Origin of the sequence: Enterovibrio calviensis DSM 14347 (genome assembly GCF_000621165.1) — a bacterium.
GTDB classification, from domain to species: domain Bacteria; phylum Pseudomonadota; class Gammaproteobacteria; order Enterobacterales; family Vibrionaceae; genus Enterovibrio; species Enterovibrio calviensis.
Genome location: NZ_JHZA01000020.1, coordinates 1 through 57,671, shown reverse-complemented (window position 1 = coordinate 57,671; position 57,671 = coordinate 1). Strand labels below are relative to the sequence as shown.

At 49.0% G+C, this 57,671-nt stretch carries 55 protein-coding genes, 1 tRNA gene and 1 riboswitch (1 of these 57 running past the window's edge); of the genes, 18 read left to right on the top strand and 38 right to left on the bottom strand.

Going from position 1 to position 57,671, the window contains the following annotated elements:
- Positions 1-46, bottom strand: partial view of a c-type cytochrome gene (locus tag Q365_RS0115910; RefSeq protein ID WP_028024278.1) — the start only. Its footprint begins 572 nt before the window's first position; the window shows 46 of its 618 coding nt (coding positions 1-46); it begins with the start codon at positions 44-46; the stop codon falls past the left edge of the window.
- 148 nt (positions 47-194) lie between these two features.
- Between Q365_RS0115910 and yihA the strand changes: the two genes are divergently transcribed.
- Positions 195-884 carry a ribosome biogenesis GTP-binding protein YihA/YsxC gene (yihA, locus tag Q365_RS0115905; protein ID WP_028024277.1) on the top strand — a complete coding sequence of 230 codons (690 nt, stop codon included), beginning with the start codon at positions 195-197 and terminating at the stop codon, positions 882-884.
- Between the two features lie 613 nt (positions 885-1,497).
- Here the strand turns inward: yihA and Q365_RS27520 are convergent.
- Positions 1,498-1,545, bottom strand: coding sequence for a hypothetical protein (locus Q365_RS27520; protein WP_438616993.1), 48 nt, complete (start codon positions 1,543-1,545; stop codon positions 1,498-1,500).
- Between the two features lie 209 nt (positions 1,546-1,754).
- Complete coding sequence (gene polA / locus Q365_RS0115900) at positions 1,755-4,550, bottom strand: DNA polymerase I (RefSeq protein WP_028024276.1); 2,796 nt, start codon at positions 4,548-4,550, stop codon at positions 1,755-1,757.
- A 549-nt stretch (positions 4,551-5,099) separates the two neighbouring features.
- On the opposite strand from polA, the gene elbB reads away from it, so the two are divergent.
- On the top strand, positions 5,100-5,750 hold the full coding sequence (elbB, locus tag Q365_RS0115895; protein WP_028024275.1) for an isoprenoid biosynthesis glyoxalase ElbB: 651 nt from the start codon (positions 5,100-5,102) through the stop codon (positions 5,748-5,750).
- 249 nt (positions 5,751-5,999) lie between these two features.
- On the opposite strand, the gene Q365_RS0115890 is transcribed toward elbB, so the two are convergent.
- From Q365_RS0115890 to recQ, 4 genes are all read right to left on the bottom strand, one after another.
- Complete coding sequence (locus tag Q365_RS0115890) at positions 6,000-6,440, bottom strand: GNAT family N-acetyltransferase (RefSeq protein ID WP_028024274.1); 441 nt, start codon at positions 6,438-6,440, stop codon at positions 6,000-6,002.
- Between the two features lie 207 nt (positions 6,441-6,647).
- Positions 6,648-7,313 carry a 7-cyano-7-deazaguanine/7-aminomethyl-7-deazaguanine transporter gene (locus Q365_RS0115885; RefSeq protein ID WP_028024273.1) on the bottom strand — a complete coding sequence of 222 codons (666 nt, stop codon included), beginning with the start codon at positions 7,311-7,313 and terminating at the stop codon, positions 6,648-6,650.
- Between the two features lie 185 nt (positions 7,314-7,498).
- A complete protein-coding gene (locus tag Q365_RS0115880; protein ID WP_051563816.1) occupies positions 7,499-7,849 on the bottom strand; it encodes a DUF3630 family protein in 351 nt (116 codons plus the stop codon).
- Positions 7,842-9,692: an ATP-dependent DNA helicase RecQ gene (gene recQ / locus Q365_RS0115875; RefSeq protein ID WP_028024271.1), complete on the bottom strand. Its 1,851-nt coding sequence runs from the start codon at positions 9,690-9,692 to the stop codon at positions 7,842-7,844. Before recQ ends, Q365_RS0115880 begins: the two co-directional genes overlap by 8 nt.
- Positions 9,693-9,974: 282 nt before the next feature.
- On the opposite strand from recQ, the gene rarD reads away from it, so the two are divergent.
- The 3 genes from rarD to Q365_RS0115860 all read left to right on the top strand — a co-directional run bounded on the left by rarD (position 9,975) and on the right by Q365_RS0115860 (position 13,355).
- Complete coding sequence (rarD, locus tag Q365_RS0115870; RefSeq protein WP_028024270.1) at positions 9,975-10,877, top strand: EamA family transporter RarD; 903 nt, start codon at positions 9,975-9,977, stop codon at positions 10,875-10,877.
- 177 nt (positions 10,878-11,054) lie between these two features.
- Positions 11,055-12,827, top strand: coding sequence for a gamma-glutamyltransferase (gene ggt / locus Q365_RS0115865; protein ID WP_028024269.1), 1,773 nt, complete (start codon positions 11,055-11,057; stop codon positions 12,825-12,827).
- A 30-nt stretch (positions 12,828-12,857) separates the two neighbouring features.
- On the top strand, positions 12,858-13,355 hold the full coding sequence (locus Q365_RS0115860) for a DUF2780 domain-containing protein (RefSeq protein WP_028024268.1): 498 nt from the start codon (positions 12,858-12,860) through the stop codon (positions 13,353-13,355).
- Positions 13,356-13,569: 214 nt separating this feature from the next.
- Here Q365_RS0115860 and uvrD read toward each other — a convergent pair whose 3' ends face one another.
- Positions 13,570-15,747: a DNA helicase II gene (uvrD, locus tag Q365_RS0115855; RefSeq protein WP_028024267.1), complete on the bottom strand. Its 2,178-nt coding sequence runs from the start codon at positions 15,745-15,747 to the stop codon at positions 13,570-13,572.
- Positions 15,748-16,124: 377 nt separating this feature from the next.
- On the opposite strand from uvrD, the gene Q365_RS0115850 reads away from it, so the two are divergent.
- From Q365_RS0115850 to Q365_RS0115835, 4 genes are read left to right on the top strand one after another with little or no spacing between them, the layout of a single operon-like run.
- Positions 16,125-16,385 carry a BufA1 family periplasmic bufferin-type metallophore gene (locus Q365_RS0115850; RefSeq protein ID WP_028024266.1) on the top strand — a complete coding sequence of 87 codons (261 nt, stop codon included), beginning with the start codon at positions 16,125-16,127 and terminating at the stop codon, positions 16,383-16,385.
- A 24-nt stretch (positions 16,386-16,409) separates the two neighbouring features.
- Complete coding sequence (bufB, locus tag Q365_RS0115845) at positions 16,410-17,267, top strand: MNIO family bufferin maturase (protein WP_028024265.1); 858 nt, start codon at positions 16,410-16,412, stop codon at positions 17,265-17,267.
- On the top strand, positions 17,264-18,019 hold the full coding sequence (locus Q365_RS0115840; protein ID WP_028024264.1) for an HvfC/BufC N-terminal domain-containing protein: 756 nt from the start codon (positions 17,264-17,266) through the stop codon (positions 18,017-18,019). The genes bufB and Q365_RS0115840 overlap by 4 nt, the downstream gene beginning before the upstream one ends.
- Before the next feature lie 17 nt (positions 18,020-18,036).
- Complete coding sequence (locus Q365_RS0115835; RefSeq protein ID WP_028024263.1) at positions 18,037-18,474, top strand: DoxX family protein; 438 nt, start codon at positions 18,037-18,039, stop codon at positions 18,472-18,474.
- On the opposite strand, the gene Q365_RS0115830 is transcribed toward Q365_RS0115835, so the two are convergent.
- The 6 genes from Q365_RS0115830 to lptM are packed head-to-tail and all read right to left on the bottom strand — an operon-like array spanning position 18,458 to position 23,101.
- The gene (locus tag Q365_RS0115830) at positions 18,458-19,183 is read right to left on the bottom strand and encodes an HAD-IA family hydrolase (protein ID WP_028024262.1); all 726 of its coding nucleotides are present in this window, start codon (positions 19,181-19,183) and stop codon (positions 18,458-18,460) included. The two genes, Q365_RS0115835 and Q365_RS0115830, sit on opposite strands and share 17 nt — an antisense overlap.
- Before the next feature lie 44 nt (positions 19,184-19,227).
- Positions 19,228-20,145 carry a tyrosine recombinase XerC gene (xerC, locus tag Q365_RS0115825; protein WP_028024261.1) on the bottom strand — a complete coding sequence of 306 codons (918 nt, stop codon included), beginning with the start codon at positions 20,143-20,145 and terminating at the stop codon, positions 19,228-19,230.
- Positions 20,142-20,816, bottom strand: a complete 675-nt coding sequence (locus Q365_RS0115820) for a DUF484 family protein (protein ID WP_028024260.1) — start codon at positions 20,814-20,816, stop codon at positions 20,142-20,144. Before Q365_RS0115820 ends, xerC begins: the two co-directional genes overlap by 4 nt.
- Positions 20,813-21,643 carry a diaminopimelate epimerase gene (dapF, locus tag Q365_RS0115815; RefSeq protein WP_028024259.1) on the bottom strand — a complete coding sequence of 277 codons (831 nt, stop codon included), beginning with the start codon at positions 21,641-21,643 and terminating at the stop codon, positions 20,813-20,815. The genes Q365_RS0115820 and dapF overlap by 4 nt, the downstream gene beginning before the upstream one ends.
- Before the next feature lie 9 nt (positions 21,644-21,652).
- Complete coding sequence (lysA, locus tag Q365_RS0115810; protein WP_028024258.1) at positions 21,653-22,906, bottom strand: diaminopimelate decarboxylase; 1,254 nt, start codon at positions 22,904-22,906, stop codon at positions 21,653-21,655.
- Positions 22,907-22,930: 24 nt separating this feature from the next.
- Entirely contained in the window at positions 22,931-23,101 is a 171-nt protein-coding gene (gene lptM / locus Q365_RS26745; RefSeq protein WP_155859020.1) for an LPS translocon maturation chaperone LptM, read from the bottom strand.
- Between the two features lie 74 nt (positions 23,102-23,175).
- Here lptM and cyaY point away from each other — a divergent pair, with 74 nt between their 5' ends.
- The gene (gene cyaY / locus Q365_RS0115800) at positions 23,176-23,487 is read left to right on the top strand and encodes an iron donor protein CyaY (protein WP_028024257.1); all 312 of its coding nucleotides are present in this window, start codon (positions 23,176-23,178) and stop codon (positions 23,485-23,487) included.
- A gap of 100 nt (positions 23,488-23,587) precedes the next feature.
- Here cyaY and Q365_RS0115795 read toward each other — a convergent pair whose 3' ends face one another.
- Entirely contained in the window at positions 23,588-26,152 is a 2,565-nt protein-coding gene (locus tag Q365_RS0115795; RefSeq protein WP_028024256.1) for a class I adenylate cyclase, read from the bottom strand.
- Positions 26,153-26,700: 548 nt separating this feature from the next.
- On the opposite strand from Q365_RS0115795, the gene hemC reads away from it, so the two are divergent.
- The 4 genes from hemC to Q365_RS0115775 are packed head-to-tail and all read left to right on the top strand — an operon-like array spanning position 26,701 to position 30,800.
- A complete protein-coding gene (gene hemC / locus Q365_RS0115790; protein ID WP_028024255.1) occupies positions 26,701-27,636 on the top strand; it encodes a hydroxymethylbilane synthase in 936 nt (311 codons plus the stop codon).
- A complete protein-coding gene (locus tag Q365_RS0115785; RefSeq protein WP_028024254.1) occupies positions 27,633-28,400 on the top strand; it encodes a uroporphyrinogen-III synthase in 768 nt (255 codons plus the stop codon). Before hemC ends, Q365_RS0115785 begins: the two co-directional genes overlap by 4 nt.
- Positions 28,390-29,616, top strand: a complete 1,227-nt coding sequence (locus Q365_RS0115780; protein WP_028024253.1) for a uroporphyrinogen-III C-methyltransferase — start codon at positions 28,390-28,392, stop codon at positions 29,614-29,616. Before Q365_RS0115785 ends, Q365_RS0115780 begins: the two co-directional genes overlap by 11 nt.
- Entirely contained in the window at positions 29,613-30,800 is a 1,188-nt protein-coding gene (locus Q365_RS0115775; protein WP_028024252.1) for a heme biosynthesis HemY N-terminal domain-containing protein, read from the top strand. Before Q365_RS0115780 ends, Q365_RS0115775 begins: the two co-directional genes overlap by 4 nt.
- A gap of 400 nt (positions 30,801-31,200) precedes the next feature.
- Here Q365_RS0115775 and Q365_RS27020 read toward each other — a convergent pair whose 3' ends face one another.
- From Q365_RS27020 to Q365_RS0115760, 3 genes are all read right to left on the bottom strand, one after another.
- Positions 31,201-31,359 (bottom strand): hypothetical protein, encoded by a 159-nt coding sequence (locus Q365_RS27020; RefSeq protein WP_169737858.1) that lies wholly within the window; start codon positions 31,357-31,359, stop codon positions 31,201-31,203.
- Between the two features lie 15 nt (positions 31,360-31,374).
- On the bottom strand, positions 31,375-32,145 hold the full coding sequence (locus Q365_RS0115765; protein WP_028024251.1) for a class I SAM-dependent methyltransferase: 771 nt from the start codon (positions 32,143-32,145) through the stop codon (positions 31,375-31,377).
- Positions 32,146-32,231: 86 nt separating this feature from the next.
- Entirely contained in the window at positions 32,232-35,390 is a 3,159-nt protein-coding gene (locus tag Q365_RS0115760; protein ID WP_028024250.1) for an ABC transporter substrate binding protein, read from the bottom strand.
- A 121-nt stretch (positions 35,391-35,511) separates the two neighbouring features.
- On the opposite strand from Q365_RS0115760, the gene asnC reads away from it, so the two are divergent.
- The gene (asnC, locus tag Q365_RS0115755; protein WP_028024249.1) at positions 35,512-35,973 is read left to right on the top strand and encodes a transcriptional regulator AsnC; all 462 of its coding nucleotides are present in this window, start codon (positions 35,512-35,514) and stop codon (positions 35,971-35,973) included.
- A gap of 84 nt (positions 35,974-36,057) precedes the next feature.
- Here asnC and hemB read toward each other — a convergent pair whose 3' ends face one another.
- The 9 genes from hemB to rmuC all read right to left on the bottom strand — a co-directional run bounded on the left by hemB (position 36,058) and on the right by rmuC (position 44,301).
- Positions 36,058-37,113, bottom strand: coding sequence for a porphobilinogen synthase (hemB, locus tag Q365_RS0115750; RefSeq protein WP_028024248.1), 1,056 nt, complete (start codon positions 37,111-37,113; stop codon positions 36,058-36,060).
- 42 nt (positions 37,114-37,155) lie between these two features.
- Complete coding sequence (gene tatD, locus Q365_RS0115745) at positions 37,156-37,935, bottom strand: 3'-5' ssDNA/RNA exonuclease TatD (protein ID WP_028024247.1); 780 nt, start codon at positions 37,933-37,935, stop codon at positions 37,156-37,158.
- A gap of 78 nt (positions 37,936-38,013) precedes the next feature.
- The gene (gene tatC / locus Q365_RS0115740; RefSeq protein ID WP_028024246.1) at positions 38,014-38,778 is read right to left on the bottom strand and encodes a Sec-independent protein translocase subunit TatC; all 765 of its coding nucleotides are present in this window, start codon (positions 38,776-38,778) and stop codon (positions 38,014-38,016) included.
- 37 nt (positions 38,779-38,815) lie between these two features.
- A complete protein-coding gene (tatB, locus tag Q365_RS0115735; RefSeq protein ID WP_028024245.1) occupies positions 38,816-39,169 on the bottom strand; it encodes a Sec-independent protein translocase protein TatB in 354 nt (117 codons plus the stop codon).
- Between the two features lie 3 nt (positions 39,170-39,172).
- Positions 39,173-39,403 carry a Sec-independent protein translocase subunit TatA gene (gene tatA, locus Q365_RS0115730; protein ID WP_016959503.1) on the bottom strand — a complete coding sequence of 77 codons (231 nt, stop codon included), beginning with the start codon at positions 39,401-39,403 and terminating at the stop codon, positions 39,173-39,175.
- 132 nt (positions 39,404-39,535) lie between these two features.
- Positions 39,536-41,170 carry a ubiquinone biosynthesis regulatory protein kinase UbiB gene (gene ubiB, locus Q365_RS0115725; RefSeq protein WP_028024244.1) on the bottom strand — a complete coding sequence of 545 codons (1,635 nt, stop codon included), beginning with the start codon at positions 41,168-41,170 and terminating at the stop codon, positions 39,536-39,538.
- Positions 41,167-41,799: a ubiquinone biosynthesis accessory factor UbiJ gene (locus Q365_RS0115720; protein ID WP_028024243.1), complete on the bottom strand. Its 633-nt coding sequence runs from the start codon at positions 41,797-41,799 to the stop codon at positions 41,167-41,169. Before Q365_RS0115720 ends, ubiB begins: the two co-directional genes overlap by 4 nt.
- Positions 41,800-41,808: 9 nt before the next feature.
- A complete protein-coding gene (gene ubiE / locus Q365_RS0115715) occupies positions 41,809-42,588 on the bottom strand; it encodes a bifunctional demethylmenaquinone methyltransferase/2-methoxy-6-polyprenyl-1,4-benzoquinol methylase UbiE (protein WP_028024242.1) in 780 nt (259 codons plus the stop codon).
- A 183-nt stretch (positions 42,589-42,771) separates the two neighbouring features.
- A complete protein-coding gene (gene rmuC, locus Q365_RS25815; RefSeq protein WP_035025173.1) occupies positions 42,772-44,301 on the bottom strand; it encodes a DNA recombination protein RmuC in 1,530 nt (509 codons plus the stop codon).
- A 133-nt stretch (positions 44,302-44,434) separates the two neighbouring features.
- Here rmuC and Q365_RS0115705 point away from each other — a divergent pair, with 133 nt between their 5' ends.
- Complete coding sequence (locus Q365_RS0115705; protein WP_028024241.1) at positions 44,435-45,313, top strand: DMT family transporter; 879 nt, start codon at positions 44,435-44,437, stop codon at positions 45,311-45,313.
- Positions 45,314-45,323: 10 nt separating this feature from the next.
- On the opposite strand, the gene tsrA is transcribed toward Q365_RS0115705, so the two are convergent.
- Both tsrA and Q365_RS0115695 read right to left on the bottom strand, forming a co-directional pair.
- A complete protein-coding gene (gene tsrA, locus Q365_RS0115700) occupies positions 45,324-45,614 on the bottom strand; it encodes an H-NS-like global regulator TsrA (RefSeq protein ID WP_028024240.1) in 291 nt (96 codons plus the stop codon).
- 234 nt (positions 45,615-45,848) lie between these two features.
- Positions 45,849-47,045, bottom strand: a complete 1,197-nt coding sequence (locus tag Q365_RS0115695; protein WP_028024239.1) for a multidrug effflux MFS transporter — start codon at positions 47,043-47,045, stop codon at positions 45,849-45,851.
- Positions 47,046-47,144: 99 nt separating this feature from the next.
- Here Q365_RS0115695 and Q365_RS0115690 point away from each other — a divergent pair, with 99 nt between their 5' ends.
- Together Q365_RS0115690 and Q365_RS0115685 are read left to right on the top strand one after the other, a co-directional pair.
- A complete protein-coding gene (locus Q365_RS0115690) occupies positions 47,145-48,113 on the top strand; it encodes a LysR family transcriptional regulator (protein ID WP_028024238.1) in 969 nt (322 codons plus the stop codon).
- 103 nt (positions 48,114-48,216) lie between these two features.
- Positions 48,217-50,004, top strand: a complete 1,788-nt coding sequence (locus Q365_RS0115685) for an aminopeptidase P family protein (RefSeq protein ID WP_028024237.1) — start codon at positions 48,217-48,219, stop codon at positions 50,002-50,004.
- A gap of 149 nt (positions 50,005-50,153) precedes the next feature.
- On the opposite strand, the gene thiH is transcribed toward Q365_RS0115685, so the two are convergent.
- The 9 genes from thiH to Q365_RS27015 all read right to left on the bottom strand — a co-directional run bounded on the left by thiH (position 50,154) and on the right by Q365_RS27015 (position 56,959).
- Complete coding sequence (gene thiH, locus Q365_RS0115680; protein WP_028024236.1) at positions 50,154-51,266, bottom strand: 2-iminoacetate synthase ThiH; 1,113 nt, start codon at positions 51,264-51,266, stop codon at positions 50,154-50,156.
- A gap of 15 nt (positions 51,267-51,281) precedes the next feature.
- Entirely contained in the window at positions 51,282-52,052 is a 771-nt protein-coding gene (locus tag Q365_RS0115675) for a thiazole synthase (protein WP_028024235.1), read from the bottom strand.
- Positions 52,053-52,054: 2 nt separating this feature from the next.
- Positions 52,055-52,255, bottom strand: coding sequence for a sulfur carrier protein ThiS (gene thiS / locus Q365_RS0115670; RefSeq protein WP_028024234.1), 201 nt, complete (start codon positions 52,253-52,255; stop codon positions 52,055-52,057).
- Positions 52,236-53,030, bottom strand: a complete 795-nt coding sequence (locus Q365_RS0115665) for a HesA/MoeB/ThiF family protein (RefSeq protein WP_028024233.1) — start codon at positions 53,028-53,030, stop codon at positions 52,236-52,238. Before Q365_RS0115665 ends, thiS begins: the two co-directional genes overlap by 20 nt.
- Entirely contained in the window at positions 53,008-53,688 is a 681-nt protein-coding gene (thiE, locus tag Q365_RS0115660; protein WP_028024232.1) for a thiamine phosphate synthase, read from the bottom strand. The genes Q365_RS0115665 and thiE overlap by 23 nt, the downstream gene beginning before the upstream one ends.
- Positions 53,689-53,696: 8 nt before the next feature.
- Complete coding sequence (gene thiC, locus Q365_RS0115655) at positions 53,697-55,610, bottom strand: phosphomethylpyrimidine synthase ThiC (protein WP_028024231.1); 1,914 nt, start codon at positions 55,608-55,610, stop codon at positions 53,697-53,699.
- Positions 55,611-55,718: 108 nt separating this feature from the next.
- A riboswitch (TPP riboswitch) is annotated at positions 55,719-55,817 on the bottom strand.
- Between the two features lie 50 nt (positions 55,818-55,867).
- Positions 55,868-56,251, bottom strand: coding sequence for a fluoride efflux transporter CrcB (gene crcB, locus Q365_RS0115650; RefSeq protein ID WP_028024230.1), 384 nt, complete (start codon positions 56,249-56,251; stop codon positions 55,868-55,870).
- 414 nt (positions 56,252-56,665) lie between these two features.
- Positions 56,666-56,742, bottom strand: a tRNA-Trp gene (locus tag Q365_RS0115645).
- A gap of 76 nt (positions 56,743-56,818) precedes the next feature.
- A complete protein-coding gene (locus Q365_RS27015; protein ID WP_169737857.1) occupies positions 56,819-56,959 on the bottom strand; it encodes a hypothetical protein in 141 nt (46 codons plus the stop codon).
- Positions 56,960-57,671: the final 712 nt, after the last annotated feature.

Here is a 57,671-nt window from a genome sequence, read left to right as displayed (position 1 = left end):
CGGTAAAACTCGCAATTAAAGTGAGTAGTAGCGCTAATTTCTTCATGACATTCCATTTATAATTATCAAGCTTCCATACCACGATGCCCACGCCATCATGATACAATCATCGAGCAAAAACCGAGCACGGTCATTTTACACAATTTCACATAAAAGTAATCAATCGACTACATAAAGTCGAGACGGAGTTAACAGTGAATCCTTCACTCAACTATCGCAACACACACTTTATCACCAGTGCCCCAGATATCAGGCACTTGCCGCCAGATACTGGTATAGAGGTCGCGTTTGCGGGTCGCTCTAATGCTGGTAAATCTAGCTCAATTAATCGACTTTGTGATCATAAAAGCTTGGTTAAGGTGAGTAAAACGCCGGGTCGCACACAATTGATCAACTTGTTTAAAGTGGATGAGGGATGTCACATCGTCGACTTGCCGGGCTATGGTTTCGCGCAAGTACCGTTGGAAATGAAGAAAAAGTGGCAGCAATCTTTAGGTGAATATCTGCAAAAACGTGAACAACTGAAAGGGTTGGTTGTGTTGATGGATATTCGTCATCCTCTGAGAGAGCTTGATCAGCAAATTATCTTCTGGGCCGTTGATTCAAACCTGCCAGTGCTCGCGCTACTCACTAAATGTGACAAGCTGAAAAGCGGCGCTCGCAAAGCGGAGCTCACGAAAGTTCGCGCAGCAGCGGTTGATTTTGGTGGCAACGTAGAAGTTGAGCTTTATTCTTCGCTCAAAGGGATTGGTGTCGACAAGCTGCGTAAGAAGCTCGATAGCTGGTACTTCCCTGTATTTGAAACTGATGTCGAAACGGCTGACGATGCACTTATTGATGCAGACGCAAACCCAGCGACTGACACAGGCGAAGCGTCTGAGTAACCCATTTGTTTGAATAGCAGACAAATAAAACCCCACCTTAAGGTGGGGTAACGGGAGAGAAATAGGAGGTTTTTTCTTATTTGTTATGTTTTGAGTGTCATCCAACATCTGACTATCCGCAAGTTACCCCTGCCGACAAACCTACCCACTTCGCCCTCAAATCCATACACCATCTCTTAATTTGCCAATAAACGCATGATTTCTCTACGCCAACGTCCTTTGTTGAAAACTTATTTTTAGTAGATAAATATCAATGACAACATAAGGATGCCTCGTGAAACCTGAGCTGGAATTTAATTACAGTTTCGATGGATAAAAAAAGACCGACCTGAATAATCAGATCGGCCATAAATAACGTGAGGGCCATCAGGAAAAAGAAAACACCGATCACCCCAACCACATCAAGAACAAGAAGCGGAAACTATTATAGCTTCGCCGCCCTCAATTTAAAGCAATTACTCTAATAAAGCGTAATAAAATTCTAACCCTAACAAATGAAGGAATTAAGTGCCTGTTTAATATGGATATAAATAGAAGTTAAGACGGGGTGAGTAGCGAGGGTTGGTACAATAAAAAATGCCCCGGTCGACATACATCAACCGGGGCTGCTGAATCAGCCAAATCCAATAACGTGAAACAAAAGGTCTGAAAGATAGAACATCTTACCTCTGTACCCTACGTCAGTAACTGTATATCAATTGGCCGTTTAAGAAAACCCTTTACGTAGTTTTTTTTCATCAAATTATAAAATTTAGGGCCAGTTGTGTTCATAATGTTTCATTACATCAATAAAAAAGCCTGCTTTCGCAGGCTTTTTTCGCTATAGAATTTAAGTTGTTATGTGATCTGACCGAGCACTAGCGCATTGAATTAGTGGGCTTGATCCCAGTTTTCGCCGCTACCAGCGTCTGCAACCAAGGGAACATCAAGCAAAGCTGCAGATTCCATTAACTTACAAACCTGTTGTTCTACGTCAGACAAGTGTTCGGTATCTACTTCCAACACCAATTCATCGTGTACTTGCATGATCAACGCAACGCGCCCTGCCGGTTGTTGCCCAATCCAGCTATCAACCAAAATCATCGCTCGTTTGATGATGTCTGCCGCTGTGCCTTGCATTGGTGCGTTGATCGCAGCGCGCTCAGCCCCTTTACGACGCATGCCATTGCTTGAATTGATTTCAGGAAGATGTAAACGACGACCAAAAATGGTTTCAACATAACCTTGCTCTGCGGCTTGCAAGCGTGTGGCTTCCATATACTGCAGAACCCCCGGGTAGCGCTCAAAGTAACGTTCCATATACTGCTGCGCTTCGCCACGAGGGATGCCTAGTTGCTTCGCAAGACCAAACGCACTCATGCCATAAATCAAACCAAAGTTAATCGCTTTCGCGCGGCGACGCATTTCTGAGGTCACTTCGCTTATCTCAACGCCCATCACTTCTGCTGCGGTGGCACTGTGAATGTCTTTACCATGACGGAAAGCTTCAAGCAGCGCTTCATCTCCCGATAGGTGCGCCATGATACGAAGTTCAATTTGAGAGTAATCGACCGCCAGTATGGTTTTACCTGCAGGGGCAATAAACGCTTGGCGAATACGACGACCTTCTTGATTACGAATAGGAATGTTCTGCAAGTTAGGATCGGTTGAAGACAAGCGCCCCGTTGCTGTCACTGCCTGATGATAAGAGGTATGCACACGTTTGGTGGCCGGATTCACCATCTTAGGCAGTTTGTCCGTGTAAGTGGATTTCAGCTTCGCCAAACCACGGTATTCCAAAATGCGTTTTGGCAGAGGGTAATCCAACGCCAATTCTTGCAGCACTTCTTCATTGGTTGATGGAGTGCCAGACGGCGTTTTCTTGATAACAGGCAAACCCATCTTTTCAAACAGGATAACTTGAAGCTGTTTTGGTGAGCTTAAGTTGAATTCTTCGCCTGCCAGCTCAAAGGTCTCTTTTTCAAGTACGTCCAGACGCAACGCAATTTCTTGAGACTGCTTGCCCAGCATGTCGCTATCAATCAACACGCCATGGCGTTCAATGCGAGACAGGACTGGCACCAATGGCATTTCGTATTGCTCGAAAATGGTTTTCAGTTTGTCATCTTGTTGCAGGTGCGCCATCAACACGTTGTGCAGTCGTAACGTCACATCGGCATCTTCTGCCGCATACGGCGCTGCTTGATCCATGTCGATTTGGTTGAAGGTCAGCTGCTTTTTACCTTTGCCCGCAATCTCTTCAAAGCTAATGCAGGTATGTTGCAGATAACGCAGTGCGAGGCTGTCCATATCATGGCGGCCTGCCACGCTATTAAAGACGTAAGACTCAAGCATGGTGTCGTAAGCAATGCCTTTCATGGCAATGTCGTAGCGTGCTAACACGCTCGAATCATATTTCAGATTCTGGCCGACTTTCAGTGCGCCCGCATCTTCAAGCCACGCTTTCATTTCAGCCAGCACCCAGTCTCTATCGATCTGCTGAGGGGCATCCAAGTAATCGTGTGCAACTGGCAGATAAGCGGCTTCGCCTTCTGCAACAGCAAAAGAGAGGCCGACTAAGTTGGCAACCATGTAATCTAAGCTGTCGGTTTCGGTATCAAAGGCGACAACGTCTGCGCTGCGCAGCTTATCCATCCACACTCGGAACGCGTCTTCTGTCAGAATCGTTTCGTACTGGCTGCGGTCAATACTCGCTGCGGAGAAGCTTGCTGCCTCTTTCTTTTCAGAACTCGCTGACGCACCGGATGTTACGGCACGCTCGGCAACTGCATTCATGCCAGCATTGCCACTTTGTGCTTCGGCAAGCCAACGCTTGAAGTTCAGCTCAGTGAACAATCCCACCAGTTTGGCGTTATCGGGTTCACGGTTAATAAGTGCTTCCGGCGTGAAAGGCAGTTCGCAATCCAGCTTGATGGTGGCAAGTTGATATGAGAGGTGAGCTTCCTCTTTGTTGTCTTCCAGCTTCTTCGCCATGGTCTTCGAACCACGAAAGCCAAGCGCGGCGATTTTATCAAGGTTAGCGTACAGCTCTTCCAATCCACCGATACCGGCAATCAGTGCCGTCGCGGTTTTATCACCGACGCCTGGAACACCCGGAATGTTATCGACTTTATCGCCCATCAGTGCCAGATAATCGATGATGTATTCAGGGCCAAAGCCGTATTTATCATGCACACCTTGAGGTGTCATGATGACATTGGTCATGGTGTTGATCAGGGTGACGTTTTCATCCACCAACTGCGCCATGTCTTTATCACCGGTGCTGATCAAGATAGGCATGCCAGCCTTTGAGCCTTGGGTAGCTAGCGTGCCGATCACGTCATCGGCTTCAACGCCTTCGATCACCATCATAGGGAAACCCATGGCTTCAATGATCGCATGCAGTGGCGCTATTTGCCCACGCAGATCATCAGGCATTGGAGGACGATGCGCCTTATATTCCGAATACATATCATCGCGGAAGGTTTTGCCTTTCGCATCAAAGATCACCGTGACATTCGACGTTGGGTATTGTTTTACCAAACTGCGTAGCATGTTAACGACGCCATAAATCGCCCCTGTCGGTTCACCTTTAGGGCTCGTCAGATTAGGGGATGCGTGGTACGCGCGGTAAAGATAAGAGGAGCCGTCGACCAGAATCAACGGACTGTCAGAAGTCGTCGCCATAACGTTATAAGCTAACCAGAAAATGATTGATGAGCTAGGATGCCACGACTCGCCAATTCTGTTAACCCGCGATTTCGATCTATAGCCTCAGAAAGCCGACACTGCCTTCTTATTGGTGGCAACATTGGCGGGCTAATGTGCTCAACTGTCATACGACCTACGAAGCTGAAAACCACCCTGTGCATAAATGATGTCATCCCAGCAGCCCCTAGCTTTCACTGTGGATAAGTTTGTTGGTATTTATTTTCGCCCTTTCAGATCATGCGTAAATAACAGCCAAAATCAAAAATTAAATTCTTTGTTTTTATGAGCTTAAGTGTAAGTCATTGATCCTGATCAGGATCGTTTCTCGATCATCGACTGTGGAAAAAGAAATTGTACACAGATCCCTTCATCGAAATATATTTCACAAAGCAACCCTAAATTCTGTGAGCAACAGGGATTCAAATGATCATCATTTTGCTCATAGACTAGGCTTTGTTTGATGATTTATTCAGCGAAACCTCGCCGCGCCTTGGTGAGGTAATTCTTGACGATGAGGAAGCATTAGTGAAAAAAGTGGCAGTCATCTTAGCCGGCTGTGGCGTATACGACGGTTCTGAAATCCAAGAAGTCGTGTTATCCCTATTAGCCATAGAACAAGCAGGTGCCAGTTGGCATTGTTTTGCACCTGACGAAGAGCAACACCATGTGATCAACCATCATGCCGGAGCGCCAACTGGCGAGTCGCGTAACACACTCCAAGAAGCCGCACGAATTTGCCGTGGGGAAATCTCCCCGCTCACTGAGCTAGATCCAACTGAATATGATGCCTTGTTACTGCCTGGCGGTTTTGGCGTGGCAAAAAATCTCAGTGATTTTGCGGTAAATGGATCCTCCATGACGGTTCAGGAGGATGTACTACATATCTGCAAAGCGTTTGCGACTGCCGAAAAGCCCGCGGGTTATATCTGTATTTCCCCAATTCTGATCCCGAAAGTCTATGGTCCCGGCGCCAAAGGCACCATTGGATCGGATCCAGAAACCGCCGCGGCATTTGAGGCCATGGGCGGCGAACATATCCAGTGCCCGGTTGATGATTTCGTACTGGATCAAAGTCGACGATTACTGTCTACACCTGCCTATATGCTCGCGACATCTGTCAGTGAGGCCGCATCGGGCATCAACAAACTCGTTGCCAAACTCGTGGATATCGCCTGATTGGAAAGGTAAGGATGACGCGAGTTGAATATTTAGCGCTAGAAAAGAAAAAGGCGACACCGAGTGGGTGTCGCCTGCATGAGTAAAACGGCGCGATATACATCGGCTGTTTCATGCAAATACATATACTGGAAGCAATGTGAGCAATGTCGTGTGTTCTTTAGCGAAGATTGCCTTCGCTATCGAACGAAATAAATAGTAATCATTCTCATTAGCATTTGCTAGTCATTATTATATGTTTTCAGCCTTTCATTCGCTTGGTGTGATTTTCTTCACAAAATGGAGGCGATACTGATCCAACGCGTCCTTCTTCTCTAAATGCTCAATCTGGTAATGGTTGTTCAGCAGCAAACACAGCATGCCCGCAAAGCAGTTACGCGACTTCACTCTTAGGCTGGTGTAGCCATGCTGGGCAACCCAGCGTTCTTGCATCTGCAGTAAAGACTGCGCAATCCCGCGACGGCGGCCGTGGTCTGTCACGCCCCCTAACCAGCTATAAAAGCAATCTTCATCCAACTGATAGCCAATTTTTACACCACATAACTGCCCATCATGCTCAGCAACCAACACCAAGTAAGGCTTATCACCAAGGCGCTTTTTGAGCGAACCCAAAGTTTCTGAACGCGCAAATTCCTCAATTTTACCTAGCACTTCGATGGCTTCTGCCAACGTGCCTTCTCGAATTATCATGACACTTTCCTTTACGATGCCGTATGCATATACCCAAGCAACCTGAAGATGCAGGATTCAGTGAGCATCTTGAGGTTGTTTGGGTATACATCTCTTTCTCGAGTATATACGAGCCACAATCAACTGGTTGAAATCAAAACTCACGCACAAAAAAGCCGATCTTGCGATCGGCCTTTATTACCCTCATTGCTTTCGCGTTAACGAACGCTAAACCAGCTTGGTTTGCGCCGCTTCGTTAACACGTGTCATTCGACCTACTAGGTAGTTCAACAACACACCGTACATTGGCACAAACAAACCAAGGCTGATCACCAGTTTGAAGAAGTAATCCACCACGGCGATTTCCGTCCAGTTCTCTGCCATGAAGGCGTCTGGGCTGTTGTAAAACGCAATGGCGAAGAAGGCCAACGTATCAATGGCGTTACCAAAAATGGTCGAACAGCTTGGGGCAACCCACCATTTTTTCGTTTGACGGAGTCGGTTAAACACGTGAATGTCGAGGATTTGCCCCAGCATATAAGCCATGAAGCTTGCTACGGCAATACGTGCAACAAACAGGTTAAACACGGTGAGATCTGCAATACCTTGGTACTGTCCTTGATAGAACAACACCGATAGCACATAGGAAATCAGTAGCGATGGCACCATCACACTGAAAATAATCTTACGTGCCATGCCTGCACCGAAAATACGGACAGTCAGATCGGTCGCCAAAAAGATAAACGGAAAGGTAAATGCGCCCCACGTGGTGTGAAAACCAAAAATGGTGAACGGCAGTTGTACCAGATAGTTGCTTGACGCAATGATAACAAGGTGGAAAACCACCAAGTAAGAGAGGGCGTTGCGCTGTTGCGCGGGCGTAAAAGTGCTCATTGTGAACCTTTTTGTCATTGGGGGCGAGGGAACCCAAACGTACTATTTATGCCAAGCCTTCGGCTCGGCACATGATTTATCTCCTTCATGTTGCACATCGGCAGCATAAAGAAGGTGGCGAATTATACAGCAAATTATGCGCTTGCCAACCGTCTTTGCAAGGGTCAGCAATCAGAGAAGTTTAATCAGGAAGCCGTTAACTGCAGGCCTAACCAGCGGTGCAAAAAGGCGAGTTCTTCATCCCCTTCTTTACCTAGACGCTCCAACCAAATGCTAGCGCTGTAATGCTCGGCTTTCAGCAAGAAAGTGACCCCTTCAAAGTCCACCAGCCATGAATGCAAATCTGCATCGGTCTGTTTCTCTTCTGGCGTGGCACCAATGAGCTGACAAAAACTGTCGAGAAACGACGCGGCGTTGTCGAAATTCAAAGCATCCGCCGCCATCACTAGACGTCCTTCATTGGCATCGAAATGCGAGAGCACTAATTCGTTGTTTGACGCTAACTCGTCAGTTAAAGCAAGATTGCGGTTATCCATAACTCACATCATCCGGATTGAGCGTGATGTGGTCTTCAATCACATCCAAAAATGCGTTGCCGTATTTTTCGAGCTTACGCTGACCAACGCCATTCACCGCGAGCAACTCACCTTGAGAGGTTGGGATCATTTCTGCCATCTCTATCAAGGTCGCGTCGTTAAACACCACATATGGCGGAATGTCTTCTTGATCCGCAATGGCTTTACGCAACTTACGTAGCTTGGCAAACAGCTTCTTATCGTAGTTTCGTTTACCCAGCTTATCGGCTTTGCTTCGTGGCGACAGGCCCAAACGCGGTACCGCCAATTCCAGTGCGGTTTCGCCACGTAACACAGGACGAGCTTCTTCGGTCAGTTGCAGCACCGAGCTACGCGCAATGTTCTGCATCAAGTAACCACGATGGATCAACTGGCGAAAAATACTCACCCAATATTCATGGCTGTGGTCTTTGCCCAAGCCATAGGTACTGATCTTATCGTGCCCGTGGTCTTTCACGCGCTGATTTTGCATGCCGCGCAACACTTCAACCGTGTAGCCCACACCAAAGCTTTGATTAACGCGATACACGCAAGACAGCGCTTTTTGCGCCTGCTCAGTGCCGTCAAACAAGGTCGGCGGGTCTAAGCAAATATCACAGTTACCACAGGGCTTTTCTCGGTATTCGCCAAAGTAATTGAGTAAAACCAAGCGACGGCACGTCAGCGCTTCCGCAAATGCGCCCATGGCATTGAGCTTATGGCTTTCAACTTGCTTTTGCGGCCCTTCCGGTTTTTCTTCCAAGCAGCGATGTAACCAGCCAATGTCTGACGGGTCATAAAACATCACAGCTTCAGCAGGCAAGCCGTCACGCCCTGCGCGTCCGGTTTCCTGATAATAGGATTCAATATTGCGGGGAATATCGTGATGCACCACGAAGCGTACATTGGGTTTGTTGATACCCATGCCAAACGCGACGGTCGCCACCACAATTTGTACATCATCTCGCTGAAAGGCTTCTTGTACCCATGCACGTTGTTCATTGCTCATGCCCGCATGGTAAGCCGCGGCGCGCAGATTTTGATCGCACAGCTTTTCGGCCACTTGCTCGACTTTTTTACGGCTGCTGCAATAAATGATGCCACTTTGCCCGCTTTGTCCGGCGAGAAACTGGGTCACTTGCGCCAACGGTTTGTGCTTTTCGATCAAGGTGTAACGAATATTGGGGCGATCGAAGCTGCCAAGAAAGGTATGGGGCGCCTCTAAAGCAAGGCGAGAACAAATATCCTGACGTGTGGTGTCATCCGCCGTGGCGGTCAAAGCCATCACTGGCGCATCAGGGAAATGTTGTTTCAGGCTACCAAGTTGCGCGTATTCAGGACGGAAGTCGTGTCCCCATTGAGAGATACAGTGCGCTTCATCGACCGCGATCAACCCAATTTGGGTGGTCTGTAAACGCTCAATGAAATCGCGCATTAACACGCGTTCAGGCGACACGTACAGCAAAGATAAGTTGCCTTCACGCAACGACTGCCACGTTGCCGCTTGGGCTTCAGGGCGCATTGATGAGTTAATACACGCAGCTTGCACGCCATTGGCGAGCAATTGGTCAACCTGATCTTTCATCAGTGAGATCAGTGGAGAGATAACAATCGTTAGGCCTTCACGCACCAAAGCAGGAATTTGGTAGCACAGGCTCTTACCACCACCTGTTGGCATAATGACAAGGCAATCTTGACCCGCAATAGCGGCATCAATGACTTCCTTTTGACCGTCTCGGTAGCTGTGATAGCCAAACACCGACTGCAGAACAGATTCGTCTTGGGCAAGCTCCGGCGCTTGTGCGGCTGAATCAGTGACGGTCATGATGCCTCTCTTTAATGAATTGGCGCTCATTCTAAACGTCCGACGCCAATGTTGAAAGCCATGCCGCCATTGCACACGACTTTCTCAACAATATGTCACCATAAAGGTGTGCTTAGTCATGCGTCCTCCATATACTGATTGTTGCAGCTAAACCGTTTAGATTTTTGTGTAATATGGCATTTACACACTAGGCCACCCACAAATACACCTTATTTTTTGCTGCCCGCGCCGCCTTTTGGCGGTTTTTGCTCTTTATCCTAAATCGAATGTTGAGATCTCGCAGTGAATGATGCGCAACAAACACGCCGAGGCGTTTTACTCGCCCTTGGTGCTTACACCATGTGGGGCGTCGCTCCAATCTACTTTAAAGCGTTAACTGACGTTCCCGCATTAGAAGTCGTGATGCACCGTATACTGTGGTCTTTCTTCTTTCTCGCCATCATTGTGAAGATGAGCGGCGGTTTTGCACGTGTAAAGCTGCTTCTCAAAGACAAAAAACGTTTAGCACTTTTAACCGTCACGGCGGTGGTTATTGCCGCCAACTGGCTCATTTTCATATGGGCCGTGGGTAACAACCACATGCTGGACGCAAGCCTTGGCTATTACATCAACCCGTTAATTAACGTGGTTCTCGGCATGGTGTTTTTGGGTGAGCGCTTTCGCCGCTTACAGTGGGTGGCCGTAGTCTTAGCGTTTTCTGGCGTCGCTATCCAAGTCATCACCTTTGGTTCACTGCCTTGGGTGGCGCTGGTATTGGCATGCAGCTTTGGTTGTTACGGCCTGCTGCGTAAAAAAATTAATGTCGATGCTGCCACTGGCTTGTTCATTGAAACCGCCGTGCTATTGCCTGCGTCGGCCATTTATTTGCTCTTTATTGCCGATAGCAGCACGTCAAACATGCTCGACAACAGTTGGACCATGAATTTGCTGCTGATCGCCGCCGGCATCGTCACCACCTTGCCATTGCTGTGCTTTAACGGCGCCGCGACCAAACTGCGGTTATCAACGCTCGGCTTTTTCCAATATATCGGCCCCACCCTCATGTTTATGTTGGCAGTGGGGCTTTATGCCGAGCCTTTTACCGCCGATAAGGCCACGACATTTATGTTTATTTGGACGGCGCTCATCATTTTCACCTTCGATGCCATCAGGCACCAAAAGAAACAACGCGCGCAACACAAGTAGGTCAAAGATAAAAGCAACGGCACCGTAAGGTGCCGTTTTTTTTATACGCGTCGTATTTTTGTATCCTGCTGCCCTTACTAGAGAATTTAAGGCCTTGCCTCGTTAATCCTACACCCCTCTCGCCCATTGCCGAACTATACTCAAGGACCAACCGTTTTGGCGTTAAAAGGAATTCGAATGAAACTGCACCCTTCCCGACTCTTCTCCGCATTGGCACTTAGCCTGATGATGACAGGTACAGCTAACGCCACCGCTGAAGGCCAAATTACCGATGCCATTGCCCCCGAACTTGCCACCGGCAGTGTGATGCGAAAAAGCGTAAAAGGCACCGAATGGATGGTGGCGTCGGCCAACCCCCATGCCAGCAAAGCAGCGGAAGCCATTCTCAAGTCCGGCGGTAATGCCATCGATGCGATGGTTGCCGTGCAAACCGTGCTGGGTTTGGTTGAGCCACAAAGCTCAGGGATAGGTGGCGGTGCATTTTTGGTGTATTGGGACAACGAGGCACAAGCACTCACAACCTTCGACGGTCGTGAAACTGCGCCAATCGACGCCACGCCCACATTGTTTCTCAATGAAGATGGCGAGCCGCTTAAATTTTACGATGCTGTTGTGGGAGGCCGTTCAGTCGGTACACCAGGCACATTGCGCTTGATGCATGATACCCACGCGAAATACGGCAACTTGTCTTGGCGCGCCGTACTCACGCCAGCCATCGAGTTGGCGCAAGCCGGTTTTGAAGTCTCACCGCGTCTAGCCGCCTTGATTGAAGGAGATGCCGACAGGCTGCGTCGCTATCCCGCCACGCATCAATACTTCTTTGACGACAACGGGCATCCGCTCAGCATTGGCGATCGCTTAGTGAACCTTGAGTACGCCAGCACGTTAAAAATGGTGGCCGAAGATGTCGACAACTTCTATCAAGGCCCTATTGCGGATGACATCGTCGCGACGGTACAAAACGCCGCGGGTAACCCCGGCGTGTTGAGCAAAGATGACTTGGCCAGTTACCGCATCATCGAGCGCGATCCCGTATGTGCGCCTTACCACCAATATCGCGTGTGTGGCATGGGCCCCCCGACCTCAGGCGGAATTACCGTTGGCCAAATCCTTGGCATCGTCAGTCACTTCCCAATGAAAACCTTGGGTAAAGACAACCCAGAGAGTTGGCGCTTACTCGGTGACGCTTCTCGATTGGCCTTCGCCGACAGAGGACGCTACATTGCCGATGCCGATTTTGTCCCCGTACCAACAGAAGGACTATTGGCGCCAGAATACCTCAAAGCACGTGCTGACTTGATTCCTGAAGAAGGGGCAATGACAGACATTGCTCCCGGTACGCCCCAATTTAGCCATGCCAAGCACACACCACTATTGGCTGATGACCAATCCATCGAACTACCTTCCACCAGCCATTTCTCCATCGTGGATAAAGCGGGCAATATCGTCTCTATCACCACCACGATCGAAAACGGCTTTGGCTCACGCTTGATGACACGCGGTTTCCTGCTCAACAACGAACTGACCGACTTCTCCTTCGCCACCCACAAAAATGGCGTGCCGATTGCCAACCGTGTTGAGCCGGGCAAACGTCCTCGTTCATCCATGGCACCCACTATCGTGATGCGCGATGGCAAACCTTATATGGCTGTCGGCTCGCCAGGTGGTAGCCGAATCATCGGTTATGTTGCCAAAACGCTAGTTGCGCATCTCGATTGGGGGCTAGATATCCAATCTGCCATCGACTTACCGCACCTCGTCAACCGATTTGGCACTTATGATCTTGAAGCAGGGACTGACGCGGAAAGTTTCAAACCGGCACTTGAAGAGATGGGATATAAAGTGAATATTCGTGACTTAACCTCTGGTATACACGGTATTGTTATCGATAGTGGCACCTTGGAAGGCGGAGCCGACCCAAGGCGCGAAGGATTGGTCACGGCCCAGTAGCCGAAATTAATGCCCCTCAGGAGGAGCACCATGTTACGTAAATTAAATGTGATGGCACTTTCCGCCGTATTGATCGCGGCGGCGGTACCGGCACATGCACTGAGTTTGGACAGTTTGGTGGGTGATGCGAAGAAAGAAGCCAGCAACCTAATGACTGGCGTCAGCAAAGAAGCGGCAGATAACCCACTCACGTCTTTGCTTTCTAGCGACCTGAACGTCAATGACGACCAAGCCGCAGGCGGTGCTGGCGCATTGCTGGCAATGGCGTATCAAGAGCTAGGTACAGATCAAGCAAGCGAGTTAACGAAGATGGTTCCAGGTCTGGATTCTTTAACTGGCGCGATCCCTGGTGATTTAGGCAGCATGCTAAACAACATGGAGTCGGTGAACAAAGTGTTCAGCGCTCTCGGCTTAGACCCAGCCATGGTGACCGAATACGCACCTGTTATCTTGAAGTACTTGGGTGAGCAAGGAGCCAGTGATTCATTGTTAGGGTCGCTATCAAGCCTTTGGGGTCAAGCGGCTTAATTGCCTCGCACCCCATCGCTAGAGCACCAAAGCAGCAACGCAGCAACGCAGCAACGCAGCAACGCAGCAACGCAAAAGTAAACGCTCAAGCATCAAAAAGGGAGGCATTCAGCCTCCCTTTTTCTTTGTGTTTCTTTTAAAATCTTTACTGCGTCTATTGGCATCGCTTGGTTTCGCTTTGCCAGTGAATTAACGCAGTCGAAAAGCTGTGAGCTTACATGACTTCAAGCTTGGCATATTGCGTCACCAACCACTTGATGCCTTCACCATTAAAGGCCACCTGCACGCGGCTTTGGTTACCACTGCCTTCGAAATTGATAATCGTGCCTTCACCAAACTTCGGATGCTGCACGCGCTGCCCCAAGTTAAAGCCCGTTTGGTTGAAGTTCTGCTGAGATTGAGTTTGTGAGAATCGACCACTCGCAGCCGCAGGGCGTGTCACCTTGGCACGCATGCGCACTTCTTCCATGCACTCTTCTGGTAATTCACGAATGAATCGAGACGCTTTGTGGAACATGTCTTTGCCATACACGCGACGCATTTCCGCATGGGTGATGTAGAGCTTTTTCATTGCTCGCGTCATGCCCACGTAGCAAAGGCGGCGTTCTTCTTCGAGTCGACCGGCTTCCTCTGAAGACATCTGGCTTGGGAACATGCCTTCTTCGACGCCCACCATGAATACCATTGGGAACTCCAACCCTTTGGCACTGTGTAGTGTCATCAGTTGAACGGCATCGTCGAATTCATCCGCCTGCCCTTCACCCGCTTCTAACGCGGCGTGCGACAAGAAAGCTGACAGTGGCGACATGTCCTCTTGGACTTCTTCAGGCACTTCGTATTGGCGCGTTGCCGTGACAAGTTCTTCCAAGTTATCAATACGTGCTTGAGCTTTCTCGCCTTTCTCGGCTTCGTACATGGCGCGCAATCCGGAATTCTGGATCACGTAGTCCGTCTGCTGGAACAACGCCATTTCGCGGGTGTCGTCTTCCAATGCATTCACCAATTCGACAAAGCGACGCAATGAATTCGCTGCGCGTCCCGCCAAAACTTGCTCATCCAACAGTTGGACACTGGCTTCCCACATGGTCGCGCCACGATCGCGGGCAGCCAATCGAATGGTTTCCAAGGTGCGATCACCCATACCACGGGTGGGCGTGTTCACCACGCGCTCAAAGGCCGCATCGTCAAAGCGGTTCGCCATCAAACGCAGGTACGCCAAGGCATCTTTGATTTCTTGGCGTTCGAAGAATCGCATGCCACCGTAAATACGATACGGCAAGCCAGCTTGAATCAAGGCTTCTTCCAACACGCGAGATTGGGCGTTATTTCGGTACAGCATGGCGCAATCATTCAATGCGCCGCCATCGTCGTGCCATGATTTGATTTTACCGACGACAAAACGCGCTTCGTCTAACTCGTTAAATGCACTGTATACAGAAATCAATTCACCTTCTTTACCATCAGTCCACAGGCTCTTGCCCATGCGCTCCGAGTTATTGGTGATGAGGTGGTTAGAGGCTTTTAGAATGTTGCCCGTCGAGCGGTAGTTCTGCTCCAAACGAATGGTTTGTGCGCCAACGAAATCGTCGAGGAATCGTTGAATGTTCTCGATTTTCGCGCCGCGCCAGCCGTAAATTGACTGGTCATCATCACCAACGATCATCACATTAGCTTGTGTCCCCGCCATCATGCGAAGCCATGCGTATTGGATGTTGTTGGTATCTTGGAATTCGTCCACCAGAATGTGCTGGAATCGCGCTTGGTAGTGCTCACGGATATGGGTTTTATCACGCAGCAACTCGTGGCAGCGCAATAGAAGTTCAGCGAAGTCCACCAGCCCTGCACGGTCGCAGGCTTCTTGGTAGGCGCTATAAACACGTAACCATGTCTTTTCGACCGGATCAAACTGCGCATCAATATGATGTGGGCGCAGCCCTTCGTCTTTTTTACCGTTGATGTACCACGACGCCTGACGCGCAGGCCAATGTTTTTCATCAAGGTTTTGTGCTTTGATCAAGCGGCGCAGCAAACGCTGTTGATCATCAGAATCTAGAATCTGGAAGTCTTGCGGCAAATTCGCATCAAGATGATGGGCGCGAAGAATACGGTGACACAAGCCGTGGAACGTACCGCACCACAGGCCGGAGGAAGTGCCCTGCATCAATTGATCAATACGGCCACGCATTTCCGCAGCGGCTTTATTGGTAAAGGTCACGGCCAGCACAGAAAACGGCGAAGCATGTTCAACTTTCATTAACCAAGCAATGCGATGAACCAGCACCCGGGTTTTACCACTGCCCGCGCCCGCTAGCACCAGATAGTTACCAAGCTGTGCGGCCACGGCTTCGCGTTGTTTGTCGTTAAGACCGTCGATCAGGTGGGATACGTCCATCGTTCATTCACTGGTTATTTATACACTGGTTGGAGATTATATACCCAAGTGACTTTCAGGTGCGAACCTAACACCAAAATTCTGAGGAAAAGCGCATCAGAGGCGCGGTTTAGAGAACCTACAAGCCGACCTATCGCGATATAAATTGAAATCATCCTTGTTCATCAAAGACATAAAACGCCATTCACTCTATTAAAATCAACATCTTAATTGATGACACACCCGATCAATGGTTAATTTTGGTCAAAAAATAACCCTTCCTGCGAAAGTTTTCATGCGTTCCACCTATCCTTTTAGGTGAGTACGTTATGAAGACGGCTCTATCTTTAATCAATTGATAATCCTAAGGACCTTCGTCCTTACAATGAGGAATTGACATGAAAAAGACGAATTTTGCTGTCGCGGCTGCTGTTACTAGTCTGCTTGCTGTAGGTGCTACCACATTGACCACCACTGTTGCCCAAGCTGCAGAAAAAGAAAAGTGCTACGGCGTTGCGAAAGCCGGTAAGAATGACTGTGCAACCAACACTAGCTCATGTGCCGGTACTTCAACGAAAGACGCACAATCTGATGCATTCATCGTCGTCCCTGCAGGCCTATGTGACCGCCTTACTGGTGGTGCTAAAACCTCATCTTAATCGACGAGAGCAAAGGGATTAGGCATGGATAAGTTTTCACCATGGGTTGGCGTGGGGCTTAGGCATCCACATCACGAACACTTCATTAATCAGACTCCGGATATAGGATGGTTAGAAGTACACAGTGAAAACTTTTTCCAGCCTGATTCTGCTGCGTTTGAGACATTGCACTCCCTGCGTCATCAATATGCCATTAGTTGTCACGGGGTGGGTTTGTCTTTGGGGTCAACCGACCCCATCAATCGCGAGCATTTACGTCGTCTAAAGCGACTGATTGATGCGATCGATCCGCTCTTTGTTTCCGATCACTTAAGTTGGAGTTCGGTTAACGGCCAGTACTTCAATGATTTGCTCCCTCTTCCTTATACCGAGGAAGCCCTTGAGGTGTTTTGCGCCAATGTCGATACCACACAAGAGTATCTTGGTCGACAGATGCTGGTTGAGAACCCTTCAAGCTATTTGAGTTTCAGTCACTCCACCATTCCTGAATGGGAATTTTTGGCCGAAGTGTCACAGCGGACAGGCTGCGACTTGCTGCTCGACCTCAATAACGTGCATGTCAGTGCCTTTAACCATGGCTTTGACGCACAACAATATTTGGCTGCTATTGACCCTGACAAGGTGAAAGAAATCCATCTAGCTGGCTACACGGTGAACCCGTTGCCTGAAGGCGAGATCTGGATTGATACTCACAGCCAACCGGTTTCTGAGCCTGTGTGGGCACTCTATCGTGCGTGGATAGCCGCTCACGGGCCGCGACATACCTTGATTGAATGGGACACGGATATTCCCGCCCCCGAGGTTCTCCTCGCGGAGGCAAAAAAAGCCCATGATATTCTCACTGCGCTATCCCCCAGCACACTCAGTGGGGTGGCATCATGACATCGCCTAACCTTGCGGCCTTACAGCGCCAGTTTGGTGATGCCTTGCATTACCAGCCCCACGATTTACCCGTGGAGCATGGCGCCACCTCACCGGACGCCCTGCTTCAGGTCTATCGCAATAACTTTGTGATGACACTGAGTGAATGCCTCGCCGTGGTTTACCCCGTGGTCAAAGCACTCGTCGGGGATGTCTGCTTTGATGCGATAGCACGGCAACATGTGCTGAACACACCGATGAAGGATGCCTGCGTCGATCGTTACGGCGAGGGATTCAATGACACCATTGCTTCGATCCCAAACATTATTGAAGCCGTTCCCTATTTGGCGGATATGGCGACATTGGAGTGGCATATTCAAACCGTGAACCGGGCGGTTGTGTCACCCGAACCATTTCCCGTTGAAGCCCTCGCGCTGGTTTCGCCAGAAGAGTTTGGCGATATCCATCTGCATGTCTCACCGGCTGCCAAAATTATTCAAAGTGATTTTGCCATCAGTCAGATTTGGGATGCCGTGACGCGCCAAGATGAGGCGCAACTTCAATCTATCGACCTTAATTCTGCAGAATCTGTGCTCATACATCTCAGGCACGACACGCTCACCGTGATCGCGCTAGATATCTTTGAGGCAGGTTTGATTGACGCCTGCGCACACTCGCCATTTAGCGATATTGCCCCAGAGCAGTTGCAACATATTGCCAGCGCCATGCAGCGCGGCGTCTTTACCGACTTCAACCTTACTCGCACGCCATAAGAAAAAGGATATTGCGTATGCTTTCTTTGATTACCAAACTGGATAATATTTTTGAATCTGCGCTAAAGCCCCTAGCGCCAGCGTTGCTGCTGCTAAGCCGATTATGGGTTGCGTGGGTCTTTTTCCGAGCGGGACAAACCAAAATAGCGAGCTGGGATAGCACTCTCTATTTGTTTGAATATGAATATCAGGTGCCCGTTTTACCTTGGGAAATGGCCGCATACCTAGGAACAGCCGCAGAGCTTATCTTGCCAGTATTCTTGGTATTAGGTTTGCTCACTCGCCCCGCGGCGCTTGCCTTGTTTGTGTTCAATATCGTGGCGGTGGTGTCTTACCCTGCACTTTGGGATAAAGGATTCTTTGACCACCAAATGTGGGGTGTGATGATTCTCGCCACCATGATTTGGGGACCAGGCTTACTCGCTATCGACAATAAACTTAAACAGCGCGGGTAAGAGTCAGAAGTTGACTCAGGTGGGAGATTTCCACATCCGGTAATAACGAAGCATGCCGCTGCGCTGTCAGCGGCTGTTGCGTATCATTGAACCAACACGCTTTAAAACCCGCCAATTTCGCGCCGCGCACATCCGTTTTTAGATGATCACCGACATGCAGAATCCCCGATGGGGCTTGTCCTAAAAGGTTTTTGGCTTTGATAAATAGGGCGGGATCAGGCTTGGCTAATCCATCAGGGCCTGCTTGAAGGATTCCTTGAAAGTAAGGGGTCAGCCCCAATCTGTCACAGTCCACATTGCCGTTGGTGATTGCCACCAAGGGATAACGCGCCGACAGCATCGACAAGGTTTCAACGGCTTCATCTGGAACCACAAAATTGCTGCGCTCCATCAAGAAGAAATCCACTCCGTCATTCGCCAGTTGCTTACCTGCGCTATCACTGAGACCACAACGACTCGCGGCAAGGCGGATCTGCGCGCGTCGGATGTCGGTGACAAACCCTTTCAAGCGCCCGTCGTTATCGAGCACTTGCTGTCGCATCTCTTGCCATTGAGACCAGCTAAATGCCGCCATGGGCGCACAGTGCTCTTCTAACCAATCCAGTAACTTTTGCTCGGCGCGAACGATCACGACGCGATTGTCGTAAAGGGTATCGTCCAAATCAAAGGTCAACGCGCTCACCGCTTCCCATCTACGATAAAACTTCATGTTCGTTCCTTTTCATCGTCAGTGAGCGGGATCAGCCCGCTGTGCTAATCACTCTTGCGCTTTCGTGCCCGTGGATGGGCGGCATCATACACCTTGGCAAGGTGCTGGAAGTCGAGGTGGGTATACACTTGCGTTGTCGACAAGTCAGCATGACCTAACAATTCTTGCACCGCACGCAAATCGCCGGACGATTCCAGCATGTGGGTCGCGAAGCTATGCCTGAGTTTGTGCGGATTGATATGACTGTTTACCGCCTGTTTTTGTCCCCATTCTGCCATACGTTTTTGTACGCTACGCGGAGAGATACGGTTTCCCAACTTGGAGATAAATAACGCCTCTTCAGGCCCTTTGAGCAGAAGATTACGTACTTTTATCCAGTTGATCAGCCACTCTTTCGCCATACCAGTAAACGGTACTACGCGCTCTTTGTCGCCCTTACCTATCACTCGCAAGTCGCCTTTTCGCACAGCAACATCACGAAGATTGAGGCCAATCAGTTCAGACAAACGCAAACCAGCACCGTACATCAACTCCATCATGGCGCGATCTCTGACCGCCAAAGGGTCATCATCAGTATCCACAGAAAGCAGCTGGTTGATTTCATCGACATCGAGATTTTTCGGTAACGTGCGGCCTTGCTTGGGCGCAGCCACGCCTTTGGCCGGATTCGCTCCCAAAACGCCATCTGCCACCAGAAAATCAAAGAAACTACGAAGTGCTGACAAACGAAGCGCAATGCTGCCCGGCTTTAAGCGTTCACGTTTGGCTTGAGAGGCGATTTGACGCACCCAACCGGCATCGACGTCTTGCCATTGGGTCACGCCAGATGTTTGCAAGAATGTAGCGCAGGCAGTGAGTTGTTGACGATAGTTTGATTCGGTATAGCGGCTCAAACCTCGCTCACGGATCATGTAGTCAAAAAATCGCGCCAACGGTTTTTCCATCGACGAGAGCAGACTCATTCGTCATCCTGCCACTTGTTGAGCAGTATGCCGATGTGCTCGGCGATTTGCTCGACAAACAAGGTGTCCATGCTTGGCTGAAAATGCCCGCCGTCTTTACTCGCAAACGACAAGAAGCCAATTTCTTTGCCCGCAAACACGGGAACCAATGCGTACGAGCCGAGTTCAGGCGCTTGGCTCACAAACTGCTCGCCTTCGGCTTTTCGCAAACGACCAAGGTAAACCCGCTGACCACAAAAATGCGCCGCTTTGACGCTATCGACACTCTTTTTATTCAGCGCATGGTGGCCAATGTCATAAAAGCGCAGGCTAGCTGACAGCTGCAATGCCGTCGCTAGCACTCGCAGTGCTTGGTGAATGTCTTGTTCTTTGTTGGCGGCAAACAAGGCTTTGTGAGTTTGCGAAAAAGCCCTGAACAGGTTTTCATTTCCTGCGGCAATACTCATCAACTGCGTGATGTCTTCTTCTAATTCCGCCACGCGATCGCGTAAACGACCAAGCTGAATTTCAACCAAAGAGACTGTGCCACGCTCAGCGTGAGAAATACGAAGCTGCGCCAGCAACTCAGGCTGGCGAAGAAAGAAATCTGAATGGTCTTTCAAATAGCTGGCCACAGCTTCTTCAGTCAGTGCTTTCGCCTGTGGCCCTTCGAGCTTGGAAAGCTCCGTCATACTGTTATTTGTCCATCATAAACATGTGAAGTTGGGCCAGTCATATACAAAGGATGACCCGGCCCACGCCAGCGAATGTGAAGATTACCGCCTGGCAATTGCACGTGCACAGACTCGTCAAGCAAGCCTTGCATGATACCCACAGCAACAGCGGCGCAAGCCCCACTGCCACACGCTTGCGTTTCGCCAGCGCCGCGTTCATAAACACGCAAACGAATTTCGCTGCGCGATACGACTTGCATAAAGCCTGCATTCACACGCTCAGGAAAACGCTCATGGGATTCCACGAACGGGCCCAGCGCTTCCACAGGCGCAGTATCAATATCGTCAACCACGGTCACGCAATGCGGATTACCCATGCTGACTGCGCCAACAAACAAGGTGGTGTCTTCTACACGTAAAATATAGGTTTTTTCTTCCGCATTTGCGCGAAATGGAATTTTAGAGGGTTCCCAGATAGGCTCACCCATATTGACGGTAACGCCATCGTCACTATCAATATTGAGCACCATTTTTCCCGATTTGGTGCTGACATGAATTTGATGCTTGTTGGTCAGCCCTTTCATACGGACAAAACGGGCAAAGCAGCGCGCACCATTGCCGCACTGCTCAACTTCACTGCTGTCTGCATTAAAAATTCGGTAGTGAAAATCACTTTCTGGATCATAGGGGGGCTCGACCACCAAGAGCTGATCAAAACCCACACCCGTGTTTCTGTCCGCCAAACGACGAATCATATCCGGGGAGAAATACGCATTCTGCGTCACGCAATCAACCACCATAAAGTCGTTGCCGAGACCATGCATTTTCGAAAATTGTATCTGCATCCGGTTCCTTTATTCAGGCAAAACCTGTTCTAACTGCCACAGTGACTCTAGAGGCTCTCTCTGACGAACCAGATGGGCCGTTTCACCGTCAACGATCACTTCTGCTGCGCGACGACGCGTGTTGTAGTTGGATGACATCACAAAACCGTATGCACCTGACGAACGGACCGCCAGCAAATCACCCGCTTCCAGAACCAGCGCGCGATCTTTACCAAGGTAATCACCGGTTTCACAAACAGGGCCAACAAGATCATATGTCTTTGCTTCTCCGTCACGAGGGCGAAGCGGCACGATGTCTTGCCACGCTTGATACAAAGCAGGACGAATAAGATCGTTCATTGCCGCATCAATAATAGCGAAATTCTTTTCTGCGTTGTGTTTGAGGAACTCCACTTTGGTCAGCAAGACTCCAGCATTGGCCGCAATTGCTCGACCTGGCTCAAACACCAACTCGATATCTTGATGATTCCCCAAACGGTCTAGCAGTGCTTTCGCATATTCAGATGGCTGAGGCGGTTTTTCATCGTGATACGTCACGCCCAAACCTCCACCCACATCAAGGTGTTTGATCTGAATGCCATCGGCACGTAGCGCATCGATCAACGCCAATAGGCGATCCGTCGATTCAATAAACGGTGCCAAATCGGTCAACTGTGAGCCGATATGACAATCGATACCATGAATCGCTAAGTGTGGCAGGCTATGCGCGTAATGGTAAACCTCACGGGCACGGTCAAACGCGATACCGAACTTGTTTTCTTTTAAGCCGGTGGAAATATATGGATGAGTTTTCGCATCCACATCAGGGTTGATACGCAAACTCACTGGTGCCACTTTGCCTAACTCACCCGCAACTTGGTTGAGTCGGTCCAGTTCAGCTTCCGATTCCACGTTGAAACACTTAATACCTAACGACAACGCACGCGCCATTTCATCCGCTGTTTTAGCCACGCCGGAGAATACCACTTTTGCTGGATCGCCACCTGCGGCTAACACACGCTCAAGTTCACCTTGTGACACGATGTCAAAACCAGAGCCAAGGCGAGCAAGTACATTGAGTACACCCAAGTTGCTGTTTGCCTTCACGGCATAACAAATCAAATGCGGATGATCACCCACTGCGTTATTGAACGCATGCCAGTGGCGTTCTAATGTCGCGCGCGAATAAACATATAGCGGTGTGCCATAGGTTTCAGCCAATTGCGCCAATGGCAACTCTTCAGCCCAAAGCTGTCCGTCATCCTGATAATTGAAGTAATCCAACGTTGTCCTTCCCTGTTCGATATATTATGGCTGATCAACGCCCTGAGCTTGCGTATCCTGTGTGTTTTCCGATTCGATCGGCGCACCATTTTGCGCTGGCGCGTCTTCGGGAAAATAAAGAGGTCCTTGCTGACCACATGCCGACAGCAGGGTAAATGCTGCTAGCACAGCAAGTTTCAGGGTTGTTCGCATCATTTATGCCAGTGATCCAAAAGTTAATGACCTCTATAATCGCATCAACACACTGAAAAGCAATAGGACGGAATACAATGAACGCAAGCGAATACCACGATCTTGTCGACGCAGAATGGATGGCCATCGAAGAAGGCATCGATGAATGTGGTGCGGATATCGATTACGAGACATCTGGGAATGTCTTGACGCTGGATTTCGAAGACCGCAGTCAAATCATCATTAACCGTCAGGAGCCGATGTCAGAAATTTGGTTGGCATCAAAATCAGGTGGCTTTCACTTTGGCTACAAAGACGGCAAATGGCTATGTAGCAAAACAGAGATTGAATTTAGCGACATGGTGAAACAAGAGTGCAGCAAGCACGCAGGCGAAGCGGTGAATTGGTAAGTCCGGTCTGGCTACGTCACTCGAAGAAACAAACACTATGCGCAGAGGCGATCAGGAGAAGACGTCGCTGATCGCCATGGGCGAACAGCGACATAAAAGACTATCTTGAGGCAAACTGCGCAGGCTCACTGCGCATGTCTGCTCCGCGTTGCCACTGGCGATCACTCTTATAAGGGATCACCTGCGCACGACCATCTGCTTGATGAATAATGTCGTAAAACTGTGGAAGGTTGAAGTTAACGGCTTGCCCGCTGAAACTCACTTTCTCTTGTGACGAGGTGTAGAAACGATTCACACCTTGCACCATTTCTTCTTTATCGCCACTGCACTGTCGGTACATTTCTACGCGGTTGTTTTCATCCAACACGTAGATATTGAACCCTTCTTTGCAATCTTCGAAGAAGAATTGGATCAGACCTTCGCTCGCGTAAGCATCCACCACTTCTGGCGGGTGTACCTCACCTTCTTTATCCAACACTACCAATGGTGAACCATTGATCTTGTTAGTCGAAATCGAGCGATAAAAGTCCACCGAGTTTTCGAGCTTCTGAACCGACACACCGCGGCGTTCAAAGAACAAACCGAAGGTTTGATCCGCCACACGAATGGCTTTAAAGCGGCGACGTTTTTCCTGATCGACCGGCTTCAAACGCATGTCGATACACTCAGCGACCAGTTGATACACCAGATTACGGATCAGCCCGCGCATTTTTCCGGCATAACAGAACACATCCACCGACTCAGGCGGAATGGCGTCTTGGTGCATTTTACCCAACAAGGTTTTGAGCACGTCCAACATCGCATTGTCGCCCTTGAAGTTCAGGGTACGCACTTCGTTCCAGCTATTGCGATACACCAAATCCACACTACCCACCAAGCATTGCTGCTCAGTGCCGTAACTAAAGATATCGGTGTTTTTAAAATCGAATCGGACTGAGGGTTGCTTCAATTCAGACGTGGGGTCTTGCTCAAGGTTGATAAACAACGCCAGTTTACGAATTTCACATGGGCTGGATAGCGCTTGCAGAGACGGTTGTGGTCGACGCACCGTAAAGGTGTTTCGCATGTCACTGACAAGCTGATAGAGCTTATCAATGTCAACGTTGCTGGTACGCGCCACAGAATGCAGACAGGTTGATTCGGTCAACATGCCATTGAAATAAGCCCACGCCACCAGCTTCGACAAATAACGGTTATGCTCCAGTGGTGCACGGCCAATAATGTCTACGGGTTTAGGTGATTGTTTGTAAAGGTACCAACCTGGCGGGTTATTGCGACCATCTGGCACCTGAATCAAGGTCAAATCCGATTCATGCAAATCTGGTGAAAGTTGCGGATTGAGCAAGGTTACTTTACCCGGCAACACTTCAAAGGCCGCATAAAGTTTACGCGCCAGAATGCTGATATCTTCAGGGCTGATGGCCGACGTGATGTCATTGCGACGCGCAAAGCGAATAAGGTTGCGATAACTCAGCATCAAAGCTTCTAGCAGCTCATTGTGGGCCACCTTCACTTCTTCTACTTTCCAGTTACGACGGTTATCTAAACGAGCGATATCATCCTGCGTCCACCCCCACTCACGCGTCAAAACGCACAATACTTCGCGACGCCAAGGCACAGAGCCTGGTCCTGGTTCACGAGTGAGTTTTTCGTGGGTTTTGAGGTAGAAACAGCGACGCACTAAATCGAGACGACGATGATCGTCAATACGCTCTAGGTAACGGGTAACTTTCTCCAACATAAGGTAGTACGCATCGGACTGGTATACGTCCAGCATGCCGGAGAAGAAACGACGCTTGCCATCAACACTAAGAAGCTGGGTACCTGGGTATTCCCAAGAATACGCTTCCAACAAAATGGCTTTGAGTACCGATTTATAAGGTGAATCAATACTTTTATACAGTTGCCAAAGGCTAGAGCCAAAATACTCTTCGGCGGGGATCGATGGTAAACCGCCAAAGTCGACCCAATCGTCACGGCGAAGTGACCCATTGGCAATCAGCTCACCCACGTACTCTTCATAGCAGTTTTCCATCTCCGGTGGTACCAAGTACCAAAGAAGTTGTTGACCTGCCAAGTGCACGGCTGAGCGATAAAATTCGTCTAGCAAAAGGTAATGTTGGCTTGAGCCACAGTTATCCGACGTCATTTCCTGCGCAAGATTTTGGCGGAAACGCTGCTCACACATCACGAAGAAGTTCACTTCGACGCCTTGTGCCATGGCCCAATCGGAAATCAACGAGCACTTCGCATCCAACATGCCGCGCTCTTCTTCGCTCACCCACTGCTGCACACAAACCCAAATATCAAGATCGCTGCTCAGGCTTTGTCCCATAGAAGCAGTGCTGCCCATGGAGAACATACCCTTAATCGGGAAATCTTGAGAAAGCGGTTTTTCAGGTGCTGATGTGTTCGATGCCAACGCGCAGTCATTCACGAAGTCGCGTTGCGTATCAGAAAGGGAGAAGCTAGAAATGCCATGAACGACGCTGCGCTCAAGATAGCCAGGAACGGCAGGATGATTAAAGTGCAGCAAGGCAGGCAATACGTTAAAGACGTTAACGGCCTGAGAGTGCATCGCGCTTCGTGCGCGCTCCAATCTCACTCGATTGAAGGCGTCAAGTCGCTCTATTTGCTGATCAACATAGTTTTGCAAGATTAACATCCAAAGTTGCCGACATCCTAGTCAACGAAACAGGTCTCACCGATTTATTACTACCGTGAGGCCCATGGATAAAAACGTGATCAATCTAACAGTTTTTACTCGGAGCGTAAAGCAACCAAAGACGCGATTTTTTCGCATGAGTTAGCTCACTCCGTGAACAAAACTGTGAGATACATTACGATCTATCTCAAATTTGATTCGAAATAAGGTGAACCAAGTAGTATTTCACACCCTATATCGACCGTTATTATTTGATCCATATCACACAGAGTAGTCTACGCAGCCGCGCTTCGCACGTTTTGCCCCGTGGTTATTGCCCTCAAATGATATTTACCCACCATCTCGGCATCACCAAGTGGCGTTCTCCTGCCTAATTTATGAGACGCGCTTGTGTCGACACATCATTTCCACGTGTTTACTTTACCCACTGAGTACCATGTAGGTCACGTCATACGCACCGACAGACCTCTGAAAACCTTTATCTTGAGGTGGTTTAGAAATAAGAAGCGGTGATACGATGAGAGAATGAAAATCACATGGACCCCACTATGAATTCAACACCAATCCGCATCGCGACACGCAAAAGCCCACTTGCGCTGTGGCAAGCCGAATATGTTAAAGCCGCTCTTGAAGCCACGCATCCCGGTTTAATTGTCGAACTGGTGCCTATGGTGACCAAAGGCGACATTATTCTCGACACACCGCTGGCTAAAGTCGGTGGTAAAGGCCTGTTCGTCAAAGAACTAGAGCAAGCCATGATCGAAGGACGTGCTGATATTGCCGTTCACTCGATGAAAGACGTCCCTGTCGAATTCCCTGAAGGTTTGGGATTGGTGACAATTTGTGAGCGCGATGACCCGCGTGATGCCTTTGTATCAAACACGTACGCCAGCATCAGCGATCTTCCTCAAGGTGCTATCGTCGGCACATCAAGCCTTCGTCGTCAGTGTCAGGTTCGTGAAATGCGCCCTGACCTCGTGGTGAAGGATTTGCGCGGAAACGTTGGAACACGTTTAGGTAAGCTCGATAATGGTGAGTATGACGCCATCATTCTTGCGGCTGCTGGCTTGAAGCGTCTCGGTCTGCACGATCGTATTCGCAACGAAATTGAACCAGAAGAAATCCTGCCGGCGGTAGGACAAGGCGCAGTGGGCATTGAGTGTCGACTCGATGATGAGCGTGTACGCACATTGCTAGAGCCGCTATCTGACGCCAACACCACTTACCGCGTGCTCTGCGAGCGTGCGATGAACAATCGCCTGCAAGGCGGCTGTCAGGTACCTATCGGCAGCTATTCAGAAATCCAAGGCGATCAAATCTATTTGCGCGCGTTAGTCGGCGAACCCGACGGCAGCGAAATCATTCGTGGCGAAGTGACTGGCCCACTAGAAAAAGCCGAAGAGTTAGGTACTGGCCTTGCTGAACAATTGTTGGCAGAAGGCGCACGCCCGATTCTTGAAAAACTGTATCAGGACGAAATATGACCGTCGTGGTCGTCCGTCCTGCACCTGCGTGTTATGAGCTGGTCGACAGCCTCAATCACGCAGGAATAAAGGCGCTGCCCGCGCCTTTGTTGTCTTTTTCTGCTGGCGCCGACCTCCCAACACTCTCAGACACATTAAACGCACTGCCCAGCGGCAGTGTCGTTGTGGCTGTCAGCCCCCGCGCTATTGAATATGCACAAGCCCATTTAACCGAGCAAAATACCCCTTGGCGCAAAGATCTGCATTTCGTGGCAGTGGGTGAAAAGACAGCCAATACTTGGCAGGCTCTCGGCCAAGTGGATGCGATTCAACCCCCAACCGAAGACAGTGAAGGCATGCTGACGTTGCCTGTTTTTTCGAAAGTTGATGCCCTCAATGTCCTGATCCTAAGAGGGAACGGCGGTCGAACCTTACTAGGAGACAACCTCGCTGAAAATGGGGTCAAGGTACGCTATTTTGAAGCCTATCAACGACACTGGAACGCGGACGCCCTATCATCATTAACCACACAATGGCGCAAAGAGCACGTTGATACCTTCGTGATCACCAGTGGCGAACAACTTTCACTTTTATGCCAGACAATCTCAGAGTGTGACCAGCAATGGTTAAAAGAATGCCATATACTGGTGCCAAGCAAACGGATTTACAATCAAGCAATTGGCTTTGGTTTTTCAGCAATCAACTGCGTAAACAGCGCATCTAATCAGTCGCTGCTACGCGCTTTATACGAGATGAACAACTCGGGACATTCGGATGACAGATAAGAATAAACCTTCAGGCACGGAGAAAGACACAACAGCGCCAGCATCCCCTAAAGACACGGCGAAGAATGCGTCTGACAATGCCACCAACTCTCGTTCTACCACCGACACTACGGTGTCTAAATCCGCTGACGAAACATCGTCTTCAGCAACTACAACGCCAGCGAAAGATTCACAAACAGCCTCCCCCGCCAAGAAACAAAAGAGCGGTCGCGGATTAGCAGTTGTCGCTATTGTGTTGGTTATCGCACTCGGTGGCGGCCTTTATTACCACGGCCACCAGCAATCAACACAAGTGAACGCAGGCATTGCAGCCCTCACCTCACAAGTTTCAGCATTGGAAACTGCACTCGCTAACAGCGAAGCACAAACACAAAGCGCGGTGCAAAAAGCCACGCAAGACACGCTCGTTTTGATCGAGCAACAAGACAAAACCATTCTTAGCCTGCAATCAGCACTTGCTGACGTTAAAGGTCGTCGCCCTAATGATTGGTTGCTGGCTGAAGCCGACTACTTGGTAAACCAAGCAGGTCGCCAATTATGGCTTGAGCATGATGTGCTCACGGCCACGACCTTAATGGAAACCGCCGATCAACGTATTGCGGCGTTGAATGACCCATCGCTAACCCCCGTGCGCCAAGCGATGGCGAAAGACATTCAGCAACTGAAAGCCATTAAACGCATTGATCGTGATGGCATTGTTTTACGACTCAATAGCTTGCAACAAGAAGTGGACAAACTGCCATTAGCCAATGCCATCATGCCTGAAGGCGAGGCGGTGACACCTGAGCAAGTCTCAGGCAATGTTGATGATTGGCAGCAAAACTTAAAAGCGTCCATGAGCGACTTCGTCGGCCAATTCATTACTTATCGCAAGCGTGAAGGCGATGTGGTGCCATTACTGACACCAGCCCAGACCTTCTACTTGCAAGAGAACCTTAAAGCGAAATTGGATCAGGCCATCACGGCGGTTTATCGCGAGAACGGTCGTTTGTATGCTGAGTCGATTAACACAGCAGAAGAATGGGCGGCGCGTTTTTACAATCAAGACGCCAAGATCACCGAGAGCTTTATCAGCACGCTCGACACGCTCAGCCAACAGACCATTGAAGTCAGCTACCCAGAGGCCCTTGAAAGCCAGCAGTTGGTGAGCGATTTGCTGGCAGACCGATTGCGTCGAGACCTCGCGCCATTGCCTGCAGAGGGGTCTAGCCAATGATAAAAATCCTCCTATTAGTCATCGCACTGATCGCTGGATTGGTTGTTGGCCCAGACTTGGCGGGCAATCAAGGCTATGTGCTGATCTCTGCGGCGAATCAAACCATTGAAATGAGCCTGACCACATTGGTCATTGTGGTGATTGCCGCATTCGGTGCTTTGTTTCTACTTGAGCTTATTATTCGCAAGCTGTTCTCACTGTCTAGCTCTACGCGTGGCTGGTTTTCTGGCCGTAAGAGCAAAAAGGCACGCAGCTTCACGAACCAAGGTTTGGTGAAGCTGCTAGAAGGTGATTGGAAGCAAGCTGAGAAGCTCGTCGTCAAAGGCGCTAACTTTAGTGATGCGCCACTGCTGAACTACTTGGCCGCGGCAGAAGCCGCGCAAGGCCGTGGTGATGTTGATAATCGCGACCGCTACTTACAGCAAGCAGCTGATTTTGGCGCTGACAGTCTGGCAACCGCGTTGACTCGCGCCAAATTGCAATATCGCCAAGGCCAATACGAAGAAGCGTTAGCGAGCCTTCAAGGCCTGGTGGATGCAAACCCTCGCAATGCCATCTTGCTTAACTTACTCAAAGACACCTATCTGCAGCTACAAGACTGGCAAGCTTTGTTACGTTTGCTGCCATCGCTCAAGCGCGTAAAAGCCATTACCGATGACGAAGCTGCCAAACTTGAGATCAAAGCAGAATGCGGCCTAATGGCACATATTGCCACGCAGAAAGGCAGTGATGGTCTTCTCGCACATTGGAACAGCCTTTCGCGCGCTGCCCGTCAGCAAACACCGCTGATCGCCTGTTTGGTGAAGCAATTGATCGCAAGACAGGCAGATTCTGAGGCTTACATTATTTTGCGTGAGAACCTGAAGAAGAAGCCGGATGAAACCCTTATCGGTCTTGTGTCTGAATTGTCTCTGCCTGACTACCACCCTGCGATTTTGAAGTTGCAGGATTTGCTGCGCTACAACGAAAACAATCCGATCACGCACAGCGCATTGGGACAGTTATATTTCCGAGAAGGAAAATGGGCAGAAGCGCGCCAGCACTTTGAAAGAGCGCTCGATGTTCGCCCTGATGTCACTGACTATGCGTGGTTAGTCGATACCCTTGAGAAGCTTAATGAATCAGGTGAAGCCAACCATGTTTCACGTGAAGCCTTAAAACTGGCGCTACCTCACAAAGACTGAAACATTTCACGCACAAAAAAACGCCCATCTGGGCGTTTTTTTATTCACATAATTCACGAAAGGCATTAAAAACAACCTAATATGTTTCAATACGTTAATAATCATTAAGGGCTATTTACAACGCATTGTTAAGACAAAGTAGCTGTTATCAAATAGGAAGGTAAAAAATTGATGTCCAAACTTTTTGATAGTGAGCACGCCCAATCATGGATATGTTACCTTGGATCATAGTGTCAGGCTTGATGGTGTCGGTTGTTACCGGTCTGCTGACAGTTCTGCTAGTCAAAGGCATGGAGTAATCCTCGCCAACGACAGACGCCTCCTTATGGAGGCGTTTTTGTTTTTAGAATGAGGAAGTTAAATAGTAAGAAACATCGCGTCAGAAACGCGAGATAACCGTTTACGGTTTCAGAGGGATCGGCTTACACAGCACTTTTTTAGTATTCGCCACGCGAGCACACTTACGACACGCATACTCAGGCGCTTTTACCAGCTTCGCCAGTTCCAACACCTCTTTTTCAATGTCTTTACTTTTCCAGTCACATAAGGTTTTTGCCACAGTCACTCTTCCTGCTTAACGCATCGCCGCTTTCACATAAACGTCGAAACGATTTTTCTTGGTTTCAATCTGAGTCGAAGGAGACTCGCCCGCAATAAATTCAGCATAATCAGGACGCTTTACCACTACACGTTTAGTCGCCAATTGATAGGCTGGTGCAAACAAACCGTCAGCATCATGATCTGCACCAACTAGCGATTGAAACACGCGCATTTCTTTTTTGACGAGTGCAGATTTCTTCTTATGCGGATACATGGGGTCAAGGTAGACCACATCAGGGCGTTCACGCGTCGTATCTTCAACCAGTTGGGTCAGCGCATCGTGACTGGACGCATGTACCATGGAAAGGCGCTCAGTCACCCAATGGCCAATTTCAGGATCCAACTTGGCACGTTCTAAGCCATCTTCAAGAAGCGCGGCAACCACTGGGTGGCGTTCTACCATCTGAACCTTACAGCCAAGTGACGCCAGTACGAACGCATCGCGCCCTAGCCCCGCGGTGGCATCGAGTACTGTTGGGGTTGCCCCTTTGTTTAGGCCGACTGCTTTCGCAATAGACTGCCCCTTACCACCACCAAATTTACGGCGATGACCGACCGCGCCGCCGATAAGATCAACGAACACTGCGCCCAGCTTAGGCTCATCTAACTTGCGAAGCTCTAACCGTGATTCGGTTAAAACCAGCGCGAATATCGCATCGCTATCGTGGGTAAGGCCCCAACGCACAGCGATTGTATCTAGGGTGTCTTGGCGCGTTGGCGCTTCGCAGGTTAAAGCAATCTGCACCTGAGTTCTCCGGCAAACTATTCTCGGCGAGTATAACCGCAAGCTGCGCCCAATTGGAGTAAAGAAAACGGCAAACGTTCTGTGGTTTATTCAATCATCAAGATTGACTGCTGTGTCGATTCGCTTTTAACCAACGCTTCCATCGGTTTAGGTCTACTGAAGTGATACCCCTGTGCGAAATCAACGCCAAGGGTTCTCAAGCGGGTGAGGATAGCTTCATTCTCAACAAATTCAGCGACGGTCTTCTTGCCCATCTGTGTCGCCAATTCATGAATGGCACGCACCATGGCGTAGTCAGTTTCATCTTCAGCAATATCACGCACGAACTGTCCATCAATCTTAATGATATCCACGGGCAGACGCTTGAGGTAACCAAATGAGGATAGACCTGAGCCAAAATCATCCAGTGCGATCGTGCATCCCAATCGCTTGAGTTTGGTGAATAGCTCGATCGCATCGGTCAGATTTCCAATCGCTGCCGTTTCGGTGATTTCGAGACAGATCGAAGTGCTAGGTAGAAGACTGGTCGTCACGGCATCAATCAAAAATGCAATGAAACCTTCATCACTCATGGAGCGTCCTGACAGATTTATCGAAATCATCGCAATATCATCAATATACTCGGGATTGGATTCAAACCAACCCAAGGTTTTCTCAATAACTCGCTTATCGATCAGATGCGCCATGTTGTAACGTTCTGCGGCTGGAATAAACAGGCCTGGTGCGACATGGTTACCCTCTCGATCTCGCATTCTTACCAAGACTTCAAAGTAGAGTTTTTCTTTCAGTCTTGAAGAAACGCTCTCGATAGTCTGTGCATGCACTTCGAGCCTATCTTCAGCAAGGGCAGCATGGATCTGATTCACAAACGCCATTTCGCGCTCATGACGGCGCAGTTCTTCGTCATCAGGACGATATAGGTGAACACGGCTTCGACCATCGTGTTTCGCTGCAAAGCATGCTGTATCAGCTTGAGCATGCACTTGCTGCTGCGTGCCCGCTGTTTTGTCTAGCATTCGAATACCCACGGAGCAACCCAGCGCCAAGCGCGTATTGTTCCAGTAAAAATCCATTTCACTCAACGCATCGAGGATTTGCTTACCTTGCTCTAACGCTTGTGCTTCGTCGCATTGGTAACAAATGATGGCAAACTCGTCGCCACCTAAGCGTGCCAAGGTCGCGCCATCAGGAAGCATCTCTCGTAACGCTTGCGCGGTTTGCTTCAATGCTTCATCACCGGCTTCATGACCGACGGTGTCGTTAATCACACGAAACTGATCGAGGTCGATATAGAACATGGCATGCACGAAGTGTTCGTCCGTTGCCGAACGTAAGGCATCACCTAAACAGAGTTCGAAATAATTACGATTGAAGAGGCCAGTGAGAAAGTCATGTTGTGCCTGATAGCGCAGTTGCTCTTCCATGCGGCGGTTTTCGGTGATGTCTTCCCCCACCAGCAGAAGCTGTGACTGCACTTGTGTCGAGCGAACACTTTCGCGAATCCAGCGCTCTTGCCCATCACTGGTTCGATAGCGAATTTCACGACGCCAAATACCAAAACGCTGGCGATCTTTGCTCCCCAGCAGACTGCGCGGTGGCAAGCTATCATCAGCGTAAAAATCCGTTACTTTGTGCCCAAGCATATGTCGCTTAGAGAAACCTAGCCACTCTGTCGCACATTGATTAACTGACTGAATGCGTGACTGATGATCAATGGTCAGCAGCATCACAGGTTGTTGCTCATACAACATCCGATATTCCACTTCACTGCGCTGCAGCTTTTGCTCAGCCAATTTTCGCTGGCTAACATCTCTTGCCTCAAACAAGATCTGAGCATCCGCGTCACTATGATCAGGCAAGGCTTTTAATGCGACATCCAGTATCACTTCGTTTTGCTGAGCAGATAACAGGCACGCTTCAAAGCGGCTGGTTTGCCCTTCAATCAATGATTCGATATGCAATTTTAATCTGTCACTACTCAACCAATCATTCCAACGCCAAAGCGGCATAGACTCCCGCACTTCCCATTGAGGGAAAATCCGTTGAAATGCACCATTGGCTGACACTACTCGGCCTTGGTAATCAAGCAATGCAATGTATTGATGACTTTGGTCAAAGACCCCTTTGAACAACGCGCGGCTTTGCGCTAATCGACGTTCGCCGCGTTTTTGCTGACGCATGTGCTTGGTCAACACCATGATAATCGCACCCGCTATCAGCATAATAGCGACGCTGCTGAGAATGGCGTCTCGATTGGCCGCGAGGAAGGATGGAGGTTGATTAACCGCAACCACTTGCGAGAACCGCGTAAGATCAATCTGCTTTTTCTTTGCCGTGTTGTATTCGAACATGAGTTGATTAGCGTCAGCCACAATCGGTGGCATGTTCGGTGTGTACAGCGCTTCAATCAACAGTTGTGCCTGCACCTCGCCATGATGCTCACCATCAACCATCATGCCGCCAATAATGCCGTAAGGCAGCATAAAGCTATTCGCGCCATAAATCGGCACCCTGGCACTCTTGGTCACTTGAGTCAGTAAATCACCGTGCGTCATGAACGCACCATCGATGTCTTTGAAGTAGGAAACAAACATCACCACATCGCCATCATCAGGTTCAAACTCGACGATGCGCTTGGTTAAGTCGTCAAAGTTGAGTTGATGAAGACGATGGATCTCGAGACCCAAATTATCGGCATGTTCCAGTTGCTTTTCTATTGCCTGCCAATACGCTCGACTAGAGTAGGCATCATCAGCAACAAACCACACTCGCTTGGCTTCGGGATGGAGTGTTTTAATGAGCGCAAGGTTGTCTTGCACATTGATAAGCTCTTCAACACCTGACAAACGTTGAATATTTTGAAAAGGCTCATAGGAAGGAACATTGAGTCCAGAGAAAATAACCGGGATATCCCCTAACTCTGCAGCCAGTGCATTCACAAGCCACAACGCTGCGTTGTCTGTGGTCAGAATGGCGTCGTACTTGTGGCCATTTAAGCGCGCCTGATAGAGCTTTTTCAGCTCCGACATAAAGTCAGCCGTTTGAATACGCTTGGTGTCGAGATAGGTATGCTCGACAACAATGTCTTTCCCTTCTATGCCCCGCTCTATCCCACGGACGAGAGATTCCGTCCAAAAAAAATCAGGATGATAAGAATGCACAGCAAGAACCTGATAGGCTGCTAACGCTGTGCCACTTTTCATTAAGAGAAAAGCGAGCAAAAACCATTTAAATATCTGGCGCATAGGAATTATGGTTTATTTTTTTCTGACTGTATCATTAGTATGACACCCTATTGGCAAGCCTGTCATTTGGTCAAGTTTCATGCACGGAAACTGCGGGTAACATGGAGTTTAGTGAATAGATATGAATGAAATTGCAAAACTAGATGATTTAGATCGCCAAATCCTGCACACATTGATGGGTGATGCAAAAGTCCCTTACGCTGAAATGGGTAAACGTTTTTCAGTCAGCCCTGCCACTGTCCATGTACGCGTGGAAAAGATGAAGGCTGCGGGCATCATTACGGGTACTGAGGTACTTGTTAACACCAAAGCGCTGGGTTACGACGTATGCTGTTTCATTGGGATCAATCTTTATGCGGCGCGTGACTACCACTCTGCAATAGAAAAGCTGCAGCAATTGGATGAGGTGGTAGAGGCGTATTACACCACGGGCGCGTACAACATTTTCGTGAAGCTGATGTGCCGTTCGATTGAAGAATTGCAATATGTGTTGATTGATAAACTTCAGGCGATTGAAGAAGTGCAATCAACAGAAACGCTGATTTCGCTGCAAAACCCCATCAAAAGGAATGTGGCACCTTAATCCGGTCTCCATCTGTAAATTACGAATCCCAGAATGAAAAATGCCAGCTTAAGCTGGCATTTTGTCTTTAGGCGGTGCGAAGAATTACTCAGCACTTTCCTGATTAGGTAAATCAGGAATATCCATTTGCTGGTCTTCAGCCAACCAACGCGCTACATCTTTAGCAAAGTAGGTCAAGATACCGTCCGCGCCTGCGCGCTTAAAGCACAGGAGAGATTCCATTACGGTTTCACGTTCGTTAAGCCAACCATTCAGTGCCGCGGCTTTGTGCATCGCGTATTCACCTGACACTTGGTAGGCGAAAGTGGGGACTTGTAGTTCTGACTTCACTCGGCGCACAACGTCCAAATACGGCATGCCTGGCTTCACCATGACCATGTCCGCACCTTCGTTAATGTCCATCGCCACTTCGTGAATCGCCTCGTCGCTGTTTGCTGGATCCATCTGATAGGTTTTCTTGTTGCCCCCTTTCAGATTCGCCGCCGAGCCGACCGCATCGCGGAACGGCCCGTAATAGGCTGACGCGTATTTCGCAGAATAGGCCATGATTTGCGTGTGAATGTAGCCCGCTTCTTCCAGCGCATTGCGGATGGCACCAATACGACCGTCCATCATGTCGGATGGCGCTACAACATCGGCTCCGGCTTCTGCATGAGACAAAGCTTGTTGGATCAGCACTTGGGTGGTTTCGTCATTCAGCACATAACCATCTTCATCCGTCAGGCCATCCTGACCCGACAAGGTGTATGGGTCGAGTGCGACATCAGTGATCACGCCAATTTGCGGCACATGCTCTTTCAGCAGACGCACAGCACGCTGAACCAAGCCTTCAGGGTTGTGCGCTTCATCCGCACTGGAGGATTTAAATTCTTTGGGTACGACGGGAAACAGCGCTATGGCAGCCACACCAAGCTTTGCGAGGTATTCTGCTTCGTACAACATGAGATCAATAGACAGGCGTTCAATCCCTGGCATTGATTCGATCGGTTCACGGCGGTTTTTACCCATCAATACAAACATTGGGTAAATCAAATCACTCGCTGACAGTTGGTTTTCTGCCACTAAGCGACGGCTAAAGTCATGTTTGCGCAAACGGCGCAGTCGACGGGCCGGGAATGCGCCCTGAATGGATACGGTCACGATATCCTCCTTAATCCAAGTGCTTTGATCGAATAATAACGTTTAGAGTTTAAATAAGCGACGGGTGTTCTCGACACTTTGTGAGATCACCAGCTCGGCGTCTTGTTCACGCAATACAGCGATGGTGTTGGCAATGTGCGGTAAGTAGCACGGCTCGTTACGACTTGATTTAGGTTTCGGTTTCAAATCACGAGGCAACAAATAAGGTGCATCCGTTTCAATCATCAGCCTATCATCCGGTATCAGCGGCACTATCTCTCGTAGCGCTTCACCACGCCTTTCATCACACACCCAACCGGTTATCCCAATATGAAGCCCAGCATCCAAGCACTCTCGAAGCTCGTCTTCTGACCCAGTAAAACAGTGCAACACCGCTCCCGGCAATTTTGGTAACCATGGGGTCAATATCGCCATAAAGCGTTCGTGGGCGTCGCGACAATGCAAAAACACGGGCATGTCCAGTTCCGCCGCAAGGCGAAGATGGGCGTCAAACACAGCTTCTTGCTGAGGGCGCGGTGAGAAGTCTCGATTGAAATCCAGACCACACTCACCAATCGCCACCACTTGCGGTTGAACCGCTAATTCGCGGATTGTTGGCAGTGATAAGTCGTCTACCGATTTGGCATCATGCGGATGAACGCCAGCGGTCGAGTAAGCAAAATCAGGATACTGCGCAGCCAACAAGGCGGCTTGAGGGCTGGTTTCAAGATCGGTGCCTGTCAGCAACATGGCGCTGACGCCGGCAAGCTGTGCACGGGCAACAACCTCATCTCGGTCTTTATCAAATCGGCTGCTGGCGAGGTTTACACCAATATCAATCACAGTCTTTCCTTCAATCCGTTAATGGCATAAAAAAAGCCAGTGTATCACTGGCTTAATTCTCATTCACACTGGCAGGTATTATCCCTGACTGTGCTCTTCATTTTCGTCGCGGCTTTCCTCGTCAGGTCGCTTGTAGAAGCGAGAGAAGAAAAGTCCCACTTCAAACAACAGACACATAGGAATCGCCAACAGTGTTTGCGAAATGATGTCAGGTGGCGTCAGGAACATGCCTACGACAAACGCCGCTACAATAATGTAGGGACGCTTTTGGCGTAAATCATCAGGGTCTACCGCCCCCGTCCACACCAGCAGAATAATCGCGACGGGGATTTCAAACGCGATACCAAATGCCATGAACAGCGCCAAGATAAAATCGAGGTAGCTCGCGATGTCTGTTGCTATCTCGACATCGATTGGTGCGATGGACGTAAAGAAGCCGAAGACCAACGGGAACACAACGAAATAAGCAAACGCGACGCCGCAATAAAACAGCAACGAGCTTGATGCCAGCAATGGCATCACTAGGCGTTTTTCATGCTTGTACAATCCCGGCGCCACAAAGGCCCAGATTTGATACAAAATCATGGGTACAGCAATGAACACCGACACAACAAGGGTCAGTTTGATTGGCGTAAAGAAGGGCGAAGCCACATCTGTCGCAATCATACTGGTGCCTTCGGGGAGGCGATCAACCAAGGGCGCGGAAACGAAGGTATAAATATCGTTCGCGAAATACACCAATCCAAGAAACACCACCAGCACAGCCAATAAGGCGCGTAGTAGTCGGTCTCTCAGTTCAACTAGGTGGCTAATAAGCGGTTGAGTATCTTCAACAGTTGACATAGTTTCTCGACAAAAACTGGGGCCCTAACAAAAACCGCTATTCGGTTTTATCTTTAGTCGGGCTAGAAGCGCTGGCAACATCAGTGTTTTCACTCTTACTGGCGTAAGGGCGTTGAACATCTTCAGCTGCTTTTTTTAGCTCATCAACAGACTGCTGTAAGTCAGGCGATAGGTTTTGCATTCCCATCTGCTCGGCTTTTTTCAGATTATCCTGTAGTTCTTGGATTTTTAGCTCTTGTTCGAGCTCATCTCTCACAGAACCAGCCATACGTCGTGCCGCACCAACCCAGCGAGACACATTACGAATAGCCACAGGTAAACGTTCAGGGCCGAGAACCACCAGACCTACAACTGCGATCAGGATCAGCTCCCAAAAACCGATATCAAACACGGATTATGCCTGCTCTTTGTCTTTCGCTTCGCTTTTTTGTGCCGTGCTGTCTTTCTCTTCCAGTTTTTCTTGGACGAAATCAGCGTCTTTCTTCTCGTCGTCAGTCATGGCTTTTTTGAAGCCTTTAACTGCTGACCCCAAGTCACCGCCAATGTTACGCAGTTTCTTGGTGCCAAAAAGAAGGATTACGATGACGGCAACGATAAGCAATTGCCAAATACTAATACCACCCATCTAGTACTACCTCAGTGTTATATGGTGAATAAGCGATGTAACGCGAGTCTACTCGCACAATGTTACAACTCATATGATATGTTCAAGCTACCTCAATTTTTCGCTTTCAGCGAGAATAACTTGAATTGATATTCATTTATTAAATGCTCGCCATGCAAGCAGCCAACTACATGCGGCGGCAGAGCCCGCCAATATTGGCAAATCCTCCACCTGATTACTGTAGAGTATGGCAGAAGTCACCAGCAGCGTTGCCCCGACGCCCAATAAAAATCTCGCGCGGTTATGCTGTTTGCGTGATTGCATAAACTCTTGATACATGGTGTCCAGACGTTGATTCACCTGACGGCCCTGACGCAAACTGTCATACACCAATTCAGGTAACTCTGGCAGCTTTTCAGCCCAAAATGGCGCTTTTTCTTTGATGGCATTAATGACCGCTTGTGGACCAAGCTGACGTGACATCCACTGCTCAAGAAATGGCTTTGCGGTGTCCCAAAGATCGAGCTGTGGATAAAGCTGTCTACCTAGCCCTTCTACGTACAACAAGGTCTTTTGCAGAAGAACAAGCTGAGGCTGCACTTCCATATTAAAGCGACGCGCCGTATTAAAGAGATTCAACAGCACGTGACCAAATGAAATTTCACAAAGCGGCTTTTCAAAAATTGGCTCACACACAGTGCGAATAGCAAATTCAAACTCATCAACGTTAGTGTCATGCGGAACCCAGCCGGAATCCACATGAAGTTCGGCGACTTTGCGATAATCACGATTAAAGAATGCGAGGAAGTTTTCCGCTAAGTAGCGCTTATCTTCTCGATTCAGCGTACCGACGATACCGCAATCCAAGCCAATCCATTGAGGGTCTTCTGGGTGCTCATAAGAAACGAACACATTGCCTGGGTGCATGTCTGCGTGGAAAAAGCTGTCACGAAAGACTTGGGTAAAGAAGACTTGAACACCGCGCTCTGCCAGCAGTTTTAGATCAGTGCCGTTGGCTTCGAGCCCTTCCAGATCGGAGACTTGAATACCGTATATACGCTCGGACACCATCAAGTTGGTGCGGCAATAGTCGCTAAAGGTTTCAGGCACATACAGAATATGATCGTTTTCGAAGTTGCGGCGCAATTGAATCGCGTTCGCGGCTTCACGCATCAGATCGAGCTCATCCAGCAAGGTCTTTTCGTACTCGCGTACCACTTCGACAGGTTTCAATCGACGCGCTTCAGGCAAGAAGCGAGCAACGATTCTCGCCATACGGTACATGAGTTTGATATCTGCTTGGATAACCGGAAGGATATCAGGGCGAATGACTTTCAAAACGACCTCGCGGCCATTTTCTTTCAATGTCGCGGTATGCACTTGTGCAATGGACGCAGAAGCTAGCGGCGTTTCGTCAAAGTCATCAAACCAAGTTTCTAGTGGACCACCCAGTGCTGCTTCCATTTGGGCTTTCGCCAGCTTACCGTCAAACGGGGCAACCTGATCTTGCAACAGCGCGAGCTGATCGGCAATCGCATGCGGGAACAAATCACGTCGTGTCGACATCATTTGACCGAACTTGATCCACACTGGCCCAAGCGCTTGCAGCGCCAATCGCAAACGCTCGCCGACCGCCATGTCTGGATGTTCGTTCTTCATCCAAAACAGCAATTTTCGCATCATGTGAGGGCCACGCGTGATGGGCTGCCTAGGGAGCAACTCATCAAGGCCATAACGCAATTGGACTTGGGTGATTTTATACAGGCGGCGAATTTCGCTTGGCGTCATGCGTTTTCCACCTTAGTGATCACGGCAAGTTTTTTCTCAAAGGCATCGAGACGTGCTTGAAGTCTTGATGCTTGGCTTTGCACGTCATCAACCTGATCGGCGAAATACGCCACTTCAAGTGCACCGGGGGCCAATCGCCACTCTTCTACCACTAATTCGGCAGCATAACGCTGGTTACGCTCACCAACGGATTTAAGCAATGCAAATCCCTGTTTGGCACCTCGCACCACTGTGTGTGCGACCACATCACCCGTATAGTGTGATAACCACTCGGCAATATCGAGGTTTAAGCCATTAAGCAGATTCGAAAACTGCTGGGCGACATCGATATCTCCCTCAAGGTGCAGTTTGTCTTGCTTAATCAGTTGCGTCAGGTTGGCTTTGTCTTTCAGTTGTGGGGCAACGGAAATCGCTAGCGCCAAGTCGCAATCGGCTTGGCCTTCATAATTAGCCAACACATCAAGTTGCTGACTAAAGACAAACACCAATTGCTTGTTGATATCGGTGAGGCTGACGCGCAGCACTTTGCCTTTTAATCGCGACAAACGACGCTGACTTTCAGCATCCTGACGAATCAAGGTGTTTAGGCTGGTTTCAACCACTGCGGTGACTAATGGGTCAAGAGGCATAGCGGCACCTTAGAATTTATAACCACGGTGCAGGGCAACAATGCCACCGGTCAGATTGAAGTATTTGGTTTGTTCGAAACCCGCCTCTTCCATCATGCCTTTCAGGGTTTCCTGATCAGGGTGCATACGGATAGATTCTGCCAAGTAGCGGTAGCTTTCCCCATCATTCGCAATCAGCTCACCCATTTTTGGTAATAGGTGGAACGAGTAGGCGTCGTACACTTTTGATAACGGCTCAACGATAGGCTTAGAAAACTCCAACACCAGCAGACGACCGCCGGGTTTAAGTACGCGATACATCGAACGAAGCGCTTTGTCTTTGTCCGTCACATTACGCAGACCGAAACCAATGGTGATGCAATCAAAGTGATCATCGGGAAATGGCAGCTCTTCTGCATTGGCCTGAACATAGTTAACGTTACCGACTATGCCCATGTCGCGCAGTTTGTCACGACCGACATTAAGCATTGAGTTGTTAATGTCTGCCAACGTGACTTGGCCTTTTTCACCCACGATGCGAGAAAACTTAGCAGTTAGATCGCCCGTACCACCAGCCAAATCCAACACACGATGACCCGGGCGTACACCGCTGCAATCAATCGTAAAGCGTTTCCAAATTCGGTGAATACCCATGGACATCACATCGTTCATGATGTCGTATTTCGCGGCCACATTGTGGAAGACGTTCGCAACCATACCTACTTTTTCATCTTTGGAGATCGTTTTAAAACCAAAGTGAGTGGTATTTTGCTCTGCGTCCTGCGTCACGCCCTGTGTCAAATCTGTCATTATTAACCCCTGAGTAACACCGGGCTCGGAATAAGAAGTGCCCGATATTTTTGCGCTTAGTGTACTTTACATACTCAAACAACCACAAGACGCGTAGATCGGTGTGATATCGACATTTAGTGGTTATATCTTAGTTAACTCACAGTGAGTTCAATGTGCTTAGTGTGCCAACTGTCTGTCTGGTTATTCACTGGACGTACGCAAGGCCGCATTTTCGTCATGCGTTTCTGAATCGTCCGAGGTGTCTCTTTTCAACATCGCAGGGCTGATATCTCGCTTCACTTCCACCCCAAGAGACTTAAATCCTTCTACTTGACGCAAGATATTACCGCGCCCCGTCGAGAGCTTATTCAATGCGCTGTGATAACTATCGCCTGCTTTATCGAGTGCTGCACCCAACTGCTCCACGTCTGCGACAAACAATCGGATCTTGTCGTACAGCTTGCCCGCTCTATCTGCAATCAGGCGAGCGTTTTGATTCTGATGCTCATAACGCCATAGGTTATTGATGGTTCTTAGTGCCACTAGCAAGGTGGTTGGGCTCACCAACATGATGTTGTGATCAAGCGCTTCACGGATAAGCGAAGGCTCGGCTTCAAGCGCAATTTGGAAAGCAGGTTCAATCGGAATAAACATCAGCACATAGTCGAGGCTCTGAATGCCATGCAACTGATGATAGTCCTTACGCCCTAATCCACGGATATGTGCGCGAATAGCCGCCACATGCTCTCGCAGTGCGCTGTCTCTATCAGCAATCGATTCTGCATGGAAATATCGCTCATACGCGATCAAGGCCATCTTAGCGTCCACGACCACGTCTTTTTCTTGTGGCAAGCGAACAATCACATCGGGCTGATAGCGCTTACCCAGCTCATTTTCCAAACTTACTTGAGTTTGATATTCATACCCTTCACGCAAACCGGATTCTTCCAACACTCGCGCAAGCACCACTTCACCCCAATTGCCTTGCTGCTTGTTGTCGCCTTTTAACGCTTGTGTCAGGTTGACCGCTTCTCGAGTCATGTCTTCATTAAGCTTTTGCAGGCTTTTGATTTCGTGGATCAGCGTGTGCCTTTCTTTGGCTTGCTCACCAAAACTGTCGGTCACTTGTTTGTGAAAGCCTTCTAGCTGATTTTTTAGCGGCCCAAGCAACGAATCTAAACTCTGACGGTTCTGCTCATCAACCGTGCGGGCTTTATGATCGAACACCTTGTTTGCCAAGCTTTCAAACTGCACACGAAGACGCTCTTCCGCTCCTTCAAGCAGGCGAATTTTGGCATCTGCCGATTCTAGCTGCTCTTCCGTTCGGGTTTGCTGCTCATTCAATGCGAGTTCAAGTGCTGCTTTTCGCTCACGAAGTGCATCAACGGTTTCTGCTAGTTGCGTTTTTTCTAGGCGTAGTGCTTCCATTTGGCGCAACTTTTCTGCCGCGGCTGATAATCGTCCGTACTGCAAGCGCAGCTCACCACTGAGCCGGTCGCGTTCCAGATCTAAGCCGTCTAACTCTTCTTGAAGGGTACGGTTCTCAGCCTGCAAATGTTCAACTGCCGTCAAATGCAGTTTTTCATCCGCCTCTCGCTGCTGAATATGAAGCTCGCGCAAACTACGTTGCGCCATGCGCTGATAAGTGACACATGCTATCAATGTCAGCCCAGCGCTGATCCCAGCCACCAGCCATATCATGCCATCTGAAAATAGGCTTTCGATCTGCATGCCCTTAACCTTTTGAATTGTGATTATTGCCTGTCTTGAAGGCTAATAAGACACTGGATAAATGTCCAGCCTTTCTGTTTGAAGGGAACTGCTCTAGACTGCTGTTTTCCTTCTTATCAAGTAAGCATTTCTCATGAATGATCGCCTTGCGATTGGCTACGGATTGGCTGCGGTGTTGCTTTGGTCAACCGTCGCGACGGCCTTTAAAATTACACTCACTTATATGGACCCGATCCAAATGCTGGCGGCTGCCAGTGTGGTTTCCACGCTTTCCCTTGCCGCAGTGGCTGCATGGCAAGGCACACTGAACCAGTTGGCATCAACGTTTTCGCGTCGTCCGCTTTATTATTTGATGCTTGGGCTAATTAACCCCTTTATCTATTATCTGGTGCTCTTCAAAGCCTACGACCTATTGCCCGCTTCCCTGGCTCAACCTCTCAACTACAGTTGGGCGATCACACTTACGCTCATGGCGGCTGTCTTTTTGGGGCAGAAAATTCGTCAACAAGATTGGATTGCAGCAGCATTGGGTTATGCCGGTGTGGTTGTCATTGCCACTAAAGGTAATATTTTAGATTTGAGCTTTGATAGCCCATTAGGCGTCGGATTAGCGCTGCTTTCAACGCTGTTGTGGGCGGGGTATTGGATTTTAAATGCAAAAAACCAAGCTGACCCCGTGATTGGGCTCTTGCTTGGTTTTATTCTGTCTTTACCGTTTTCAATCGGCCTAAGTTTATATTCTAGCGATTGGAGTGGGATTCCATGGCAAGGCTGGCTAGCAGTAAGCTACGTCGGCCTGTTTGAAATGGGGATCACTTTCGTTCTTTGGCTAAAAGCCATGAAGCTCGCCACCAATACCGCCAAAATCAGTAACCTTATATTTATTTCGCCATTTATTTCATTGATATTGCTTGCCAATATTATAGGCGAGCAAATCCACCCAACAACCTTGATCGGCTTGGTTATGATTATTGCAGGATTAGCTATCCAGCAACGAAAAACGAAGGTGTGATTAAAATCGGTTAGGCGTTACGCTGCGTTAAATATTGGCGCAGCTCTTCCACTGAAATGCCATCATCTGCTATTGCTTGTGCAAGTTCTTGCACACGCTCTCCGCGACGGTCTTCAATAACTTTATTGAATTGATGTACCAATTCACGCAATCCACTGATTGGCACTTGGCGAGCAGCACGTTGAACACGCTCTTCGCTCATGCCGCTTAATTCAGTGAGAAGTTTACCAAACATCATTTTTTCTGGAGATTCGTCAAGCATCTCCAAGTGACGAGCAAATTCAATCGTCGACATCGACATATATTTACAGCCTATGGTTTTATTATTAGGGAAAGAAATGAGGTGTTCGCACACTAAATATACTCCCTTTGAACAATAAGCAACAAAAAAATGCCCGCAGAAAATTTCTAGCGGGCAAATAATGATCCATTTGTACGGTGTCAATCAGGGACAGAGGCCCCAGAAAGCCACCAATGTACAAGTTAGGTTGTCGAGACCTCGCGCTTTTCGCGTCTTATTATTTTTATGGATTTTTTAACACTCAGCGGTATGCCAGCGCTTACCGGCCGCAGACCAAAGCAGTGCGAGACCCGGCACCACTAGCAGCATATGGAATACCAATAGATGCGGTTCAGAAAGACCGGCGCGTTGCGTCAAGCTTACCAATACACCTGCACCACTCATTTGGAATAAACCTAGCAGAGCCGCAGCGGTTCCTGCGCGTTGACCAAAAGGCTCTAGCGCTTTGCCCGCTGAAGACCCAAGCACCCAAGCAAAGCCAAACGATGACATAAAGACAGGCACCATGAATGCCCATGCCGTTTGCGTACCGCTCAACACGCCCATCACGACACCCGCAAACACTAAGATCATCAAGCCAGCGTTGAGCGTTTTACGGCTACCCACTTTATCCATCACTTTTGGCGTTGTCATGGAGGCAAAAATATTGAGTGCGGCATTCACGGCAAACCAACCCGTAAATTGCGACATGGATAAACCCAGCCCGTTAATCAATCGCACGGGCGCAGACGTCACATAAGCCAAGATAACTGCCATCGCTAACATGCAAAGCACAGCATGGAAGATAAACACTGGCTCTTTCAATACTTGCCAGTAGCGAGAAGGGCTCAACAATGCACCGCTAGAGTCCGTATCAGCAGGGCGTGTTTCACGAAACAGGGTGAACACCAATACCAAAGCAACGATGGCATAACCCATCATGAAGCTGAAGTTTGAACGCCAACCAAATTGTGCCGTTAGCCAGCTGCCCAACAAAGGCGCGAGCGCGGGAATGAAACAAATAGCCCCGTTGAGGTAGCTGATCATTTGCCCACTTCGTTTACCACCAAAGCTATCGCGTACCGCTGCAAATGCACAAACCGAGGTTGCACAGGCTCCAAGGCCTTGCAGTAATCGGGCGATTAATAAGGCATCCAACGAGGATGCCACCCAAGCCATAGCTGAACTTACGGTATAAATGCTGATACCAACTAGGGCGACGGGACGACGTCCAAAGCGATCGGCCAATGGGCCTGCTAACAACTGCCCCATCCCTAGGCTAACCATGAACCAAGAAATGGTGTCTTGAATTCGTGTAGGAACAACGTCAAATTCTGCCGCCATGATTGGCATAGCAGGCAAATAGATATCAATAGCCAGTGGGCTAAACAGTACAAGCAGTACCATCAAAGCGACCAAGCGACTATCAGGTTTTGAAGAAGGGATGGACATAAAGGACTCCTGATAAATTACCGCGCAGTGTAGTCTTGTTTTGATATGAATAAAAATGGCATATTGGCAGATTAAACATTCCCCTATGGAATATCACAAATGAATTTAAACCGACTGCTCAGGCATGATCTCAATCTACTGATCTGTCTCTATGTTTTGCTCGAAGAATGCCATGTCACTCGGGCAGCTCAACGCCTGAACCTCAGTCAATCGGCGGTCAGCAAGAACCTGTCAAAGTTACGAGAGCAATTTAACGACCCGCTGTTTAATCGCACATCCAGAGGCTTGCACCCCACAGCAAAAGCACTATCGCTGAAACCCGGCCTAAAAACGCTGCTAAGTCATATCGAAGGGCTAACTTTGTCTGACGCCTTCAACCCTGCGACCAGTGACCGTCGTTTTCACTTCGCATTGGTTGAAAGTGCCTATCCGCTTTTACTGCCGCGATTTTTAGGAGAAATACTGGACGCCGCCCCTTCGATCACGCTGGATACAGAAGCATGGGGCGCTGGCACGTTTGATGCGATGGCGCGAGGAGATGTGGATTTTGGCATTACTGGCAAAGATTTAAACCCTGCCGACGCCATGCTCACCCTGATGCCCCCAAAGGGCATTGTGTATGAAGAGCTTTATCAAGATCATCAAAAGGTGATTGTGCGTAAAGACCACCCCTTGCTGTCTAGACCTTGGAATATGGACGCCTATCTCAAGCAACGACATATACAAGTTCGTTGTGATGGCAGCGATCGCTGGTTACTTGACTATAAATTGGCAGAACGTGGACTTGAGCGAGATATTGCGATGTATGTTCCTGACTTCAATAGTGCGGCCAGTCTATGTACCCACACCGATTTGGTGTTTACCGCGCCGTCTCACTTTGCCCATGCCGCGGCCAAGCAGTTAGATCTCGTAGTGACAGCATTACCCGAGCCATTGCCACCCATGGCATATACGTTGTTTTGGCATCAAAGTCAGGAATCAGACCCTGGTCATCGTTGGCTTAGGCAGCTAATAATATCGCGTTGTAGGCATATGACAGAAATTGCAGCGACCGAGGAAAACAAGTAGGTTAGATGCTTAGGGTGACACATAGACTCAGGTTGTTTAGGTAAACACCCCATTGCTTTTTGAACAATACGATCAATGAGAACAGATAAAAATAGGACGAAAAATGCACGCCAATTACGCTGAACGTGTCGACGCATTACGACGCTGGCTGGAAGAACAAGCACTGGATGCGCTAGTTATTCCACATGAAGACGAATTTCTTGGAGAATACATTCCTGCCCATAACGAACGTCTTCACTGGGCCACCGGTTTCACAGGCTCGGCAGGTGCTGCCGTCATCACTCGCGATAGCGCGGCCATGTTTGTTGATGGACGCTACACCGTTCAGGTGCGCAAACAAGTTCCGGGTGACATTTTTGAATACCGTCATTTGATTGAAGAGCCAGCATTGCAATGGTTACTCTCAAACCTGCCACAAGGCAGCAAGGTCGCCATTGATGCGCGTCTTCATAGTGCAAACTGGTTAGCCAACGCGAAGCAAGCGGTCGACGGAAAGATTAACCTTATCACCATCGACAGCAATCCCATTGATACGCTGTGGCATGATCGCCCTGAGCCCTTGCTTACCCAAGCGCGCTTGATGGGCAATGATATTGTCGGTCAAAGCAGTGCCGAAAAACGTGCAAACATCGCTCACGCTCTCACACAAACTGGCGCGGATGCGGCATTGCTTAGTCAGCTAGATAGCATTTGTTGGTTGTTGAACATCCGTGGCGGCGATGTGTCTCGTCTTCCTGTATTACTCTCTACGGCCATCGTTGAAGCCAACGGTAATGTCACGTTGTTTATCGATCCAAGTCGCCTACCAGAGTCGTTCGCGGCGCACGTCGGCGCAGGCGTGACTATTGAATCGCCTGATGCATTGGCGTCATCTTTGTCTGGCTTTGACGGAAAAACCGTCTTGGTCGACCCGCAAACCAGCAATGCATGGGCGAGTGAAGTTCTTGCCAACAATGGCGCGTGTATCGTGCATGCCGCCGATCCGTGCATGTTGCCAAAAGCGGCTAAGAACGCAGTAGAAATCGCGGGCATGAAAGCCAGCCATGTTCGAGATGGCGTGGCAGTGAGTCGTTTCCTCGCTTGGTTGGATTCGCAAGTTAATGCCAACATCCTCCCTAACGAAGCCGAACTGTCTGACAAGCTGTATCAGTTCCGTGAACTCGATGAGACGCTGGCCGATCTAAGCTTCGACACGATCTCAGCGGCAGGCGGCAACGCGGCGATGTGCCACTACAACCACCTCAATCAACCTGAGCCAGGCGAATTAGAACTCAACAACGTGTATCTGGTGGATTCAGGCGGTCAATATCCTGATGGCACCACAGACATCACGCGAACTATTGCTATCGGTGAATGTGCCGACGATGTGAAGCAAGCCTTCACGCTGGTTCTGAAAGGTCACATTGCGCTCACCACGGCACGTTTCCCAAAAGGAACAGCAGGCAGCCAATTGGATGCACTGGCTCGCCAATATCTGTGGGCGCATGGATTTGACTACGACCATGGCACAGGACACGGTGTTGGTCACTTCCTGAGTGTTCACGAAGGTCCTCAACGCATCGCTAAAGCGCCAAATACAGTCGCGTTACTGCCTGGCATGGTGCTATCGAATGAACCGGGCTACTACCGTGCTGATGCATTCGGTATTCGCATCGAAAACTTGGAATTAGTCGTAGAAGTACCAACGCAAGGCGACATGACCATGCTTGGTTTCGAATCACTCACTCGCGCTCCCATCGATCGCCGTTTGGTTGACGTATCTTTGCTGACTGACAGCGAGATCGCATGGTGGAACGATTACCACCAGAAAGTGTGGGCTGACGTTAGCCCTAGCTTGGAAGGCAGTGACTTAAACTGGCTAGAACAAGCCACGGCGACGTTGTCTCGATAAGAAAAAATGCCCACCTGTATACAGGTGGGCATTCTATTAGTTTGTGGTTAACTGTTCACAACGCTCGGCGTTATAAAAATCATTGATCCCACCTCGGCCTTTAAAGCGAATCTGAGCAACAAATCCCGCGTCTAAAGTGACATTGAATATCAGCCAGAATAACTTTGCTCCCAATCTTTCCACACCACCTCAAAACCCGCGCGTTTGACTGCGATAGCTACCTCTTGAGCGCTGCGTTCGTCAGATACCGCAAACTGCTCAAGTTCGGGTTCATTATCTGCATACCCTCCCGGTTGCGTTTTCGATGCCGCTGACATCGAGGTAATACCCAATGGCAGCACTTTGTCACGAAAAGCTGGAGATTCTCGAGTCGATAACGAAAGCTCCACTTCAGGGTTGAGTAAGCGATAGGCACAAATGAGCTGCACCAATTGTCGGTCTGTCATCACCGACTTAGGTTGGACAGCCCCCTCGCACGGACGCAAACGCGGAAACGATATCGAATAACGACTACGCCAATAGGTACGCTCTAAGTAATCGAGATGATTGGCGACGAAGAAACAGTCTGTGCGCCACTCATCCAATCCAATCAACGCACCAATGCCGATTTTATCGATACCCGCTCGTGCCAGTCTATCTGGCGTATCAAGCCGATAGGCAAAGTCCGTTTTATTCCCACGAAGATGATGCTCGCCATACGTTGCGCGGTTATACGTCTCTTGGTACACCATCACCGCATCCAACCCAATACCACGTAACTCGGCATACTCATTTTCTTCCATCGGCTGAACTTCCATCGCCAAATAGCTAAAATGCCGCTTAATAGCAGGGACCGCTTCGCGAAAATAATCCATGCCGACTTTGGTTTGGTGCTCACCCGTGACAAGAAGAATACTGTCGAAGTTCATGGCTTTGATCGCATCACACTCTCGTTCAACCTCAGTCATCGATAAGGTTTTGCGTTTAATACGGTTTTCCATTGAAAAACCGCAGTAGGTGCATGCATTGGCGCATAGATTGGATAGGTACAAGGGCACATAGAAATTGACGGTATAGCCAAAACGACGTCGTGTTACCGCCGCCGCTTGTTGCGCCATTTGCTCGAGAAAGGGTTCAGCTGCAGGGGATATCAACGCTTTAAAGTCTTCAAGGTCGCGTTTTGGCTTCGCCAACGCCCGACTGACATCGTTCGCGGTTTTGCTGTAGATGGAAAGTCGAATGTCATCCCAGCTTAATGCTTCCCAATGCTCAGAAAAGCTCATAGATCCTCCTGAACATCACGCCAGTTCATCAAGAAAAGCGGTCAAAGGGCTAGACGCAACAGCGTGCTGCACCTTGCCAGCCAATCCTGCTTCATACGCCATTCGCCCACTTTCTACAGCGAGTTTGAATGCACGCGCCATGGCAACCGGATCTGCGGCGGCGGCGATTGCCGTATTCACCAGTACGGCATCCGCCCCTTTTTCCATGGCGAATGCAGCATGAGACGGCGCCCCTATTCCGGCATCAACCACGACAGGCACTCGCGCTTGATCAATGATGATATCGAGGAACTCACCCGACACTAACCCCTTGTTACTCCCGATCGGCGCACCTAGTGGCATGACGGCGGCACAACCCACTTCCTCTAACCGCTTACACAGCACAGGGTCAGCATGACAATAAGGCAAAACAACAAAGCCTTCTTGCACTAATTGCTCCGCAGCTTTTAGCGTTTCGATGGGATCGGGCATCAAGTATTTTGGATCAGGATGAATTTCAAGCTTGAGCCAATGCGTACCAAGAGCTTCACGAGCTAGGCGCGCGGCAAAAACTGCCTCTTTCGCTGTTTTGGCTCCCGATGTATTGGGTAACAAATGGATACCAGACGCAATAAGAGGCGCAAGGATATCGTCATCACGATTGGTGATATCAACACGCTTCAGTGCCATGGTGACGAGTTCAGAACCACTTTCTTCAATACTCTTCACCATGACAGAGGTTCCGGAAAACTTCCCCGTTCCGGTAAAAAGACGCGATGAAAAGACTTTATCAGCAATAGTTAACATCATTATCCTCCGGCAATCGCCTGAAACACTGCAATCTGAATACCTTCAACCAAAGGCGTCTGTTGCCATTGATGACGAGGGATGATGTCACCCTCAATCGCCACCGCTACTGACTGCTCTGGCAACTCAAGCTCTGCGACAAGCGCCTTAAGATGCGAGGCGTGTTTGATCGTGTATGTATTGTCATTCAACAAAATTTCCACGAGAGACCTCCTGATGTTGAGGCTGGCAAACCAAACATGCAGTTTCACTCGGGATTGTCATTGCACGCAGTGACAAAGACTTGCCATCAAATTGGTAGAACCGCGTTAACGGTTTTTCTGACTGGGTGATGTATTTCAACGTTTCAAGCGCTTGAAGATTACCCATCATTCCTACCACCGGCCCGACAACCCCAGCACTCTGGCAATTACTCGCCGGCGCATCACTGGTTTCAGGGAACAAGCAGTGGTAACAAGGCGTCGCATTATCAGCAAAATCAAACACCATCAACTGCCCACTCCAGCCAATGGCAGCGCCAGCAATAAGCGGCGTTTTTGATGCTACACAGGCTTGGTTGACGGCTTGACGTGTTTCCATGTTGTCACTGCAATCGAGCACAATATCGGCCAGAGAAACTTCCAGTGTCAGTACCTTGCCTGACAAGCGGCGTTCAACGGCTCGACATGTAACAAGAGGATTGAATGCCATCAATTGTGTCGCGAGCGCCTTAGCTTTTCCTGCACCAATATCCGTGTCCCGATAGGCTATCTGGCGAGGAAGGTTTGAGCGCTCCACTTTATCGTCGTCAGCCAGCGCAAGTTGCCCAATACCAGCCCCCGCAAGATAAAGGCTTGCAGCCGTGCCTAATCCACCGCAGCCAATCACCAACACCTTGGCATTGGTCAGCTGGCTTTGAGCATGCTCCCCCCAATCAGGAAGCATGATTTGACGGCTATATCGATCAAACGCTTGATCAGACAAAGGCAGTGCGTTCATTTCTCGCATCCTCTGTAAGCACTTCCGCAAACGCCTGCAGTGTCGCCGCTAAATCATTCGATTGGGTAACCGCACGAACCACTGCAATGGCATCAACCCCAGAGCGCCAAACATCGGAAGCTACCGAGAGGTCTATCCCGCCAATCGCGACCGTCGGAAATCGACCGCCGACCGTTTGTAGATGTGCTTTTAACTGATTCACACCTTGAGGCGGTGTTGGCATTTGCTTAGTCGGTGTTGGAAAGATGTGTCCGATCGCAAGATAGCTAGGAGTCAGTGACATCGCTACGTCCAGCTCATCTGCCGTTCGCGTTGACACACCAAGCCTTACCCCAGCTTTAGCGATGGCATCAAGATCCGCAGAAAGAAGGTCGTCTTGGCCAAGGTGAATACCATAGGCACCTGCAGCAAGTGCTTTTTCCCAATGATCATTGATAAATACCTGCGCATTGCACAACTTACCGCACTTCGCAGCCTCTTCAATCATGGTGCTTAGGTTAGGGTGATTTGCATCTTTCACACGAAGCTGGACGGTACGCACACCAAACGCCAATAGTCGCTTGAGCAGCGCAATATCATCAACGACAGGATAAAGAGGGCCGATGCCCTCATTCATCCTTGCGAAAGATAAACTCTTCAACAAGGTAGGAGTACTCATCGCTCCTCCTACGCTTTTTGATGGTAAAGTTCGCTACCCTTGGCTAAGAACTCCGCTGACTTTTGCTTCATTCCTTCTAGCGGATCGTCCAGCATTTTCACTTCAATCGCGCCATCAAAGTCTAGATTCTTTGCATATTCTCTCACTTCCTGGCTGATCTTCATTGAGCAGAATTTAGGACCGCACATGGAACAAAAATGCGCAACTTTCCCTGATTCTTGAGGAAGCGTTTCATCGTGGTATGCGCGAGCGGTATCTGGGTCGAGTGCGAGATTAAACTGATCTTCCCAGCGGAACTCGAAGCGAGCTTTCGACAGTGCATTGTCACGCACTTGAGCGCCCGGATGGCCTTTTGCTAAGTCTGCAGCATGTGCGCATAGCTTGTAGGTGATAAGACCCACTTTAACGTCATCTTTGTTAGGCAAACCAAGGTGCTCTTTTGGGGTCACATAGCAAAGCATTGCACAGCCAAACCAGCCAATCATGGCGGCACCTATACCAGAGGTGATGTGATCGTAACCCGGAGCGATATCTGTGGTGAGAGGGCCAAGTGTGTAGAATGGCGCTTCATGGCAATGCTCAAGCTGCTCATCCATGTTTTCTTTGATCATGTGCATCGGCACATGTCCCGGTCCTTCAATCATGACCTGAACATCGTATTCCCAAGCTACCTTGGTCAGCTCTCCCAAAGTGCGAAGTTCAGAAAATTGCGCTTCGTCATTTGCATCTGCGATCGAGCCTGGGCGCAACCCATCACCAAGCGATAGGGCGACATCATATTGCGCACAGATTTCGCAGATTTCGCGGAAGTGTGTGTAAAGGAAGCTTTCGGTATGATGAGCAAGACACCACTTCGCGATGATAGAACCACCACGAGATACGATGCCAGTAACACGCTTGGCGGTCATAGGAACATAGCGCAGTAGCACGCCCGCGTGGATAGTGAAGTAATCAACGCCTTGCTCAGCTTGCTCAATGAGCGTGTCTCTCATTACTTCCCACGTCAGATCTTCAGCAACACCATTGACCTTTTCCAACGCTTGGTACATTGGCACCGTACCAATAGGCACTGGGCTATTACGTAAAATCCACTCGCGAGTTTCGTGAATATTTCGGCCAGTAGAGAGATCCATCACAGTATCGCCGCCCCAACGCGTCGACCACACCAGCTTCTCCGTTTCTTCTTCAATAGAAGAGCTCACCGAGGAGTTACCGATATTAGCATTCACCTTCACCAAAAAGTTTCGGCCAATGATCATCGGTTCTGACTCTGGGTGGTTGATATTTGAAGGAATAATCGCGCGACCTTCCGCGACTTCTTTACGAACAAACTCTGGCGTGATTTCTTTGGGTAAGTTTGCACCGAAGTTTTGACCTGGATGTTGGCGGTTTAACTGTTCATCAGAATAAGTCGGGTTACCCATATTCTCGCGTATCGCAATGTATTCCATCTCAGGCGTGATGATTCCTTGGCGCGCATAGTGAAGCTGTGTAACGCAGTGACCATTTTTGGCACGACGTACGCTCGGTAATTGGCCAAAGCGCAGCTCATCTAAGGTGTCATCATCTAAACGGGTTTGGGCAAACTCTGACGTGACATTATCGAGCAACTCCGTGTCTGAACGCTCTTCAATCCAGCGCTCGCGAAGTTTCGGTAAACCAGAGTAGATATCGATGTCATAACTCGGGTCGGTATAAACACCAGAAGTATCATAGACTCGAACAGCTTCGTTATCTTCAAACTGAGGGTTCTTCTTGTCTCCACCGATAAGGCTTGGCGCCAAAGAGATTTCGCGCATACCAACGCGAATATCAGGACGTGAGCCTTCTACATGGATTTTCTGAGAATTAGGGAAAGGCTGTACCGACAAGTTGTCGATAAAGGTTTTTGCATCATTTCTAGATTGTTTACGACTCGACATAGCATTACTCCAAATATTGTGGGAATAAATGCTTGCCGGATTGGCTCTGCAAGAGTTTGATTGCTCAAAAATACACCTATCCAAAAAATAGATATACCTATGGCATTGATGTTTGCTTCTCTTGTTTCCTTCGCAGGTATTAGCCTGATCAGGTTCAACGGATCCCGCTTTCGCGGTCTCAGCCAAATGGCACTCCGACAAGTATCAGCTAGCAGTATATGGAATCAAATCGAGCATCTCAACCGCAGAGTTTGTGACTAGCTGCGCATAAAAAGCTGAAAACCAGCCCAAGCAGCAAAAATACAAACCACCACATTCAACACAATGTTGAGCCCCATTTTGAACCACTCTCCCTGCTGGAGAAGCAAAACATTGTCCATCGAGAATGTTGAAAATGTTGTCAAAGCGCCAAGAAAACCAAGACCAATAAGGTGTCGCCAAGGGCCAGCACCAAACGCTTCTTGCTCCAATGCTGCCACTAAAACACCCATTATCAATGAACCAATAACATTCACGGTCAACGTTCCGTAAGGAAATCCACGCCCTAATAAAATCGCGCAAAGCTCAGAGATGAGATAACGGGAACATGCACCAGTCGCACCACCAATGGCAATATAGAAAAGCAAAACTGCTTGATTCATGGCATCAACCATTTTTAGTCATTAAAAAAGTGCGAATAGGATACGCCCTATAGAAGCTAAGTGCGATGGCTGGATCTGGATATGAAAAGGATCTCGCTGAAAAAGCGACAGAAACGAAAGCGCCAGCATTTCTGCCGGAACGCGCAGTCTAGAGTCTTAAATGTGGCAGGAGAGGGCTGAGTCGACATTCCGGAGATTAAACCGAGCTGGCAGTTCCTAACGTCACTTCGGAAAGGGACAAAAACGAAAAAGGCTCCAGCATTTCTGCCGGGACGCGCAGTCTAGAGTCTTGAATGTGGCTGGAGAGGACTGAGTCGACATTCCGGAGATTAAACCGAGCTGGCAGTTCCTAACGTCACTTCGGAAAGGGACAAAACGAAAAAGGCTCCAGCATTTCTGCTAGAGCCTTAAATGTGGCAGGGGTGGAGAGATTCGAACTCCCAACACGCGGATTTGGAATCCGCTGCTCTGCCAATTGGAGCTACACCCCTATATGAACGCTATTTTAACGAGAATAAGATAAATAGCTAGGGTTTAATCCCAATGTAAGCGCCAAGTGGTCAGTAATTACGCAATGTCTTGTTCTTCGGCTTGATTTTGTTTGTACTTATTAAAAACCAGCAAGCCAATCAATGCTGGGCCAGCGACTGCCGTAGCGACTGCTGTACACAACAATGTCATTTGAACTAACGCAGACAAATCATTCATTCAATGACCCTCCAAGCCAATAAATTCGGGATGTATAATACCGAGATGGTATAAAAATTCATTCTTAATAGTAAGAACACGTATCTATCAAATGAATATTTACAGCGTTTAATATGCAATAAATCAACATCGATCACTAAATGTATAAATATTCATACATAAACTTCTAGTCGTATCATCCGGATAAATCAAATTATTAGCACGTTAGGAATGGGGAACATGAAGGGTTGACACCAGTATATGCATAAATGGCTAGGCAAAGCCTCACGCCGCAAAGGCGGACTTTTCAATTCGCCATCATAGCACACGGAAATAGAGGCAAATTAGTGGCCCAAGTAACACTCTGGCCCTTTTTCTTTGAGTTCTAGCACTGATCAATCAGCATCGAATTCGACCAAACACCAAGATTCAGAAAGTATCATTAACCCACATACAATTCCAAAGCCCACCAAGAATAGCGAGACGTCATTTAACAGGTGAAGTTGATAGACTCAATGCGTACGGCCAGTGAAACCCGTCTCCAGAACACAGTATTTTCATGGGGAGCAGAGAGCAAAATACCCCAGCCTTTCAACTGAGGTAATACATGGCGAAACGGCGGGAGCGCCTTGTTCAAGCTTGTGTGCCACCAGGAACGCGCACGTCCGGGACTCAAGCCGAAGGCTCGTGAGAGTCCTTACAAAACCTACAGACGATAAAAAGCCCCGCTATT

Bases quoted from the DNA above. Each gene is read 5' to 3' on its own strand.
- tsrA (WP_028024240.1), bottom strand. From the start codon at position 45,614: ATGTCGATGTCGACGATTGAATTTGCTCGTCACTTGGAGATGCTTGAC.
- Q365_RS0115690 (WP_028024238.1), top strand. From the start codon at position 47,145: ATGAATTTAAACCGACTGCTCAGGCATGATCTCAATCTACTGATCTGT.
- tatC (WP_028024246.1), bottom strand. From the start codon at position 38,778: ATGTCAACTGTTGAAGATACTCAACCGCTTATTAGCCACCTAGTTGAA.
- lptM (WP_155859020.1), bottom strand. From the start codon at position 23,101: ATGATGCGAACAACCCTGAAACTTGCTGTGCTAGCAGCATTTACCCTG.
- thiH (WP_028024236.1), bottom strand. From the start codon at position 51,266: ATGAGCTTTTCTGAGCATTGGGAAGCATTAAGCTGGGATGACATTCGA.
- Q365_RS0115795 (WP_028024256.1), bottom strand. From the start codon at position 26,152: ATGTTAATCTTGCAAAACTATGTTGATCAGCAAATAGAGCGACTTGAC.
- Q365_RS0115780 (WP_028024253.1), top strand. From the start codon at position 28,390: ATGACAGATAAGAATAAACCTTCAGGCACGGAGAAAGACACAACAGCG.
- Q365_RS0115695 (WP_028024239.1), bottom strand. From the start codon at position 47,045: ATGTCCATCCCTTCTTCAAAACCTGATAGTCGCTTGGTCGCTTTGATG.
- Q365_RS0115830 (WP_028024262.1), bottom strand. From the start codon at position 19,183: ATGAAGTTTTATCGTAGATGGGAAGCGGTGAGCGCGTTGACCTTTGAT.
- Q365_RS0115675 (WP_028024235.1), bottom strand. From the start codon at position 52,052: ATGTTAACTATTGCTGATAAAGTCTTTTCATCGCGTCTTTTTACCGGA.
- recQ (WP_028024271.1), bottom strand. From the start codon at position 9,692: ATGACCGTCACTGATTCAGCCGCACAAGCGCCGGAGCTTGCCCAAGAC.
- Q365_RS0115820 (WP_028024260.1), bottom strand. From the start codon at position 20,816: ATGACGGAGCTTTCCAAGCTCGAAGGGCCACAGGCGAAAGCACTGACT.
- tatA (WP_016959503.1), bottom strand. From the start codon at position 39,403: ATGGGTGGTATTAGTATTTGGCAATTGCTTATCGTTGCCGTCATCGTA.
- Q365_RS0115860 (WP_028024268.1), top strand. From the start codon at position 12,858: ATGTTACGTAAATTAAATGTGATGGCACTTTCCGCCGTATTGATCGCG.
- xerC (WP_028024261.1), bottom strand. From the start codon at position 20,145: ATGAGTCTGCTCTCGTCGATGGAAAAACCGTTGGCGCGATTTTTTGAC.
- dapF (WP_028024259.1), bottom strand. From the start codon at position 21,643: ATGCAGATACAATTTTCGAAAATGCATGGTCTCGGCAACGACTTTATG.
- cyaY (WP_028024257.1), top strand. From the start codon at position 23,176: ATGAACGCAAGCGAATACCACGATCTTGTCGACGCAGAATGGATGGCC.
- asnC (WP_028024249.1), top strand. From the start codon at position 35,512: ATGAATGAAATTGCAAAACTAGATGATTTAGATCGCCAAATCCTGCAC.
- Q365_RS0115785 (WP_028024254.1), top strand. From the start codon at position 27,633: ATGACCGTCGTGGTCGTCCGTCCTGCACCTGCGTGTTATGAGCTGGTC.
- Q365_RS0115685 (WP_028024237.1), top strand. From the start codon at position 48,217: ATGCACGCCAATTACGCTGAACGTGTCGACGCATTACGACGCTGGCTG.
- Q365_RS0115705 (WP_028024241.1), top strand. From the start codon at position 44,435: ATGAATGATCGCCTTGCGATTGGCTACGGATTGGCTGCGGTGTTGCTT.
- ubiE (WP_028024242.1), bottom strand. From the start codon at position 42,588: ATGACAGATTTGACACAGGGCGTGACGCAGGACGCAGAGCAAAATACC.
- Q365_RS0115840 (WP_028024264.1), top strand. From the start codon at position 17,264: ATGACATCGCCTAACCTTGCGGCCTTACAGCGCCAGTTTGGTGATGCC.
- ubiB (WP_028024244.1), bottom strand. From the start codon at position 41,170: ATGACGCCAAGCGAAATTCGCCGCCTGTATAAAATCACCCAAGTCCAA.
- rmuC (WP_035025173.1), bottom strand. From the start codon at position 44,301: ATGCAGATCGAAAGCCTATTTTCAGATGGCATGATATGGCTGGTGGCT.
- Q365_RS0115890 (WP_028024274.1), bottom strand. From the start codon at position 6,440: ATGATAATTCGAGAAGGCACGTTGGCAGAAGCCATCGAAGTGCTAGGT.
- crcB (WP_028024230.1), bottom strand. From the start codon at position 56,251: ATGAATCAAGCAGTTTTGCTTTTCTATATTGCCATTGGTGGTGCGACT.
- Q365_RS0115880 (WP_051563816.1), bottom strand. From the start codon at position 7,849: ATGGATAACCGCAATCTTGCTTTAACTGACGAGTTAGCGTCAAACAAC.
- uvrD (WP_028024267.1), bottom strand. From the start codon at position 15,747: ATGGACGTATCCCACCTGATCGACGGTCTTAACGACAAACAACGCGAA.
- thiC (WP_028024231.1), bottom strand. From the start codon at position 55,610: ATGTCGAGTCGTAAACAATCTAGAAATGATGCAAAAACCTTTATCGAC.
- Q365_RS0115760 (WP_028024250.1), bottom strand. From the start codon at position 35,390: ATGCGCCAGATATTTAAATGGTTTTTGCTCGCTTTTCTCTTAATGAAA.
- Q365_RS0115885 (WP_028024273.1), bottom strand. From the start codon at position 7,313: ATGAGCACTTTTACGCCCGCGCAACAGCGCAACGCCCTCTCTTACTTG.
- bufB (WP_028024265.1), top strand. From the start codon at position 16,410: ATGGATAAGTTTTCACCATGGGTTGGCGTGGGGCTTAGGCATCCACAT.
- hemC (WP_028024255.1), top strand. From the start codon at position 26,701: ATGAATTCAACACCAATCCGCATCGCGACACGCAAAAGCCCACTTGCG.
- Q365_RS0115775 (WP_028024252.1), top strand. From the start codon at position 29,613: ATGATAAAAATCCTCCTATTAGTCATCGCACTGATCGCTGGATTGGTT.
- Q365_RS0115720 (WP_028024243.1), bottom strand. From the start codon at position 41,799: ATGCCTCTTGACCCATTAGTCACCGCAGTGGTTGAAACCAGCCTAAAC.
- ggt (WP_028024269.1), top strand. From the start codon at position 11,055: ATGAAACTGCACCCTTCCCGACTCTTCTCCGCATTGGCACTTAGCCTG.
- Q365_RS0115850 (WP_028024266.1), top strand. From the start codon at position 16,125: ATGAAAAAGACGAATTTTGCTGTCGCGGCTGCTGTTACTAGTCTGCTT.
- Q365_RS0115835 (WP_028024263.1), top strand. From the start codon at position 18,037: ATGCTTTCTTTGATTACCAAACTGGATAATATTTTTGAATCTGCGCTA.
- polA (WP_028024276.1), bottom strand. From the start codon at position 4,550: ATGGCGACGACTTCTGACAGTCCGTTGATTCTGGTCGACGGCTCCTCT.
- Q365_RS0115665 (WP_028024233.1), bottom strand. From the start codon at position 53,030: ATGAACGCACTGCCTTTGTCTGATCAAGCGTTTGATCGATATAGCCGT.
- thiE (WP_028024232.1), bottom strand. From the start codon at position 53,688: ATGAGTACTCCTACCTTGTTGAAGAGTTTATCTTTCGCAAGGATGAAT.
- Q365_RS27015 (WP_169737857.1), bottom strand. From the start codon at position 56,959: ATGAATGATTTGTCTGCGTTAGTTCAAATGACATTGTTGTGTACAGCA.